The organism is Stenotrophomonas sp. G106K1 (genome assembly GCF_037969685.1).
GTDB classification, from domain to species: Bacteria; Pseudomonadota; Gammaproteobacteria; order Xanthomonadales; family Xanthomonadaceae; genus Stenotrophomonas; species Stenotrophomonas lactitubi.
The window spans coordinates 171023-226527 of record NZ_JBBPFR010000004.1 but is presented as its reverse complement, the minus strand read 5'-3'; the positions used below and the strand labels follow the sequence as shown (position 1 = coordinate 226527).

At 66.5% G+C, this 55505-nt stretch carries 54 protein-coding genes and 2 pseudogenes (2 of these 56 running past the window's edge); 31 read left to right on the top strand and 25 right to left on the bottom strand.

Features of this window, described 5'->3' with window-relative positions; translation table 11 throughout:
- On the top strand, positions 1–4982 hold the end of the coding sequence (locus WKB25_RS06330; RefSeq protein WP_340569442.1) for a filamentous haemagglutinin family protein. 7417 nt of this gene lie to the left of the window's left edge; only the last 4982 of its 12399 coding nucleotides appear in the window; the start codon falls outside the window, past its left edge; its stop codon occupies positions 4980–4982.
- A 354-nt stretch (positions 4983–5336) separates the two neighbouring features.
- Here the strand turns inward: WKB25_RS06330 and WKB25_RS06325 are convergent, their stop codons facing one another.
- From WKB25_RS06325 to gspH, 3 genes are read right to left on the bottom strand one after another with little or no spacing between them, the layout of a single operon-like run.
- The gene (locus tag WKB25_RS06325; protein ID WP_191077955.1) at positions 5337–5951 is read right to left on the bottom strand and encodes a prepilin-type N-terminal cleavage/methylation domain-containing protein; all 615 of its coding nucleotides are present in this window, start codon (positions 5949–5951) and stop codon (positions 5337–5339) included.
- Positions 5948–6310, bottom strand: a complete 363-nt coding sequence (gene gspI, locus WKB25_RS06320; RefSeq protein WP_340569439.1) for a type II secretion system minor pseudopilin GspI — start codon at positions 6308–6310, stop codon at positions 5948–5950. The genes WKB25_RS06325 and gspI overlap by 4 nt, the downstream gene beginning before the upstream one ends.
- Positions 6307–6753 (bottom strand): type II secretion system minor pseudopilin GspH, encoded by a 447-nt coding sequence (gene gspH, locus WKB25_RS06315; RefSeq protein ID WP_251474842.1) that lies wholly within the window; start codon positions 6751–6753, stop codon positions 6307–6309. The genes gspI and gspH overlap by 4 nt, the downstream gene beginning before the upstream one ends.
- 116 nt (positions 6754–6869) lie before the next feature.
- On the opposite strand from gspH, the gene WKB25_RS06310 reads away from it, so the two are divergent.
- A complete protein-coding gene (locus tag WKB25_RS06310) occupies positions 6870–7328 on the top strand; it encodes a hypothetical protein (RefSeq protein ID WP_340569494.1) in 459 nt (152 codons plus the stop codon).
- Positions 7329–7335: 7 nt separating this feature from the next.
- Here the strand turns inward: WKB25_RS06310 and WKB25_RS06305 are convergent, their stop codons facing one another.
- Positions 7336–7677, bottom strand: coding sequence for a hypothetical protein (locus WKB25_RS06305; RefSeq protein ID WP_340569437.1), 342 nt, complete (start codon positions 7675–7677; stop codon positions 7336–7338).
- 201 nt (positions 7678–7878) lie between these two features.
- Here WKB25_RS06305 and WKB25_RS06300 point away from each other — a divergent pair, with 201 nt between their 5' ends.
- The 6 genes from WKB25_RS06300 to WKB25_RS06275 all read left to right on the top strand — a co-directional run bounded on the left by WKB25_RS06300 (position 7879) and on the right by WKB25_RS06275 (position 14658).
- Positions 7879–9501: a ShlB/FhaC/HecB family hemolysin secretion/activation protein gene (locus WKB25_RS06300; protein ID WP_340569436.1), complete on the top strand. Its 1623-nt coding sequence runs from the start codon at positions 7879–7881 to the stop codon at positions 9499–9501.
- Between the two features lie 37 nt (positions 9502–9538).
- Complete coding sequence (locus WKB25_RS06295) at positions 9539–11323, top strand: DUF2341 domain-containing protein (RefSeq protein WP_340569434.1); 1785 nt, start codon at positions 9539–9541, stop codon at positions 11321–11323.
- Positions 11324–11333: 10 nt separating this feature from the next.
- Positions 11334–11747 (top strand): biopolymer transporter ExbD, encoded by a 414-nt coding sequence (locus tag WKB25_RS06290; RefSeq protein WP_089235818.1) that lies wholly within the window; start codon positions 11334–11336, stop codon positions 11745–11747.
- 3 nt (positions 11748–11750) lie between these two features.
- Positions 11751–12449: a cell envelope integrity protein TolA gene (locus WKB25_RS06285; protein WP_340569432.1), complete on the top strand. Its 699-nt coding sequence runs from the start codon at positions 11751–11753 to the stop codon at positions 12447–12449.
- Positions 12450–12491: 42 nt separating this feature from the next.
- Complete coding sequence (locus WKB25_RS06280; RefSeq protein WP_340569430.1) at positions 12492–14231, top strand: putative porin; 1740 nt, start codon at positions 12492–12494, stop codon at positions 14229–14231.
- A 97-nt stretch (positions 14232–14328) separates the two neighbouring features.
- Positions 14329–14658: a hypothetical protein gene (locus tag WKB25_RS06275; RefSeq protein ID WP_340569428.1), complete on the top strand. Its 330-nt coding sequence runs from the start codon at positions 14329–14331 to the stop codon at positions 14656–14658.
- A gap of 34 nt (positions 14659–14692) precedes the next feature.
- Here WKB25_RS06275 and WKB25_RS06270 read toward each other — a convergent pair whose 3' ends face one another.
- Positions 14693–15091, bottom strand: a complete 399-nt coding sequence (locus WKB25_RS06270) for an OsmC family protein (protein WP_025874386.1) — start codon at positions 15089–15091, stop codon at positions 14693–14695.
- Positions 15092–15432: 341 nt separating this feature from the next.
- On the opposite strand from WKB25_RS06270, the gene WKB25_RS06265 reads away from it, so the two are divergent.
- The 3 genes from WKB25_RS06265 to WKB25_RS06255 are packed head-to-tail and all read left to right on the top strand — an operon-like array spanning position 15433 to position 17099.
- A complete protein-coding gene (locus WKB25_RS06265; protein ID WP_340569424.1) occupies positions 15433–15774 on the top strand; it encodes a type II toxin-antitoxin system prevent-host-death family antitoxin in 342 nt (113 codons plus the stop codon).
- 3 nt (positions 15775–15777) lie between these two features.
- On the top strand, positions 15778–16431 hold the full coding sequence (locus tag WKB25_RS06260) for a hypothetical protein (protein WP_340569423.1): 654 nt from the start codon (positions 15778–15780) through the stop codon (positions 16429–16431).
- Between the two features lie 35 nt (positions 16432–16466).
- Positions 16467–17099, top strand: coding sequence for a hypothetical protein (locus WKB25_RS06255; protein WP_340569421.1), 633 nt, complete (start codon positions 16467–16469; stop codon positions 17097–17099).
- A 47-nt stretch (positions 17100–17146) separates the two neighbouring features.
- Here WKB25_RS06255 and proP read toward each other — a convergent pair whose 3' ends face one another.
- A complete protein-coding gene (proP, locus tag WKB25_RS06250) occupies positions 17147–18634 on the bottom strand; it encodes a glycine betaine/L-proline transporter ProP (RefSeq protein ID WP_340569419.1) in 1488 nt (495 codons plus the stop codon).
- A 593-nt stretch (positions 18635–19227) separates the two neighbouring features.
- Here proP and WKB25_RS06245 point away from each other — a divergent pair.
- Positions 19228–19644 carry a host attachment family protein gene (locus WKB25_RS06245; RefSeq protein WP_340569417.1) on the top strand — a complete coding sequence of 139 codons (417 nt, stop codon included), beginning with the start codon at positions 19228–19230 and terminating at the stop codon, positions 19642–19644.
- 5 nt (positions 19645–19649) lie between these two features.
- Entirely contained in the window at positions 19650–19973 is a 324-nt protein-coding gene (locus WKB25_RS06240; protein ID WP_340569416.1) for a thioredoxin family protein, read from the top strand.
- Positions 19974–20071: 98 nt separating this feature from the next.
- On the opposite strand, the gene WKB25_RS06235 is transcribed toward WKB25_RS06240, so the two are convergent.
- Both WKB25_RS06235 and WKB25_RS06230 read right to left on the bottom strand, forming a co-directional pair.
- Positions 20072–20320, bottom strand: a complete 249-nt coding sequence (locus WKB25_RS06235; RefSeq protein WP_340569414.1) for a hypothetical protein — start codon at positions 20318–20320, stop codon at positions 20072–20074.
- A 424-nt stretch (positions 20321–20744) separates the two neighbouring features.
- On the bottom strand, positions 20745–22520 hold the full coding sequence (locus WKB25_RS06230) for an autotransporter outer membrane beta-barrel domain-containing protein (protein ID WP_340569412.1): 1776 nt from the start codon (positions 22518–22520) through the stop codon (positions 20745–20747).
- Positions 22521–23525: 1005 nt separating this feature from the next.
- Between WKB25_RS06230 and WKB25_RS06225 the strand changes: the two genes are divergently transcribed.
- Entirely contained in the window at positions 23526–25877 is a 2352-nt protein-coding gene (locus tag WKB25_RS06225) for a GH92 family glycosyl hydrolase (protein WP_340569410.1), read from the top strand.
- 115 nt (positions 25878–25992) lie between these two features.
- On the opposite strand, the gene WKB25_RS06220 is transcribed toward WKB25_RS06225, so the two are convergent.
- Entirely contained in the window at positions 25993–26736 is a 744-nt protein-coding gene (locus WKB25_RS06220) for an SDR family oxidoreductase (protein ID WP_340569409.1), read from the bottom strand.
- A 106-nt stretch (positions 26737–26842) separates the two neighbouring features.
- Here WKB25_RS06220 and WKB25_RS06215 point away from each other — a divergent pair, with 106 nt between their 5' ends.
- Complete coding sequence (locus tag WKB25_RS06215; protein WP_340569407.1) at positions 26843–27736, top strand: LysR family transcriptional regulator; 894 nt, start codon at positions 26843–26845, stop codon at positions 27734–27736.
- On the opposite strand, the gene WKB25_RS06210 is transcribed toward WKB25_RS06215, so the two are convergent.
- On the bottom strand, positions 27733–28200 hold the full coding sequence (locus WKB25_RS06210; protein WP_340569406.1) for a MerC domain-containing protein: 468 nt from the start codon (positions 28198–28200) through the stop codon (positions 27733–27735). The genes WKB25_RS06215 and WKB25_RS06210 overlap by 4 nt on opposite strands.
- Positions 28201–28232: 32 nt before the next feature.
- Between WKB25_RS06210 and WKB25_RS06205 the strand changes: the two genes are divergently transcribed.
- The 8 genes from WKB25_RS06205 to WKB25_RS06170 all read left to right on the top strand — a co-directional run bounded on the left by WKB25_RS06205 (position 28233) and on the right by WKB25_RS06170 (position 34869).
- The gene (locus WKB25_RS06205; protein WP_340569405.1) at positions 28233–28772 is read left to right on the top strand and encodes a DUF2796 domain-containing protein; all 540 of its coding nucleotides are present in this window, start codon (positions 28233–28235) and stop codon (positions 28770–28772) included.
- Positions 28769–29464: an ATP-binding cassette domain-containing protein gene (locus WKB25_RS06200; protein ID WP_340569403.1), complete on the top strand. Its 696-nt coding sequence runs from the start codon at positions 28769–28771 to the stop codon at positions 29462–29464. The genes WKB25_RS06205 and WKB25_RS06200 overlap by 4 nt, the downstream gene beginning before the upstream one ends.
- A complete protein-coding gene (locus WKB25_RS06195) occupies positions 29457–30710 on the top strand; it encodes an ABC transporter permease (protein WP_340569401.1) in 1254 nt (417 codons plus the stop codon). The genes WKB25_RS06200 and WKB25_RS06195 overlap by 8 nt, the downstream gene beginning before the upstream one ends.
- Positions 30711–30718: 8 nt before the next feature.
- Complete coding sequence (locus WKB25_RS06190) at positions 30719–31261, top strand: DUF3299 domain-containing protein (RefSeq protein ID WP_340569492.1); 543 nt, start codon at positions 30719–30721, stop codon at positions 31259–31261.
- Positions 31251–31880: a DUF3299 domain-containing protein gene (locus WKB25_RS06185; protein ID WP_340569400.1), complete on the top strand. Its 630-nt coding sequence runs from the start codon at positions 31251–31253 to the stop codon at positions 31878–31880. Before WKB25_RS06190 ends, WKB25_RS06185 begins: the two co-directional genes overlap by 11 nt.
- Positions 31881–31926: 46 nt before the next feature.
- Positions 31927–32649, top strand: coding sequence for a hypothetical protein (locus WKB25_RS06180; protein ID WP_340569490.1), 723 nt, complete (start codon positions 31927–31929; stop codon positions 32647–32649).
- Positions 32650–32770: 121 nt separating this feature from the next.
- The gene (locus tag WKB25_RS06175) at positions 32771–34303 is read left to right on the top strand and encodes an MFS transporter (protein WP_340569398.1); all 1533 of its coding nucleotides are present in this window, start codon (positions 32771–32773) and stop codon (positions 34301–34303) included.
- A gap of 5 nt (positions 34304–34308) precedes the next feature.
- Positions 34309–34869, top strand: a complete 561-nt coding sequence (locus tag WKB25_RS06170; RefSeq protein ID WP_340569396.1) for a TetR/AcrR family transcriptional regulator — start codon at positions 34309–34311, stop codon at positions 34867–34869.
- Positions 34870–34876: 7 nt separating this feature from the next.
- Here the strand turns inward: WKB25_RS06170 and WKB25_RS06165 are convergent, their stop codons facing one another.
- Positions 34877–35758: an AraC family transcriptional regulator gene (locus tag WKB25_RS06165; RefSeq protein ID WP_340569394.1), complete on the bottom strand. Its 882-nt coding sequence runs from the start codon at positions 35756–35758 to the stop codon at positions 34877–34879.
- A gap of 106 nt (positions 35759–35864) precedes the next feature.
- On the opposite strand from WKB25_RS06165, the gene WKB25_RS06160 reads away from it, so the two are divergent.
- Positions 35865–36401: a peroxidase-related enzyme gene (locus WKB25_RS06160; protein ID WP_340569392.1), complete on the top strand. Its 537-nt coding sequence runs from the start codon at positions 35865–35867 to the stop codon at positions 36399–36401.
- 10 nt (positions 36402–36411) lie between these two features.
- On the opposite strand, the gene fdhD is transcribed toward WKB25_RS06160, so the two are convergent.
- On the bottom strand, positions 36412–37269 hold the full coding sequence (gene fdhD / locus WKB25_RS06155) for a formate dehydrogenase accessory sulfurtransferase FdhD (protein WP_340569391.1): 858 nt from the start codon (positions 37267–37269) through the stop codon (positions 36412–36414).
- Between the two features lie 212 nt (positions 37270–37481).
- Here fdhD and WKB25_RS06150 point away from each other — a divergent pair.
- Positions 37482–38307 (top strand): annotated as a pseudogene (locus WKB25_RS06150) (molybdopterin dinucleotide binding domain-containing protein); the annotation flags it as partial.
- Positions 38308–38336: 29 nt separating this feature from the next.
- On the opposite strand, the gene WKB25_RS06145 reads toward WKB25_RS06150, so the two are convergent.
- Positions 38337–38771, bottom strand: a complete 435-nt coding sequence (locus WKB25_RS06145; RefSeq protein ID WP_340569389.1) for a hypothetical protein — start codon at positions 38769–38771, stop codon at positions 38337–38339.
- 80 nt (positions 38772–38851) lie between these two features.
- On the opposite strand from WKB25_RS06145, the gene WKB25_RS06140 reads away from it, so the two are divergent.
- Positions 38852–39205, top strand: a complete 354-nt coding sequence (locus WKB25_RS06140; RefSeq protein WP_340569388.1) for a CopL family metal-binding regulatory protein — start codon at positions 38852–38854, stop codon at positions 39203–39205.
- Between the two features lie 120 nt (positions 39206–39325).
- Positions 39326–39862, top strand: a complete 537-nt coding sequence (locus WKB25_RS06135; RefSeq protein WP_340569387.1) for a DUF411 domain-containing protein — start codon at positions 39326–39328, stop codon at positions 39860–39862.
- A 118-nt stretch (positions 39863–39980) separates the two neighbouring features.
- Here the strand turns inward: WKB25_RS06135 and blaL1 are convergent, their stop codons facing one another.
- Entirely contained in the window at positions 39981–40850 is an 870-nt protein-coding gene (blaL1, locus tag WKB25_RS06130) for a L1 family subclass B3 metallo-beta-lactamase (protein ID WP_340569386.1), read from the bottom strand.
- A gap of 247 nt (positions 40851–41097) precedes the next feature.
- Here blaL1 and WKB25_RS06125 point away from each other — a divergent pair, with 247 nt between their 5' ends.
- Positions 41098–41364 (top strand): hypothetical protein, encoded by a 267-nt coding sequence (locus tag WKB25_RS06125; protein ID WP_340569385.1) that lies wholly within the window; start codon positions 41098–41100, stop codon positions 41362–41364.
- 14 nt (positions 41365–41378) lie between these two features.
- Positions 41379–42557: a low temperature requirement protein A gene (locus WKB25_RS06120; protein WP_340569383.1), complete on the top strand. Its 1179-nt coding sequence runs from the start codon at positions 41379–41381 to the stop codon at positions 42555–42557.
- A 26-nt stretch (positions 42558–42583) separates the two neighbouring features.
- Here the strand turns inward: WKB25_RS06120 and WKB25_RS06115 are convergent, their stop codons facing one another.
- The 8 genes and pseudogenes from WKB25_RS06115 to pip form a co-directional block, all read right to left on the bottom strand.
- Positions 42584–42808 carry a hypothetical protein gene (locus tag WKB25_RS06115; protein ID WP_340569382.1) on the bottom strand — a complete coding sequence of 75 codons (225 nt, stop codon included), beginning with the start codon at positions 42806–42808 and terminating at the stop codon, positions 42584–42586.
- 22 nt (positions 42809–42830) lie between these two features.
- Positions 42831–43040: pseudogene (locus WKB25_RS06110) on the bottom strand (DUF1697 domain-containing protein); the annotation flags it as partial.
- 73 nt (positions 43041–43113) lie between these two features.
- Positions 43114–43755, bottom strand: coding sequence for a response regulator transcription factor (locus WKB25_RS06105; protein ID WP_340569380.1), 642 nt, complete (start codon positions 43753–43755; stop codon positions 43114–43116).
- Positions 43748–44806: an ATP-binding protein gene (locus WKB25_RS06100; protein ID WP_340569379.1), complete on the bottom strand. Its 1059-nt coding sequence runs from the start codon at positions 44804–44806 to the stop codon at positions 43748–43750. Before WKB25_RS06100 ends, WKB25_RS06105 begins: the two co-directional genes overlap by 8 nt.
- Before the next feature lie 189 nt (positions 44807–44995).
- Positions 44996–45733: an MgtC/SapB family protein gene (locus WKB25_RS06095; protein WP_340569378.1), complete on the bottom strand. Its 738-nt coding sequence runs from the start codon at positions 45731–45733 to the stop codon at positions 44996–44998.
- 25 nt (positions 45734–45758) lie between these two features.
- Entirely contained in the window at positions 45759–48518 is a 2760-nt protein-coding gene (mgtA, locus tag WKB25_RS06090; protein ID WP_340569377.1) for a magnesium-translocating P-type ATPase, read from the bottom strand.
- A gap of 62 nt (positions 48519–48580) precedes the next feature.
- Positions 48581–48880: a hypothetical protein gene (locus WKB25_RS06085; protein ID WP_025874438.1), complete on the bottom strand. Its 300-nt coding sequence runs from the start codon at positions 48878–48880 to the stop codon at positions 48581–48583.
- Positions 48881–49146: 266 nt separating this feature from the next.
- The gene (gene pip / locus WKB25_RS06080) at positions 49147–50094 is read right to left on the bottom strand and encodes a prolyl aminopeptidase (protein ID WP_340569373.1); all 948 of its coding nucleotides are present in this window, start codon (positions 50092–50094) and stop codon (positions 49147–49149) included.
- Between the two features lie 148 nt (positions 50095–50242).
- On the opposite strand from pip, the gene WKB25_RS06075 reads away from it, so the two are divergent.
- On the top strand, positions 50243–50914 hold the full coding sequence (locus tag WKB25_RS06075) for a TraX family protein (RefSeq protein ID WP_340569371.1): 672 nt from the start codon (positions 50243–50245) through the stop codon (positions 50912–50914).
- A 117-nt stretch (positions 50915–51031) separates the two neighbouring features.
- Positions 51032–52126: a crosslink repair DNA glycosylase YcaQ family protein gene (locus tag WKB25_RS06070; RefSeq protein WP_340569370.1), complete on the top strand. Its 1095-nt coding sequence runs from the start codon at positions 51032–51034 to the stop codon at positions 52124–52126.
- A gap of 33 nt (positions 52127–52159) precedes the next feature.
- Here the strand turns inward: WKB25_RS06070 and WKB25_RS06065 are convergent, their stop codons facing one another.
- From WKB25_RS06065 to WKB25_RS06055, 3 genes are all read right to left on the bottom strand, one after another.
- Positions 52160–53866 carry a PAS domain S-box protein gene (locus tag WKB25_RS06065; RefSeq protein WP_340569368.1) on the bottom strand — a complete coding sequence of 569 codons (1707 nt, stop codon included), beginning with the start codon at positions 53864–53866 and terminating at the stop codon, positions 52160–52162.
- Positions 53867–53985: 119 nt separating this feature from the next.
- Positions 53986–54648, bottom strand: coding sequence for a DNA-3-methyladenine glycosylase (locus WKB25_RS06060; protein WP_340569366.1), 663 nt, complete (start codon positions 54646–54648; stop codon positions 53986–53988).
- A gap of 46 nt (positions 54649–54694) precedes the next feature.
- On the bottom strand, positions 54695–55505 hold the 3' portion of the coding sequence (locus tag WKB25_RS06055; protein ID WP_340569364.1) for a cation diffusion facilitator family transporter. 149 nt of this gene lie beyond the right edge of the window; only the last 811 of its 960 coding nucleotides appear in the window; the start codon falls outside the window, past its right edge; the stop codon is at positions 54695–54697.

The following is a 55505-nucleotide window of genomic DNA, read 5'->3' as shown; positions in this document are numbered from 1 at the left end:
AGGTCGGCAGCATCCGCCTGTCGGCACGCGATGTGCTGCGCGTGGATGGAGCGCTGGATGCCCATGGCAGCGCCCTGCGCGTGGACAGCTACGGTAAGATCATCGACAGCCCGAACCGGGCGACGATCGAGCTGACGTCGGCCAATGGAGGCCTCCAGCTTGGGGGGGCGTCGGCGTTGGATCTGCGTGCGGGCACCTCAGTGCCTTCGGGTGCCGGTGCGGGCCGGAATGACGGACGCGCACGCGGCAGCGTCAAGCTCAATGTGCCGCGCGTGGGTGCCGATGATGCGGCCATCGAGGTGGCCAGTGGCATCCGCATCACCGGCGCGGGTGACATCCAGGTCAACGCCTTCCGCACCTATGATTCGGCGCCGCTGGCCAGCGCGCCGGACGTGCACGGCAATCGCCCGCAGGTGATCAACCAGCGCTGGCTGGATACCGTGGTGGACCCGGACAACAGCGCCTGGATGAACGGCGCGTTGGTCAACGCCGGCCTGCAGCAGCGCATGACCGCACTGGGCGAGCATCGGCTGCGTCCTGGCGTGCAGGTCGTGGCGCGGACCAGCGCCGACAATCCGCGCGGCGATCTGGTGGTTGCCGGCGATATCGATCTGTCCGGCTACCGCTACGGTCCGCAGTCGAACCGGATCGACCCGACGCGCCGGGGCTTCGGTGAGTCGGCCGCGCTGGTGCTGCGGGCCGAAGGGGATATCAACGTCTACGGCAGCATCAATGACGGCTTCGCGCCGCCGCCAGCCAATCCCGATGAGGACGGTTGGGTGTTGCTGGAGGGACGCAGCGTAGGCGCGCCCAACACGGCCTTTGGCGGCGACCTGATCGTGCCCGGGGAGGGGGTCCAGCTGCAGCGCGGCACCGAGTTCCGTGCGGGTGCCACGTTGAACTATGCACTGCCGTTCGAGGCCGTGACGCTGCCCGTTGGAACCGTGCTGCCCGCGGGAATGACGTTGGCCGGGCAGCTGTTGCTGCCGGCCGGTACCGTGCTGGGCGCAGCGGTGACAACCGACGGCGGCCAGGTGATGGCGGCCGGCACTGTGCTTGCCCAGGCGCTGACGCTGCGGGCCGGTGCGCGCTTGGGCGCGGGTTTCCGCCTTCGCGCGCCGGCGCCGGTTGCGGCACAGGTATGGCCGGCCGGCGTTGCCCTGCCGATGGCGATGAAACTCTCCGGAGCGCTGGATCTGCATGCCGGTGCCATCATCCCGTCGATGACCAAGGTGGAGCTTGCCGGCGACGCTCCGGTGAAGCTGCGGACCGCAGATGCCAGTGGCCGCCAGGGCCGCAACTGGGCGCTGGCCGCGATGCTGCCCGAAGGCACCACGTCGTGGGATCTGACTGCTGTCGCGGGTGCCGATGCGGCGGCCGCCGATCCGCGCAGCCGACGCTGGGGAAGTGACGGCAGCATCGTGCTGGCCGACAGCCACTACAGCACCATCGGTACGGTGACCACGACGACGGAATGGAAAGGTGATCGCGTGATCACCCTGGACGGCTCGCTGAATCTGTGGGGCGATGAATCGTGGGTGGGGAAGCCCGTGGCCGATCTGGCCCGGGAGCTCGGTTTGACCGAGAGCGAAGTCTGTGACCTCGGACCCAACTGCGGCCCCGCGCCACGCCTGGTCGACAAGGAAGGCTCACTGACTTGGTGGGGCGATGAGTCCTGGGTCGGCCGCCCGGCATCGGAGCTGGGTGCCGAAATGGGCATGTCGGAAGAGGAGATCTGCGCGGCAATGGGTTATTGCTATGGCGGTGGCACGCTGACCGAAGTGACCACCTATGGCAAGCGTCTGGGCGCCCCTGCCTGGAGCGTGCTGCGAACCGGCAAGGGTGACCTCGCGCTGCTGGCCGCACAGGACGTGCGGATGAAGTCCGGCTTCGGCGTGTACACCGCAGGTGCGCCGACGCTGATGGGCGATGGCAGCGACCCCCAGTTCAATCCGGTGCGTACGGCTGCGCCCTGGCACACCTCGCTGCTGGGAAGGAACCAGGTCTCGGGCAACTATGATGCGGCACTGGCCAGTTACCGTGCGTGGTATCCCGACCATGGCGGCGATCTCAGGGTTGAAGCCGGGCGCGACATCATCGGCGACGCCTGGACTGCCCGCTCCGAATCGGGTACGGCGCAGCGCGACCAGGCGGGGCATTCAAGCGCAGCCGTGGGCGGCTGGTTGTGGCGGCAGGGCTCGGGCACCACCGAAGGCGTCCAGGCGACACCGACGAGTTGGTGGATCAACTTCGGCACGTACAGCACCGTGGGTGCCGAAGCGGACGCAGCTCCCCGCATGGTCGGCTTCACCGGCTTCGGCACGCTGGGAGGCGGCAATCTGTCACTGGAAGCGGGCCGCCACGCGGGCGTGCTCGACCCGATGGGCAATGCCCTGGGTCTGCTGACCGCGCCTCATTCCAGCGCCATCGTCGCGGCGGTCGGGGCGACCGGGCGCGTCAGCAACGGTGAGCTGCATCTGACCGGTGGCGGCGACCTGACGCTGCGCAGTGGCGGTGCGTTGAATCCTGGCCTGCGCGCCAGCGCGCAGCAGCCGGAGAGTTTTCTGCAGGATCTGGATCTCAATGGCGCGGTGACCAACCTGCGCGGCAGCACCCTGCTGCAGGCGGCACGCATCGGTGGCCTCAGTACAATACAGAGCAGCTACGGAACGCTGGGCCTGAAGAATCCGTTCGTGGCCGACGCGCCGGTGGCGATGGCGGGGCCGGTGCTCATCCTGGGTGATTCCACCGCCCGCCTGCTGGCCCGTGGGGACATTGTTCTCGGTGGCGCCGCGGATGCGGGGCGCGTACCCACAGCCAACTACAACGACGTGGTTCTGAGCAATGGCCAGCATGCAGCTGGCACGACGTGGTTCTCGCTCTGGACCCGAGGCACTGCGCTGGACCTGTTCTCGGCAGGCGGAAATCTCGCACCCAGCCTGGCCGGAAGTCTGCACACAACCGGTAGCAACATGTTCGCCGAAAGCATCGCGCTGCGCGAGCAATCCGGTGCCGGCAGCATCAATTACTGGCTGTATCCGTCCAGGTTCAGCGCGGTGGCAGCGAATGGAGACATCATCAGCGCCTCGCTTCGAGGCCTCGGACCGGGGGCGACCACGGGCGATGTGATCCTGCTCGCGCCCTCGGCCAGCGGCCGGCTCGATGTTCTGGCCGAGGGCTCGATCCATGCCGCGACCAACGCCACCGGCATTGCACGTTCCGGTAGCGACGCCCGCCTGCCTGGCCCGTTTGATCCTGCATTCATGGCCCAGCAGGGCGTCAGCCGGACCCGGGTCAGCCACAATCTCTCGAACGATGGGGTGCAGGGTCCGGACCCGGCGGCGATGCTGCCATTGTTCGCGTTCGGCCCCAGTACCCCGACCACCGGTGCGCTGACGTCCCGGCCCACATCACCCAGCCGCTTCTATGCCGTTGCCGGTGACATCATCGGCTTGGGCAGTGGTGACCGCAGGCAGTTGGAGAAGAACACCGGTACCGCGAACCGGACATTGTTTGACTGGTATGAAGCAGGCTCGGCAGTGCAATTGCGCGCCGGCCGTGACGTGATCAATGTGAACGTCACCGCGCTCAACACCAGCGGTACCGATATCAGCGGGATCGAGGCGGGCCGGGACATCATCCGCAGCAACCTGACGGTGGCCGGCCCCGGCAACGTCGAAGTGAGTGCAGGTCGGCAGCTGCGCCAGGAAGAGGCAGGCAGCATCGCCAGTCTTGGCGGTATCGTGCAGGGTGACACCCGGCCGGGTGCGAGCATTGCGGTGACCGCAGGCAACCAGCACATTGATTTCGATGCACTGCGCGCGCGCTACCTGGACAGCGCCAACCTCGCCGATCCGGCGCAGTCGCTGTCGGCGCAGCCGGGCAAGGCGGTGAAGATCTACGACAAGGAACTGAAGCAGTGGCTGCAGCAGCGCTTCGGCACCGCTGCCGAAGGCACGGATGTGCTGGCTGCGTTCGATGCGCTGCCGAAGGAGCAGCAGCGCATCTTCCTGCGCCAGGTCTACTACGCCGAACTGCGCGAAGGTGGTCGTGAATACACCAATGCAGACGGGCCGCGTTTCGGTTCCTACCTGCGCGGGCGCGAAGCGATCGCCACGCTGATGCCGGACAAGGATGCCAATGGTGCAACGATCAACCGTACTGGCGATATCGTGATGTATGGCGGTTCCGGTGTGCGCACCGAGGCGGGCGGCAACATCGAGCTGATGGCACCAGGTGGACAGATCGTGGTGGGCGTGCAGGGCGTGGTGCCTCCGGCCAGCGCGGGCCTGGTCACCCAGGGCCAAGGCGACATCCGTCTGTTCAGCCAGGACAGCGTGCTGCTGGGCCTGTCGCGGGTGATGACCACCTTTGGTGGTGACATCCTGGCGTGGTCCGAGCAGGGCGACATCAATGCCGGCCGCGGCTCGCAGACCACGCTGCTGTACACCCCGCCGCGTCGCGTCTACGACACCTGGGGCAACGTGATTCTGTCGCCGCAGGCCCCTGCCAGCGGTGCAGGTATCGCAACCTTGAACCCGATCGCCGAAGTGGCGCCGGGTGATGTCGACCTGATCGCACCATTGGGCACCATCGATGCAGGCGAGGCGGGTATCCGTGTGTCGGGCAACATCAACCTGGCGGCACTGCAGGTGCTCAATGCCGCCAACATCCAGGTGCAGGGCGACAGCAAGGGCCTGCCGGTACTGGCCTCGGTGAACGTCAATGCGCTGGCGTCGGCAAGCGCTGCGGCCAACAGCGCCAGCCAGGCTGCACAGGATGTGATGCGCAAGAGCCAGGACGATGCGCGGCGCAACCAGCCGTCGGTGATCAGCGTGCAGATCCTGGGCTTCGGCAGTGCCAGCAGCAGCATCGACCCGCCCGCACGCGGAAACACGGCCGCCGCCGCGGGCTACGACGTCAACAGCGCCTTCCAGTTCCCGCAGGCGCGTGCAGAAGCAGGCAAGCAGAAGGTGCAGTAGATCCACGCCATGCGTGGATGGAGGTCGGTGCGGACCAAGGTCCGCACCCACCACGCGCAGAACAGAGGATCGGGCCAGCTGCCAGGGAGCGGTGGCGGCCCCAGCCAGGACGGCACCGAGGGCAGGGAGCAGCCATCAGCGGTGAGGACCACCGACACGGCGTCGCCGGGCGCGGGACAGCGCCCGGCGACCGGGGAGCAGTAGATCCACGCCACGCGTGGATTCAGTTCAGTAGATCCACGCCATGCGTGGATGCAGTCCAGTAGATCCACGCCATGCGTGGATGCAGTTCAGTAGATCCACGCCATGCGTGGATGCAGTTCAGTAGATCCACGCCATGCGTGGATGCTCCTCTCAGAGCGCCAACACCCGCCGGTAACTCAACGGCCCGCGTCCATCACGCAACCCCAACCGCAACTCCAGACCGGTCGCCGGCAGTACCTCCCCCTGGCTCGGCAGCATCGCCCAACCCACTCCCGGCTGCCATGCCCTTACCTCGAAGCGCTGCACATCACGGGCCACCATCAGCCCGCGCGTCGGCTCAGGCGCAGGCAGCGGATAATGATCGGACGGCGCACCGCTGGCGCGCCACAGCGTGCTGCCTTGTCGCCACCAGCGAACGCGCTGCCACTGCAGCCCATCACTGCCGACGCTGCGGGTGATCTCCAGCGTGAAGCCGCCATCTGGGTGGCGCTCACTGGTCAACGACGGCGGCAGCAGCCGCGCAGGCTGATCGGCAGGGCGCACCGCGCCGTTCATCAACGCATCGTCGGCCCGCATCTCGATATCACGCTGGAACTGCTGCAGCACCCGCATCGCCGTGCTGGTCTCGGCATCGGCCTGGCGCAGGCGCTGATCGGTGCTGGCAACGCTGTCCAAAGCGCGCCAGCAGATCACCGCCAGCACGCCCATGATGGTGATGGCGATCATCACTTCGATCAGGGTGAAGCCACCCGCGGCGCGCTTCATCGCGCCACCGTCCATGGCAGCTGCAGGCGCGCCAGCGATTGCTTCGGTGCATCTTCGGCCACCACGCTCAAGTCCAGCTGCGGTTTCCCGTCGGCGCCGCTGCCCAGGTGCTGCTGCACCAGGAAACGCGTGCGCCCCTGCAGGCACAGCAGACGTGCATCGCCGGGTGGCTGTGCGGCCAGGCGCAGCTCCTGCCAGCGGTCCTGCGCGCACAGCAGGGCCAGCCGACGGTCACGCAGACGCGACTGGTCATCGGTCGCCACCGCCACCGAGCGCATCACCGCCGCCAAGGCGATGGCCACGATGGCCAACGCAATCAGCACCTCGATCAGCGTGAATCCGTGTTGCTTCCGCTTCACTGCATGACCTGCAATTGTCCACTGCCATCATCACGAAGACGCAGTCGACGACCGTCCAGCGACAACGTCAGCTCCCACGGCACGCCGATCCATTCGGGGCTCAATTCGATGGCGGCCGTCGGTTGCACTTTCATGCCGTGGGTCTGCCACTGCTGGGGGCGCAGCAGGTCATCGCGCCGCAGCTCGACCCAGCCTTCGCTGTCGCGGCGGCTGAAGCGATAGCCTTCTGCGCTGGCCTGCCAGCGGATCGGCCGACCATCGATGCGTGCTTCATCGCGCGCGACCTGCAGGCGCTGCGCCAATCGCTCCGATTCCTGGCGCAGCTGCCGCGCAGGGTCGAGCAGGCTGCCAAGGCCAAGACCGATACCCGCCGTGCAGATGCCGATGATGACCAGTACCACCATCAGTTCAATCAGGGTGAAGCCGCGTGGTCTGCGTTGCATCGGACATTGCCTCCCGTCCTTGCCGATACCTGCCAGCGTAGGTGCGGATGATGAAACAAAAGCGTCAGCGGCAGCTGCTAGCGTGGCCGCACAGGAACATGGCGAAGGTGCTGAACATGGACGGCTGGCGTTGGGATCGCAATCGCATGTTGACCCTGCTGGCGGCCACGCTGCTGCTGGCCGTGGCGGGATACTGGGGCATGGCCCTGTTCATGGCGCCGGCTCGCGTTGCCGCCGCCACGGTGCAGGTCGCCGTACCCGCTGCCCCGGCCTTCGACGATGCTGCGAGCGCACCGCTGGTGCGGCTGCTCTCGCCCGGCGCGGTGCAGACCGACGTGACCGTGCTGGGCGTAATGGCCGGGCAGCAGGCGCCGCTGGCGCTGCTGTCGGTGGATGGGGCGCCTGCGCAGGCCTATGCACCGGGCCAGCGCCTGGGCCCATCTACCGTACTGGCAGCAATCAGCGCGAACGCGGTTGAACTGCAGCAGGCAGGACAGCCGCGCTCGCTGCCCGTGCCCGAACTGCCGCCCATGCCTACCGATGGCATCGTCCCCGCCGCGCTGGGGCGGCACTGAACACGGCTCAGCGCGTTGGGCGCTGTGGCACCACCGAACGCCCGAACGCATCGCCCATGCGTTGCCGCGTGCCCTCCAGGTTGTACTGCAGCAACTGGTTGCCTGGCTTGCGCATCAAGCGTTCGGCCTCGGAAAGATTGTGGCGGGCGGCTGCGTTTTCGGCCGGCGCCAGCTTGCGTTGCAGGCAGTCCCAGGCGGGGATGCGCTCGCCATTGACCTGTATTTCGATGCATGGCGCTGCGTCTGCCTGTTTGGCAGCCTGGTCGGCCCGCGCCCAAGGCGAAGCCAGAACCAGAACCAACGCCACACAGAGGGCAGGGCGGTTCGGCGTATGCAGGGTGGCGTGCATGTTGAATCTCCCGAGGCAGCAGGCGTTCTGCAATGGAGACGTATTCGAAGCGAAGTGTCCGCCTGCGCCTGTTTCAGCATCGTCAACAGATGACAGTGCTGTCACAAAACTGTTGGCGGTTTTGACGCGGCCTGCACGTCCTGTTGGTAGACCCACGCGCCGCTCCCTGGCCATTCCCTTCGATACGACGCGATGCCTTCGATGACTCCCGTTCCGTGCCGTGCCGTTCGCCTCCCGCTGCGCCTGCATCCCTTGCTGCTGGCCTTGGCGTCGCTGCCAATTCCAGTGCTCGCGCAGGACGCTGCGCCAGCGCCCACGGTGAACATCAACGAGTACATCGTGCGCGGCAACACCGTGCTCGATGCGCGGCAGATCGAACGTGCGGTCGAACCGTTCCTTGGCCCCGGCAAAACGCTAGCGGATGTCGAGAAGGCGCGCGATGCAGTCAACGCGCTGTACCAGCAGGCCGGCTACCAATCGGTCTATGTGGAGCTGCCCGAACAGCAGGTCAACGCGGGCGTGGTGCTGCTGAAGGTGCAGCAGACGCCCATTGGCCAGCTGCGCGTGGTCGGTGCCCGCCATGACTCACCCCAACGCATCCGCGAACGGGTACCGGCGTTGGCTGAGGGGCGCGTGCCGGACTTCGACCAGGCGCAGAAGGAACTGACTGCGCTGAACGAAGGTGGCCGTCGACAGGTGCTGCCGCTGGTGCGCGAAGGCCAGGTGCCGGGCACCATGGATGTGGACCTGCAGGTGGAAGAGAAGTCTCCCTGGCGTGCCAGTGCGGCGCTCAACAACGATCACAGTGCTGATACCGAGAAGCTGCGGCTGAGCGCATCGTTGGCCCACGACAACCTGTGGCGCCGTGGACACAGCGCGAGCATCGGCGTGTTCATCGCGCCGGAAGACACCGATCAGGCAAAGGTGTTCTCCGCGTCCTACACGGTCCCCTTCGAGGGCACGCCGTGGAGCCTTGAGGCATCGGGCTACAAGTCCGACAGTCGCGTGCTCAATGCCGGCGGACAAGGTGGCGCAGGCACCGGCACCGGCACCAATGTGATCGGTAATGGTCATTCGATCGGCCTCAAGCTCAATTACCGCCTGCCGGGCAGCAGTTCCTGGTGGCGCCAGCTCAGCCTCGGCGTGGACTTCAAGGACACCGAAGAAGACACGCAGATGGGCAAGGACAGCCTGAAGACGCCGTTGAAGTACGCGCCGATCACCCTGGCCTTCGTCGGTGTGCGCCAGGGCGAGAGCGATCAGCTGAGCATCAACACGCAGCTGGTAGCCGGAACCCGGCGCCTGTTCGGCTACGGCAGCAACGCCACCGATTTCGGTCAGAAGCGCTACTGGGCCGATCCGAGTTTCGTGGCGTTCAAAGCGGATGTCTCCAATACGCACACCTTCGGCAACGACTGGCAGTGGTATGCACGTGGCTCGCTGCAGGCGACCGATGCGCCGCTGGTCTCGGCCGAGCAGTTCGCCGCTGGCGGCATGTACACCGTGCGTGGCTACCTCTCGGCCGAAGCGATCGGCGACTACGGTGGCCTGGCCAACCTGGAATGGCGCACCCCGGCGTGGTCGCTGTGGAGCGGTACCGACCTGCGCCTGTACAGCTTCGCCGACGCGGCCTACCTGCGCCTGCGTCAGCCGCTGCCGGAACAGCGCGACAAGTACAACCTGGCGTCGGTCGGGGTGGGCGCGCAGCTGCGCCTGGGCGAACACCTGCAGTTGCGCCTGGACTACGCCTGGCCTTACGCCGACGGCCCGGTCACGCGCAAGGACGACCCGCGCCTGCATTTCAACATCAGCACCAGCTACTGACCCTTCCCTCGAGATGCGTTCTCCGGAGACCTTTTGCATGGACCGTCTGCTTTCCCGAATGTTGCTGCTGCTGGCTGCGCTGATCGCGCTGCCCGCCGCCGCGGCCGATGCCAACTGGTGGCAGGCCGAATGGAAGTACCGCAAGCCGATCACGGTCGACGCCGGCCCACAGGGCGCGGGGTTGTCTGGCAATCCCGGGCGTACACCGCTGCTGCTGCGCCTGCATACCGGCAATTTCGGTTTTGATGGCACGCAGGAAGGAGGCAACGACCTGCGCTTCGTTGCTGCCGACGGTCGCACCGTGCTGGCCCATCAGATCGAGCAGTTCGACCCGAACCTGGGCCTGGCACTGGTATGGGTGGACGTTCCGGCACTGACCGCCAGCGCGCCGCAGACGATCTGGATGTACTACGGCAACGCGAAGGCACCGGCCAGCGGCAATGGCCAGCAGGTGTTCGATCCGGACTACACGCTGGTTTACCACTTTGCCGAAGCCAATGCGCCAGCGCGTGATACCACGGCCTACGGCAACACCGCCGGTGCGGTAGTGCCTGCGGCGGAAAGCACGGTGATCGGGCGTGGCGTGCAGCTTGGCGCTGGCCCACTGCCGCTGCCGGCCAGTGCTTCGCTGGCACAGGAAGCGGGTGCGCCGCTTACCGTTTCGGCCTGGATCAAACCGGGCGCGCTGACCACCGCGCAGGCGATCTACGCCCGGCGCGATGGCACCGCTGAGCTGGTGCTGGGCATCGACAACCGCGTGCCGTTCGTGCAGCTCAACGGCCAGCGCAGTACGCCGGCACAACCGATCCCGGAAGGACAGTGGGCGCATCTCGCGCTTACCGCCGAGAAAGGTTCACTGCAGCTGTATCTGAACGGTCGCGTGGTGGCCCAGCTCAGTGGTGAACTGCCGGCACTGAGCACCGCTGCGGTGGTGGGTGCCGATGCACCGGGTGCGACGCAGCCGCTGGCCAACTTCGATGGCGCGCTGGATGAACTGCGGATCTCACGCGTGGCGCGCCCGGCGGCGCTGCTGCTGGCCGATGCCACCGCACAGGGCGCCGACTCGCGCCTGATCAGCTACGGTGCCGACGAGCAGTCGGCCGGCCAGAGCCACTTCGCCTTCATCCTCAAGGCGATGCCGTTCGACGCCTGGGTGGTGGTCGCCATCCTCGGCCTGATGATGCTGTTGTCATGGGCGATCATGATCGCCAAGAGCCGTCATTTCGGCCGCACCAGCAAGGCCAATGCGGTGTTCACCGAGAGCTTCAGCAAGCTCTCCGGTGTGCCGCTGCGCACCTTGTCCGAGATGAACCGGCAGGGCAAGGTGCCGACGGCGATGCACGACGGCTCGCTGTGGCGCATCTACCAGGTCGCCATCGATGAAATGCAGCAGCGCCATCAGCGCGACGGCAACTCCGGCTATCTGAGCGCGGCGACCATCGCCGCCATCCGCGCGTCGATGGACGCGGTGATGGTGCGCGAACAGGAGGCGATGGCGCGGCGCATGAACTGGCTGTCGACCACCATCGAGGGCGCGCCGTATGTGGGTCTGTTCGGCACCGTGATCGGCATCATGCTGGTGTTCGTGGTGGCGGCGATGGCCGGTGCGGTGGACATCAACTCGGTGGCCCCGGGCATGGCGGCAGCGCTGTTGTGTACCGCCGCCGGCCTGGGCGTCGCGATCCCGGCACTGTTCGGCTACAACTGGCTGGGCGCACGCGCCGAAGCCATCGGCGCCGACATGGCGGTGTTCATCGACGAGTTCGCCGCCCGCCTGGCCGAAGAGCAGGACGGGCGCGGCCCGGCTGCGGTCCAGGGCTGAGGAACCGGCCATGGCCTACAAGGCGAAGTTCGGCATCAAGAAACGCGAGAAGGGCATCAACGTTACGCCTTTCGTCGACGTGCTGCTGGTGGTGCTGGTGATCTTCATCCTGACCAGCAACGCCTCCATTCCCGGCATCGAGGTCAACCTGCCGAAAGCCAGCAACAGCACCGCACTGGAGAAACCCAAGACCAAGGCGATCACCATCGACCCCAGCGGCCAGGTATTCCTGGATGCCTACCCGGTGACGATGGCCGAGCTGGAGGACCGCCTGCGTACCGAACGGGCAACCTCCCCGGATTTCCCGGTGATCGTGCGCGGTGATGCGCAGGTGCAGTACGCGCGCGTGGTCGAGGTGCTGGATCTGCTGCGGCGGCTGGAGCTGGCCCAGGTCGGCCTGGTCACCGGCAAGGCGCAGGGCTGAGGCATGGCCGGCCATCGACCGCCCCTGCAGGAGCCTGGTACGCGCGGACGCCAGTTGCTGGTGACGATCGCGCTGGTGCTGGCGGCGCTGCTGGTACTGGGCGTTGCCGTGTGGTGGCTGCTGTTCAAGGACACCGCCAGCACCCGCCGGCCGGTGGTGCAGCCGCCGATGCTGGCGTTGCCACCACCGCCGCCGCCACCGCCGCCACCGGAAAAACCGCCCGAGCCGGAGACGCCGCCGGAAGAGACCGTGCCTGAGCCGGAACCGCTGGACCAGCCCACGCCGGCCGAAGAGCCGACGCCGACGCCGGACAACGCCGACCCGGTAACCATGGACGCCGATGCGCAGGCCGGCGGCGACAGCTTCGGCATCCAATCGGGTAGCGGCGGGGGTTCGTCCGGTGTCGGCCGTGGCGGTGCCGGCAATGCCAGCTATGGCCGCTACCTGGGCTATCTGATGCAACAGGCGATTTCGCGCGATGCGCGGGTCAAGCGCCTGGCCTTCCAGCTGCAGGTGAATGTGTGGCTGGCGCCGGATGGCCGGCTGGAGAAGGTCGAGTTGGTGCGTGGCAGCGGCAACGAGGAGGCCGACCTGGCCGTGCTCGATGCGCTGCGACAGATCGGCAAAGTCGACCAGATGCCACCGGCGTCGCTGGATTTTCCCGCGCGTGTGCTGATCCAGGGGCGCCGCCCCGGCGCTTGACCGATGACTTCCGTGATTTCCCTTCTTTCGATGAGAACCGTGATGAACGACCACGACCGCGCTCGATCCGCATCCCGCCGCCCGCGGCCGGCCCGACGGGCGCTGCTGTGCTGCGCCGTACTGCTCAGTCTGGCCGTGCCGGCCAGTGCGATGGCTGCCGAAACCACCATGGTCAAGCTGATCAAGGGCCTGATCGCCAGTGGCGCGCTCAAGCCCGAAGACGGCCAGGCGCTGCTGGTACAGGCCGAAGCAGAGGCGACGGCTGCGCAGCGCAGCACTGCGGTCAACGCAGCCAGCAGCGGAGGCGTGGCGCTGGAGGCCGGCGACGTACGTGTGCCGTATGTGCCGCAGAGCGTGCGCGATGGCATCCGCGATGAAGTGCGCCAGGACGTGATGGCGCAGGCCAAAGCCGAGGGCTGGGCCTCTCCGAACGAGGTGGCCGAGTGGACCAAGCGCATCAAGGTCAGCGGTGACATGCGTGTGCGCAGCGAGTCGCGCTTCTACTCCGAGCGCAACAGCGACATCGAAACCAACTGGGCCTCGGTGAATGCCGGCAGCGGTTTCGATACCAACAACAACACCAACCTGCAGCTGCCGCCGCTGCTCAACACCCGCCAGGATCGCCGCAACCTGTGGCGCATCCGTGCACGGCTGGGCATCGAAGCGATGATCGGCGAGCACACCACCGCAGGCGTGCGCCTGGCCAGTGGCAGCAGCAACGGGCCGGTGTCCACTACCGAACAACTTGGCGGCGGCCTGGGCAAGAAGGACGTGTGGCTGGACCAGGCATGGCTGGCCTACAGCCCGGCCGACTGGGTCACGGTGCGTGGCGGACGCTTCGGCAATCCGTTCTGGACCAGCGACACGCTGTTCTCCAACGACCTGAACTTCGATGGCCTGGCGGCCAATCTCAGGTACGACATTGCTGACGGCGTCGGCCTGTTCGGCAACCTGGCGGTGGTGCCGTTGGAGTACACCTCCGACAGCGCTCCCAGCCAGAGCCGGGTGAAGACGCCCAACGAGAACAAGTGGCTGTCCGGTGCACAGGTGGGGGTGAACTGGCGCTTCAACGATGACAACAGCCTGCGTGCGGCGCTGGGCTACTACGATTTCAAGAACATCAGTGGCCGCCTGTCGTCGCCGTGCGCGCTGTATGCAGGCGCCGTCGGTTGCGATACCGATTGGTCACGGCCGGCGTTCATGCAGAAGGGCAACACTCTGATGCTGATCCGCGACATCGCCCGCAATCCGTTGGATCCGGCCAATACGCCCACGCCGCAGTACGTGGGCCTGGCCTCGGCATTCCGCCTGGCGACCTTCAACCTGCGCTGGGATACACAGCTTGCGCAGGACATCGGCATGCGCCTGGACGCGGACTACATCCGCAACCTGGCCTATGACAAGCAGGCCATGTTCGCCCGGGCCAACAACGGCATCGTCAACAACTACGGCGCCGGTGGCAGTGCCAGCATTGACACCTTCCGCAGCGGCGACACCGCCTGGATGCTGCAGGCCACCTTCGGTGCCACCGAGCTGAAGGAGAAGGGCCAGTGGCAGGCCCTGCTGGGCTACAAGCGGATCGAGGCCGATGCACTGCCCGACGCCTACAACGATCCGAACTTCCACCTGGGGGGTACCAACGCGCGCGGCTACTACGTCGGCGGCGCCTATGCGCTGGATGCGCGCAGCTGGATCAGCGGCAAGTGGATGGCGGCCAAGGAAGTGTCGGGCCCGCCGTTGTCGATCGACGTGTTCCAGCTGGAGTTCAATACCGGTTTCTGATCGGACAGCGTGATCGCAGTCACGACACGTGTGGCGGGGGCGCGGCGACGCGCCCGTCTTAGGAAGGAAGACCACGCGCTGCACAAAGGAGGAGTGGATGAGCCGTCGCAAGCTGTTCGAGAGTTCCGAGCCCACCGCACAGGCACTGGGCAGCGGGCCGGCCTATGTCTCGGTGGAGGGGCTGCGCCAGCACCTGGCCGAATTCCTGCTGTATGCAGGGCGTCCGGTCGTCATCATGCGCGGGCGCAGCGAGGTCGGCTATTTCCTGCCGGCACGCTGCTGGCGCCAGCGCGAGGATGATCCGCTGGCCGCTGCGGCCGCCGATCAGCTGCTCGATGCCGCCGGCTTCCAGGTTGAAGACATCCAGCAGGTCGAACAGGAGTTCAACGCCATGCGCCAGCGCACCGTGCTGCATTCGCGGCGTTGAGGGGCCAGTAGATCCACGCCATGCGTGGATGCGCTTATGCTGCCGCCCCGCGCTCACTGGTGATCCGTGCACCCTCGCGCATCACCAGCGTCACCGGGGTCTTTTCCACCACCTCCAGCAGGCGCTGCCACTGTGCATCACTCAGCTCGGCGGTGGCATGCAGCACGCGGTGTACGTGGAAGCGCCCGTCCGCATCGCGTTCGGAACGCAGCTCGGCGTGGAACTCGCCCAGCTCCCAGCCCTTGCGCTGGGCATACATGCGCAGGGTGATGGCGGTACACGCGGCCAGCGAGGCCAGGTAGAGGTCGAACGGCGCAAAGCCCTTGCCCTGGCCGCCGAGCGAGGCGGGCTCATCGGCCGCGACATCGAAATGGCCGTTGCTGATGTGGTGCAGGTAGTTGTCGGCGGTCGAAACAATGCGTGCGTAGGCCATGGGAATCCCCGGTTGTAGCGCCGAGCCATGCTCGGCTGCAGGAAAAGGCGGCGCCAGCCGGAGCCGAAGCCGCCACGGAATCACTCCGTACGATCGTACGAGAACTGGATGCCGGCCGTGCCACCGCGGGGCACACTGCGGCTGGCCTGCCCAATCGCACTGCTGCACGCACGCATTGGCGGCATGCTGGCTGAGCGCATGTCATGTTCCCCTCCCGGCGGAGCCTGTTGCCAGCCGTGTGCGCGCCCGTCGGCCGGGTCCGGAAAGCGGGAGGGGCCATTTATCCCCAATTTGTCCAAATTGGGTATAGTGGCCTCATATCCTTCCGCTGGAGCCGTGCCATGACCCTCCCGCTCGACCTGCCCGGCCTCGACAAGGCCCCGGCATCCTCGGTCAAGACCCGTGGCTGGCCCAGCCTGATGCGTACCGTGCGCGAGAAGCAGGCGCTGGTCATCACCAACCACAACCACCCCGAAGCGGTGATCGTGGACATCAATACGTACCAGGAGCTGCTGGCCAGGGCCAGCGGCAGCGATACCGAAGAGCGCAGCGACGTGCTCTCGCGCCTGCGTACCGAGTTCGACCAGGCGCTGGCCGGGCTGCAGCAGGGTGAGGGGCTGGGCAAGGTGATGGGCAAGCCGATCCGCCGCGGCCACAAGGTCGCGCTCGGCCGTCCGCTCTGACTCATGGGGCGGATCCTGGCGTTGGCCGGCGTCAACGGCGCCGGCAAGAGTTCGCTGCTCGGCACCTGGCTGGAGGCCGACGGCCTGGGCTGGTACAACCCGGACAGCTTCACCCGACGGCTGGTGGAGGCGGGCTGGCCGTTGGCCGAAGCCAACGCTGAAGCGTGGCAGGAGGGCGCACGACGGCTGCGCCAGGCGATCGCCGACGGCAGCGACTTTGCCTTTGAAACCACCCTGGGCGGCAACACCATTCCGCGCCTGTTGCGCGAGGCCTGCAGCCAGCACGATGTGGCGATCTGGTTCTGCGGGTTGGCCACTGTCGAACTGCACGTGGCCCGCGTGGCCACCCGCGTTGCTGGCGGTGGCCACGACATCCCGCAGGACAAGATCCGCGCACGCTTCGATTCCGCGCGCGAGAACCTGTTGGCATTGATGCCGCACCTGGCCGAACTGCACGTGTATGACAACAGCGCGCCAGCCGATCGCCATGGATGTGTTGCCCCCTTGCCGGTGCTGGCGCTGGATCGCCAGGGCCTGCAGTATCCGGTATCGGTGGTGGAGCTGCTGCACACCCCGGACTGGGCCAAGCCCATTGTCATGCGTGCGATGGAACTGCATGCCGACAGCACGCCGCTTGCCGGCCCGCCTGTGCGATGATCCGACTCCGCAGATTCAGTGATCGAGGAACAGGGATGTACGAGCGGAAGCACTGGCAGGCCATCGGCCTGCGCGCGCTGGTGGCGGCCATGGCATTGACGGTGGCGGCACCGCTGCTGGCACAGGATGCACCGGCGGCTGACGCCAAGGATGAAGCGCAGAGCGAGCCGAAGAACGAGCCGATGAGCTACGACAAGGCACGTCGTGCCGCCGAGGCCTCCCTGCGACTGCATCCGGGCACCGACAGCCAGTACGACTACCGTCCGCTGTGGGCCGGCAATGCCGACCTCGATGGTGATGGACGCCCGGAGATCATTTATCTCTACACCGCGACCCAGACCGGCAGCGCGATGCAATTGAACGAACTGGTGGTGATGACCCCGCTCGCCGAAGGCGATGCACGGGGACAGGCCGCGTCACCGGGCAAATCCGCCTATGACGACGAAACCTACGCGTTGATCCGCGCTTCCGGCTACGCCGATGACGCTGCCGTGCACATTCCCGGTGAAATGGAAACGATCACCATGGACGGCGACCGTATCCGCGTCACCTTCAACAGTACCCGCAATTTGAAGCTGTGCGTGCGTGGCAAGGTGGCCTGCCCACCGGAAGGGCAGCATGCCTGGGTGTACCGCTGGACCCCGGGCAAGCTGACCCGCGCCGAGTAGTCGCATTACCGGCAGCGCCAGGCAATGCCCGGCGCTGCCTCCCGCACTTACGCCGGGGTTACCTGTTCGGGCTCAGCTACGTCCGGCAACGGCGGCAGGGTGCGATCCACTGTCACCGGCGCATCGCTCTTCAACAGCGCGGCCGCCTCCTTGTTGCAGCCCACGGCCGGCGGCGAACCGCGCAGCGGCAGGCCGGCGGTTTCCTTCACGAAGATCATCGTGATCAGGCCGATCACCGCCGCGCCCATCAGGTAGTAGGCCGGCACCAGCGGATCGCCGGTGCGCTCCACCAGCCAGGCGGTCACCAGTGGCGTGGTGCCACCGAACAGCGACACCGACACGTTGAACGCAATGGACAGCGCGCTGTAGCGCACCGGCGTATAGAACAGTGCCGGCAGGGTGGACGGCATCGAACTGGTGAAGCACACCAGCGCCAGGCCCAGCAGCATCAGCCCAAGGAAGATCAGCCAGTCGTTGCCGCTGCCCACCAGCAGCAGGCTCGGCACCGCCAGCACCAGCAGCGCGATGCAGGCGCTGATGATCATCGGGCGCCGGCCCAGCCTATCGCTGAAAAGGCCGCCGACGATATTCAACGGCATCATCACCAGCATCACGATGATGATCAGCAGCAGGCCCTTGCTCTCCGCATAACCCATGGTCACGCTCAGGTAGCTGGGCATGTAGGTCAGCAGCATGTAGTCGGTCACGTTGAATACCAGCACCAGGCCCATGCACACGATCAGCTGGCGACCGTGCACACGCAGCAGCTCACCCAGGCCCGGACGTTCGTGATCACGCTTTTCCGCTTCCTCTGCATAGGCGCGGAACGCTGGCGTTTCCTCCAGCCGCATGCGCATGTACAGGCCCAGCAGGCCGAGTGGGCCGGCCACCAGGAACGGAATGCGCCAGCCCCAGTCCAGCATCTGTTCGCTGCTCAGCAGCATGTGCAGCGCGGTGACCGTACCGGCGCCGGCGATGTAGCCGCCCAGCGTGCCGAACTCCAGCCAGCTGCCCATCAGGCCGCGGTTGCGGTCGGTGGAATATTCGGCAATGAACGTTGCCGCGCCGCCATACTCGCCGCCGGTGGAAAAGCCCTGCACCACGCGCGCAAGCAGCAACAGCACCGGCGCCCAGATGCCGATGCGTTCGTAGGAGGGAATCAGACCGATGGCGAAGGTGCCCAGCGCCATCATGATCATGGTGAAGGCCAGTACCTTCTGGCGCCCGTAGCGGTCGCCCAAGGGCCCGAAGACCATGCCGCCCAGCGGGCGTACCAGGAAGGCCACCGTGAACGTGGCGAACGCGGCGATCACCTGCGCGGTGGGGTTGCTGGACGGGAAGAACACCTGGCCGATGGTGACGGCAAGATAGCCATAGACACCGAAGTCGAACCATTCCATCGCATTGCCCAGTGCAGCGGCGCCCACGGCGCGCTTGAGCATGGGCTTGTCGACAACGGTGATCTCGTCCACCTTTAGATGGCGGCGGCGTTTGAACCAGCCGAAATGGGCATGGGCATCGGAGTTGTCCTGCATGGGGACTCCCTTGGAAGAATGGAAATGGAGTGGGATGGGCGGTACGGATGTCCCGAATGTCGGAAACGGCGACGCTGGCGCAGCAGGCGCAGGGGCATCGAATGAAAGGCCCGGAACGGGGCGAAAGGTGTGTGCGATCAAACGCCGCGCACGCGCCACGCATTGCCCGCTGCCAGAACGCAGGACGACATGCAGGACGAATGGATAGGTCCGATTACGTGTCAGGCTGCGTCGGCGCACGTGTGGTGGCAGGAGCAGGGGACAGGCGGGGCAGGGCCCGCAGGCGTCATCCGCCGGGATCCAGCGCGAGGCGATGGAAAGGCGAAGGGGACGCAATGATGGAAAGCGAAACGCCGGTCGGCAGTGCTTCCCGCATGCCAGCAACAAGTGCTGACGCGCAGTGGGTCGTGTCGATCATGTATTCATGATAACGGTTACAGTGTGAGCGTGCCGAAAATCTCGCCGGTACGAACGCAGCGTTCCATGTTGCCTGTTCATGCAGATGACCCACGCACATCGAATGAACATGTTGTGCTCACCTCGCTCACGCCATGCCTTTTACGGTGGTTACGAACCAACGCAAGGAGTAACGCATGACCCGTCGCATTCCCGAAGGCACCCTGGTTATCGTCGCCGATGGTGGCTCGGCCCGCGTGTTCACCAACGTGGGCAGCGAGCAGAAGCCTGCCTTGAAGCAGGAAGGCGAGCTGCGCCTGCAGGACATCAGCGAGCAGGGTGTGTCAGGGCAGGGACCGTCCGGCGCGGTGCCCAAGGACATGTCGATCTCGCAGCTCAACGAAGCGACCTTCGCCAAGCAGGTGGCCGAGCAGCTCAACGAAGATGCGCTCAACAACCGTTATGCGCATCTGGTGCTCATTGCTGATCCCACCACGCTGGGCCGCATCCGTCCGTTGCTGCATAAAGAGACGCAGGCGCGGCTGCTGGTCGATATCGCCAAGGATCTGACCAACGCGCCGCTGGAAGACATCCAGCGCACGCTGCAAGCGTAACCCGCATGCGCTTCATGCATGATCATGTTGCAGCCGAACCGGCCCGCGCGGAGGTGGATGCGCAGGCCGGTTGGCTGCTGCTGGAATTCGGCACCCCGTGGTGCGGCCATTGCCAGGCCGCGCAGCCGGCGCTTCAGGCCTTCGTGGACGCGCATGACCTGCCGCACTGGAAGATCGAAGACGGCAAGGGCAAGCTGCTGGGCCGCTCGTTCCAGGTGAAGCTGTGGCCGACGGTGATCCTGTTGCGTGACGGCAAGGAAGTGGCGCGTGTGGTGCGGCCGGTGAATGTGGCAGATCTCGCCACACTGCAGAGCGCGCTGCCGGATTGAGCGGCTGCTGTAGAGCCGAGCCCATGCTCGGCTTGCTCCGTCACCAACCGTAGTGCTCGATCACGTCAGAGTCGAGCATGGGCTCGGCTCTACACGCGTCAATGCAGTGTCACCCGCACATGCTGCTCGCGCAGTTCATGCAGCAACCGCCGGCCATGTTGGCTCAGTGCCATCATCGCCACCGTGATCTTCTGCAGGTTGTAACCCGGGCGCAGATGCGCCTGCGGGTCGGCCGGTTCGTTCTCGCCGATCATCACCGCCATGCCCTCGGCGGTGTTCAGGGCGTGCTCGATGCGGAAGAACAGGGATTCCATTTCCGGGGTCAGGATGGGCGGTTCATGCGACATGCGATGGCTCCTTGAAGGACGTGGCCACCGGAAGGGTGGCGGGCGGTGCGGGGTTGGAACTTCGGCTGAGCTTTGGGAAAAGCCGGAGGGCCATGCGGCCGCCGCGCACCGCCCGCCGCAGTCACGGCAAGCAGCTCCCACAGCTCATTTCGGGGTTCCACACCCGGCAGCGGTGTTCGCGCTGCGCGGACATCCTGCGCACGCCAGCCAGCGCAGTTCCAATAGATTTTTCATACGGAAATTTCTCCAACTGAAGCGCGAGCATCTGCATGTCGCGCGCAGCCCAGCAGGCGACCTGATAGCGACATGATGTGGCGCGACGCGCTCGTTCCGCAGCGACGAGCGCGCTCGCCGGCGCAACCCGAAAAACAAAAAGGCAGCCCGGCACGCAAGCCCGGGCTGCCCTGACAAGGCCAGAAACGCCTTACCAGCTGTAGCTCACACCCACCTGCGCACTGGTCTGGTGGAAGCCGCTGGCCTTCTGCAGCGACAGCCCACCCCATGCACCCACACCGTTGCCGAACTTCAGCGACGCACCGGCACTGAACTCGCCACGGCTGCGCGGAATGCGCGCATCCACCACCTCATCGTCCATGCGGATCTGCGATTCGGCACGGGTGTGCAGCCAGTGGGCCGCGATGTACGGCTGCACGTCGGTCGTTCCATTACCCCAGCGGGTCACGCCGGACAGGCGCAGGCCGGCGCGGCCGAACAGGCCATCGGCATCCTCGCTGGTCACCACCGTGCCGTTGGCTTCGGTGTGGCGGTTGCTGTCCCAGCGGTTGTAACCCAGCTGCAGCTGCGGCTCCAGATAGATGCCGCCGTTGCTGGCGCCGCCCACACGGAAGGCGTAGCCGGTTTCCACCGCACCCTGCCATGCACGGCTGTCATAGCGCTCGTCGGCCAGGCCGATGCCTTCAACCCGGTTGCGGAACTGGGCGCGCTGCACTGATCCATCCACGTAGAAACCCGCATACGGGTCGGCGCCATCTCCGCCACGCCAGGTACCGTAGAGGCCCAGCGCCTCGCCCTTCACCTTGCCGCGGGCGTAGTAGCCGGTCAGCTCATTGGTGGACGTGCTGGTGGCGTTGCCACTGGACAACATCACACCCACGCTGCTGCCCGAATCGTGACGCCACACATCGGCGCCGACGGTCAGTGCCTGACTGTTGCCGCGGATGTCGAGCTGGCGACTGACCGCATCGAAGCCGTTGCGCGAGCCATCCACGCGTGCCCATGCACGGCCGCCGTTCTGGCCGGCCTGGCGATCGTGGTAGCCGAGGCGGAACATGGTCTGCGCCGCCTGCAGGTTGGCCAGGTAGGCGCCGGGTTCGGGGCGCAGCACCGGCACCGGCTCCACCGGATCAACCGGATCAACCGGATCGACTGGATCGACTGGATCAACCGGATCAACCGGGTCCACAGGCTTGCATTGGGGAAGGCTGGGGTCGGCCACGCACGGGTCTGGCTGGGTCGGCAGCACCGAGCGCAGGTACCAGTTGCCATCGGCGCCGGTGCCCTTGTGCAGGAAGTACTCGTACTGCCCACCCACGGCACGGCCGGCCAGATTGAACTGGCCGTTGGACGCCCCGCCGACCTGGATCAGCGCGATGCCCTGACTGGTCTGCGCACCGGCGCCGCCGACATTGTTGACACGCACGTTGGCGCTGCCGCTGGTGTCGCCGCCGATGATCAGCCTGTCGGTGGCAGCGGTGTCGTCAGCCAGCACGGTGTTGAAGGCGAGGGTGCCGCCATTGCCAATGAAATTGCCTGCCACGTTGAGGGTGTTGAACGTTGCACCGTCGCCGAGCGCGAGAACACCGCCGCTAGCCAGATTCAACGCAGCGACGTCGCTGTTCTTGTTGAGCTGCCATTGGCCGCCCTGGCCGAGCATGACGTCCATGGCACCGGTGATGCCGCCGATCAGCGTGGCGCTGTCGGTCAGGCCCAGCGAGCTGGTTGCACCGGCACCGGTTCGGATATCTCCGCGCAGTTGGCTGTTGCTGACGGCGATGTCAGCGTGAACCTTCAATGAAGGGTCGCTGGTGTTGGGCTGGATGTCGATCAGCACGCCATTGCCGGCAGCAAGTTCCGCACCATTGCGCAGGGTAATGCCGACGTCGGTATCGCTGCGAAAGCTCGGTCCGACGTAGATCGCACTGCCGGTAACGCCTTCCAGTCGCGATGCATCGACGGTCAACTCCGAACGTCGCGGGCTGAAGCCTGCAAGCTGGGTTGATTCGATGGCCGCGCCATGTTGATCCCCTCGTACTGCGGATCCGCTCTGCACGATCGCATTGCCGATATTAATCTTAAGTCCCACTCCGTTCCCCTGGGCATTGGGGGAGCCAGAGTCCGCAGCACCGTAAAGCGTTGAGTTGGAAAGCGTCAGTTGGCCATAGCCGTTGACGAGGGCAGCGACCCCAACGCCTTCAATGGAGGAAGCATCCAGCGACACCGTGGAAATGGGAAGCGAGGGGCCGGTTGGGCCCAGGAGCGTGCCCAGTGTGATCCCGTATCCGGCGTCATTGCTGATACGGCTTCTGAGCAGCGTGGCGTTGGAATTGACGATGCCAAGGAGCCAGCTGGGATCGCTCCCTGAGAATTCAGCGTCGGTAGCAATGAGCGAACTTTGTCCGCTGATATCAACGAGTCCCGCGCTGGCACCGGCGGCCAATGTCAGCGTGGACCCTCGTTGCACGGTCCAGTCTTCCTTGGGATCCCCTGCCACGACGGTGTGGCTGGCGCCATTGTCCAGGTTGCCAGCGACGGCGGTGCCAGGCAGGCAGAGCGCCAGGGCGGAAGCCAACACGCAAGGTGCGAGGCGCTGCGAACAGCGAACGGCGATCTTCATGCATTACTCCTGTGGGAAGAAAATTTCGAAAAGGACCGCATTCACTTCGCTGGCGTGAATCAAACGCGTAGACGACGTGAAGGTGTCGTGATTTTTCCGGGTATGTCGGGGGACAGAGAATTGGAGTGCAAAGCAGGTCTCGATCGACGCACAGCGTCGTTCTCTGTTCTGTTGCGCTGCAATAGGCAATAGGAAGGTGCTCACTCTGCTCTGCGGGCATGAATCGATCCATGCAATTAGTTGCATTCAATAGCGTCGGCAGTTGACGCTTCGGAAGCCATTCAGCCGCAGCGCAGCATGCGGTGCTGCAACGCCGGTGCTAGGATCTGACCACCACCTGAATCGATCCAAATGCCGATGCCCACGCTGGACCGTCGTCTCCTGATCGCTGTCGCCGCCACGGCGATGTTCGCCTCCGGCCTGGCTGTGGCCGCCCCGGCCATGACCGCCGCTGACAAGGCCTATGCCTCGGTCGATCCGTTCATTGGTACGGGTGGTGATGGGCATACCTACCCCGGTGCAACGGTGCCGTTCGGCATGGTCCAGCTCAGCCCGGATACGCGTATCCAGCCCCGCGAGAAGGCCTATGGCTGGGCGGCGGGCTATCGCTATGACGACAGCAGCATCGTCGGCTTCTCGCACACGCATTTTTCTGGCACCGGCCATTCAGACCTGGGCGACATCCTGCTGATGCCCTTCACCGGCAACCCGGGTCTGGAGCGTGGCGATCCGGAAAAGCCACGCAGTGGTTACGCCTCGCGCTTCCGCCACGATGACGAGAAGGCCGAGCCGGGCTACTACGCGGTCACCCTGGACGACTACAAGGTGCGCGCCGAGCTGACCACCAGCGCCCGTGTAGGCGTGCATCGCTATGCGTTCCCCAAGGGCACCGAGGCCAAGGTGCTGCTGGACATGCGTACCAGCATGTACGACTACCCGGGCAAGATCCTGTGGTCGCGGGTGCGCGTGCGTGGCGATGGCACCATCACCGGTTTCCGCGAGACCCGCGGCTGGGCCGCCGGCCGCCAGCTGTATTTCGCGATGCGGTTCTCGCGGCCGCTGGCCAGCCACGAACTGCACAACACCGAACAGGACATCGTCTACAAGGGCTTTGCGCCCCCGGGTGAGAAGGACCCGACACAACGTGCGCAGATCGAGGGGCGGCAGCTGGTGGGCACCTTCGACTTCGGCAAACTGGATGCACCGCTGGTGGTGAAGGTGGCGATCTCGCCGGTCAGCGAGGCCGGCGCCATCGCCAACCTGGATGCCGAAGTGGCCGACTTCGATTTCGACCGCGTGCGTGCGCAGGCAAAGCAGGAGTGGACGCAGGCGTTGTCGGTGCTGGATATCGATGCACCGGAGCACGCACTTCGCAGCGCCTACACCGCGCTGTACCACACGCTGCTGGGGCCAACGCTGTTCATGGATGCAGACGGCCAGTACCGCGGCGCCGACAACGCCGTGCACCAGGCCAAGGGCTATACGAACTATTCGACGTTCTCGCTGTGGGACACCTACCGTGCGCTGCACCCGCTGCTGACCCTGGTGCAGCCGGAGAAGCGCAACAGCGATTTCGTCAATTCCATGCTGGCCCATCACGAGCACAGCCCTTACGGCATGTTGCCGGTGTGGTCGTTCCACGGCCTGGAAGACTGGTGCATGATCGGCTACCACGCGGTGCCGGTGATCGCCGATGCCTACGTGAAGGGCATCCGTGGTTTCGATGCGGACAAGGCGCTCAAGGCGATGGTGGAGACCGCCAACTACGGTCCTTACGATGGCATCGCGCAGTACCGTGAGCTGGGCTACGTGCCGATCGACGAAGAAGGTGAAGCGGCCAGCAAGACGCTGGAGTACGCCTTCGACGACTGGACCATCGCGCGCATGGCGCAGGCGATGGGCAAGACCGATGTGGCAGCAACCTTCGACAAGCGTGCCGGCAACTGGCGCAATGCCTTCGACAAGGACACCGGCTTCATGCGTGCGCGCAAGCGCGATGGCAGCTTCCGCACCCCGTTCGACCCCAGCGCCAGCGGCTACGGCACCGACTACACCGAAGGCAATGCCTGGCAGTACTCGTGGTACGTGCCGCAGGATGTGGCAGGCCTTGCGGCCGCGCATGGTGGCAGCGACAAGCTGCTGGCGCGGCTGGATGAAGTGTTCAACGCCAAGGTCGATCCCGCGATATTCGCACACATGGAAGACATCACCGGCCTGATCGGCTGGTATGCGCATGGCAACGAACCCAGCCACCACGTGGCTTACCTGTACTCGCATGCCGGCCAGCCGTGGCGCACGCAGGCACGCCTGAAGCAGATCATGGACACCCAGTACGCCGACCGCCCCGATGGCCTGGCGGGCAATGACGACGTCGGCCAGATGTCGGCGTGGTACGTGTTCACGGCGCTGGGCTTCTACCCGGTGGCGCCGGGCTCGGGCGAGTACATCCTCGGCCGCCCGTTCCTGCCGAAGACCGCAATGCGCCTGCCCAACGGCAAGACCTTCACCATCGTGGCCGAAGGCCTGGACGACAAGCACACCTATGTGGGCAGCGTGACCCTCAACGGCAAGCCATTGCAGCGCACCTTCCTGCGCCACGATGAGATCCTGGCCGGTGGCGAGCTGCATTTCAGCATGCAGGCCGAGCCGAACAAGGGCTGGCCGGGGCAGGGCGCGCTGGCACCGTATTCGATGTCGCGGTAACACCTACGGTAGCGCCGGGCCATGCCCGGCGGTTGATGGACGGCGCCAACCAAGGTTGGCGTCTACCGGAACCGCGCACACCGCTGGTAGATGCCAACCTTGGTTGGCATGCGATCTACACCATCCCACCATTGGCCCGCAGCACCTGGCCATTGATCCAGCCGCCATCGGCACCGGCCAGGAACGCCACCGCACCGGCAATGTCTTCCGGCGTACCCAACCGCTCCAATGGGTTCATCTTCGCCAGCCGCTCGATCAGCTCCGGTGACTTTCCGTCCAGGAACAGATCGGTGGCGGTTGGCCCGGGTGCCACCGCGTTCACGGTGATGCCACGCCCACGCAGCTCCTTGCTGAGGATCGCCCCCATCGTCTCCACGGCGGCCTTGCTGGCGGCATACACGCTGTAGTTCTCCAGCTTGATGCCCACCACGCTGGTGGACAGGGTGATAATGCGGCCGCCATCGCGCACGCGCCGCGCAGCCTCGCGCAGCACATTGAACGCGCCCTTGAGGTTGATGCCGATCACGCGGTCGAACAGGGCATCATCGCTGTCGGCCAGCGCGGCCAACTGCAGTACGCCGGCACTGTTGACCACCACATCGATGCCACCGAAGCGCGCGTCGATCGCGTCGATCAGCGCATGCACGGCCTGCGGGTCGGAGACATCGGCCTGCAGGGCAATGGCATGCCCTCCACTGGCGGTCAATTCGGCGGCCAGTGCTTCGGCCTCGTCACGGCGGCCGGCATAGTTGATCACCACGGCGTGGCCGTCGGCGGCCAGACGACGCGAGATGGCAGCGCCGATGCCGCGGGAGCCGCCGGTGACCAGGGCGACAGAGCGGGAAGCGGGGGAGGTCATGGCACATTCCAGGAAGGCACGCCGGCATGGCGCAGGGCCATCTTCGTCTCTCCGCTGTTGCGGATAATCAGGGATAATCCGGAAACATCATCCGACCAGTCGAACAATGGATCGATTCACCGCCCTGCGTGCCTTCGTCCGGATCGTCGAGCGCCGCAGCTTCAGCCGTGCCGCCGAAGACCTGGGGCTGCCGCGGGCCACGGTGACCGACGCGATCAAGGCATTGGAACAGCGCCTGGGCGCGCGCTTGCTGCACCGGACTACGCGCGTGGTGGTACCGACGCTGGAAGGCGAGGCCTTCTACGGCCGCTGTCTGCGCCTGATCGCGGACATGGACGACGCCGAGGCCGCGTTCCGTGACGTGCCACCGCGCGGGCCGCTGCGCATCGAAGTGCACGGTACGCTGGGGCGTCACCTGCTGTTTCCGCACCTGCCGGAATTCCTGCAGCGTTACCCGGACATCGAACTGGAGGTCAGCGAGGGCGACCGCTATGTCGACCTGCTGCGCGAGGGTGTGGATGCGGCCATCCGCGTGGGCACCTTGGCCGACAGCGATCTGTCCGCGCGGCGCCTGGCGTTGCTGCGCGAGGTCACGGTGGCGTCACCTGCCTACGTGCAGGCGCACGGGCAGCCTGAAAACATCGCGTCGCTGGCGGCGGGACACCAGATGGTGGGCTACCGCTCCAGTGCCACCGGCCAGCTGATTCCGCTGGAGTTCCAGCAGGGCGGCCAGGTGCGCCATATGCCGTTGCCGGCACGCGTGCGGGTGTCCGGTGCCGACGCCTTCCTCGGTGCCGCGCTGGCCGGGCTGGGCATCATCCAGGCACCGCGCTACCGGATGGACCCCTACATTGCGCGCGGGCAGTTGCTGGAGCTGTTGCCCGACATGCCACCCACACCGAGCCCAGTCAGCCTGGTCTATCTGCGCAACCGCACGCCATCGCCGCGGCTGCGGGTGTTCATCGACTGGGTGGCGGCTGTGTTCGAGCAGAGCGGCTAGCCCAGCGCCCGCCGGTTGCGCAGATGTGCGATGGCCAGCATCACCCCGCCGCAGGCGGTGGCAGCGCCATGCCAGAGCAGCGATTCCTTCAATGGCAGGTACAGCGAGGCGGACAGCAGCAGGATCGCGCCCGCGACAGCCACGCACAGCGGCAGTGCCCGTCGATGGCGACGCTGGCCGGCGCCGGTGCTGAGCACGGCGATCGTCGAAGCCAGCAGCGCGAACAGCCATTCCCAGCGCGACATCACCAGCAGCGCGGTCATCGCCCCGTGGCCAGGGTGCTGGAACGAGCGCAGCGCCATCATCGCCGCGGGCGTGAAGGCCAGCAGCAAGGGCAGGGCCACGCAATGCGCGGCACAGGCCAGCGACAGCCAAGCGCCTGCCAGATCGAAGCGGGGATGCCAGCGTGCCGAAGCTGGCGGCTGGCCGTGGGCCCTTGCGGGCGAGGTCGGGATATGGTCCATAATGTTACATAGTAACAATACGGAGTTGCCCCATGAAACGTTCTGCAGCTCTTCTACTGCTGCTTGTGCTTGCTGCCCATTCTGCGAACGCCCACGACGTGCGCCATCACGATGCACATGTCCATGGCCAGGCCGATGTCGATCTGGCCGTGGACCAGGGAACGCTGGAGCTGGCACTGCGTGCGCCGGGCATCGGCATCCTCGATTTCGAACGACCGCCTGCTGACAGCCGCGAACAGGCCGCATTGGCGCGGGCGCGGTCGATCCTGCAGAGCGGCAGCTGGGTCACCTTGCCGAGCGCTGCGCAGTGCCGGCTGGACCATGCCAAGGCCACTGCGGATGGCTTTGCGCCAGTGGCGGTGGCAGCGCAGCCCGGCCAGCACAGGCACGCCGGATTCACCGCAGCACTGCGCTACCACTGTGCCAACCCGGCGGCATTGCGTGGGCTGGCATTACCGCTGCCGACGCTGTTTCCGGGTCTGCATGAGGTGATCGTCAATACCGCAACATCGACCGGGCAAGGCCGCAGCGTGGTGACCGCCGACAGCCTGCGGGTGCCGCTGGCGCCATGAACGAAGCGACCATCATCGACCTGCAGGGCGTGCAGTTCAGCTATGCAGGGCGCGCCGTGCTGGACATCGCGCAGTTGCAGGTTCGCGCGGGCAGCAGCGTGCTGCTGCGCGGTGCCAGCGGCTCGGGCAAGAGCACGTTGCTGGGCCTGCTGGCGGGCATCCTGCTGCCGGGCAGCGGCAGCATCCGCGTCGCCGGCCAAGCGGTGAACACGCTCGGTGCTGCCACGCGTGATCGTTTCCGCGCCGACCAGCTGGGCGTGATCTTCCAACAGTTCAACCTGCTGCCGTTCCTGAGCGTGCGCAACAACGTCGCCCTGGGCGTGCGCTTCTCGCCATTGCGCAACGCGCGCATCGAAGGTGGGCTGGACGCGGAAATCGCTCGCCTGCTGCGCGCGCTGCAGCTGGATCCGGCACTGATGCCGCGTGCGGCGGGTACGCTCAGCGTTGGCCAGCAGCAGCGCGTTGCCGCTGCTCGTGCCTTGATCGGCCGCCCAGCGGTGCTGCTGGCCGACGAACCGACCTCGGCGCTGGACCCCGACGCGGCCACGGCCTTCCTGCAGCTGATGTCCGCGCAGTGCCGCGCCGCCGGTACCACTGCGCTGGTGGTCAGCCACGATGACCGCCTGCAGCCGCTGTTCGACGAGGTCTTGTCGCTGGGTGATCTGAACCGGGCAGGGGGGGCAGATGTTTGAGTTGGCCTGGGCCAGCCTGCGCAGCCGCGCCCTGAGCGTGAGCCTGACCGTGCTGGTCATCACCCTGAGCGTGGTCCTGCTGCTGGGCGTGGAACGCATCCGCACGCAGGCCCACGAGGGCTTTGCCAGCACCGTCTCGGGCACGGACCTGATCGTCGGCGCACGCTCGGGGTCGGTGAACCTGCTGCTGTACTCGGTGTTCCATATCGGCGACCCGACCAACAACGTGTCCTGGCAGTCCTACCAGGAACTGTCCGCGCTGCCGCAGGTGAAATGGGCGGTACCGCTGTCATTGGGCGACTCCTGGCGTGGCTATCGAGTGATCGGCACCACTGCCGGTTACTTCGAACACTACCGGCATGGCGCAGGGCATCCGCTGGCATTCGCACAGGGCAAGCCGTTCGACGATCTGTATGACGCGGTGGTTGGTGCAGAAGTGGCACAGGCGGCGCACATCGGCGTGGGCGCTGACATCGTGCTGGCCCATGGCACTGGTGCGGTAACGCTGGCCACGCATGCCGACAAGCCGTTCCGTGTGGTCGGCATCCTGCAGCGGACCGGTACGCCAGTGGATTCTTCCGTGCTGGTGTCACTGCCGGCGATCGAGGCGATCCATGTCGACTGGCGCTCCGGCGTGCAGCTTCGCAGCCAGCACGTCAGTGCCGAGCAGGCACGCCAGCTCGACCTGACCCCGACCAGCATCACCGCCTTCATGCTCGGCCTGAACTCGCGCATCGCCACGTTCGGCGTGCAGCGCAGCATCAACGAGTATCCAGACGAAGCGTTGCAGGCGATCCTGCCCGGCGTGACCCTGCAGCAGCTGTGGCAGTCGCTGGGTACCGCAGAGCGCGCGCTGCAGTTGATCAGTGCGATGGTGGTGCTGCTGGGCATGGTTTCGCTGATGGCGCTGCTGGTATCGACGCTGCAGGAGCGCCGCCGAGAGATGGCGGTGCTGCGCGCTACCGGTGCGCGTCCGGCCTATGTGGCCTGCCTGCTGGTGGTTGAAGCTGTGGCCACCGCGGCGATGGCCTGTGCGCTGGCGCTGGCCGTGCTGACCTGCGCCAGCGTGGTGGGGCGCAGCTGGGCGCTTGCCAATTTCGGTCTGTCGATCACCCACGTCTGGCCGGACGCGCGCGAGCTGGCCTGGGTGGGCGGCGTGCTGCTGATCAGCGCGGTCGCAGGCCTGCTGCCTGCACTGCTGGCCTACCGGCGCACCCTGGCCGATGGCCTGGCGCCTGCGTCATGAGCACGGTCGTGCGCTGGTTGCTGCTGGCTGCGGCCATGCTGCTGGTCGCCTGCACGCGGCCGACCGACACCGGCGTGCAGGCACTGCCGCCCTCGCGGGTGCAGGACAGTGCCGGCACCGAAAGCGAGCAGGAGCTGGACTGGTTGCAGATGCTGCCGGGCGATGAACTGGCCGCACTGGAGCGTGGTGAGGGGCCGGAAGTGCAGCACAGCGGCAACCGGCGCATGGCCCAGTTCGGCACGTTCCGTACCGTGGACGCGGTACTGGATCGCGCGGTGCGGCTGCCAGGCTATGTCGTGCCTTTGGCCAATGCGGCAGATGGTCGACTGCTCGAATTCCTGTTCGTGCCGTACTACGGCGCGTGCATCCACGTGCCACCACCGCCACCGAACCAGATCGTGCACGTGGTGCTGCCGCAGCCGATCGCCATGCCCGACATGTACTCGCCGTTTTTCCTGGCCGGCGTGCTGCGTGCCGAGCGGCTGGACGATGATCTTGCCGGCTCGGCCTACAGCATGGCCGATGCCGAATTGAGGCCTTATGAACCGTAGCGCGAAGGTGTTTGCCGCTCTGCTTGCCGGTGTACTGCTGACCAGCTGTGGCCGGCCCGCCGTGGAGGCTCCGCAGCCACAGGCCAGCAGCACTGCTGCGTCGCCAGCGGTGGCGTCTGCAGTGATCGACCGCTGGGACGCGCTGATGCCTGAAAAGGACAGCTTTCAGCGTCCACCGCCGCAGATCGGGCTGTCGCGCGGTAACGGCATGGACGGGGTAGGCGGCTTGATCGACGACAACGGTTCGGGCTCGCTGCCCGGGCAGGCCATCGATCATTCCAGCCCGGTACGCGCGCAGCAGTTCGGCTCGTCGGCGGTGGTCGATGGTGTGGATGGACGGACGCTTGACCTGGATGGCTATGTGGTGCCGCTGGCGATGAACGACGCGGGGCAGGTAGACGAACTGCTGTTCGTGCCGTTCTATGGCGCGTGCATCCACGTACCGCCGCCACCGCCGAACCAGATCATCCATGTAACCCTGGCCACCCCCATCACGATGGGCGCGTTGTGGGACCCCTACCGGCTGTCCGGGCGCCTGCAGGTGAAGCACTTCGAGGCGGATATCGCCAGCGCGTCCTATGACGCTGCCGCGGCGACGCTTTCCGCGATCAGCCGATGACGAGCGCCCGATGACGAGGCTCCGCGCACGCAGCGTCGCGCTGCTGATGGTGGTGCTGCTGCTGGCAGGGACCGGGGTGGCGCTGCTGTGGAACGCAACGCACGCGCCCCCGCCACCGGCCGTTGCATTTCCTGCACCGTCGGCGGAAGCGCAGGCACGCATCGAACATCACATGGCCGCCGACAATGCCTTTCGTGATGACCTGCTGTTCCTGCTGGTGGCGACGCTGCGCGACCGCTGCGAACCGGCGCAGGCGGGAGTGCTGGCGCGCATGGCCAACCGCGCGTCGCTGCCGGTGCTGGCGGCGGTGAGCGCCGTGACGGCGCAGGATGCGAGCCTGGACCGACCGATCTACCAGTACATCCAGCACCGCGCCGACGCCACCGGCTGCGGCCAGCCGCTGCGCCTGCCGGCCGGCGATGGCGGCAGTGTCGAGGTGGATATCGAACAGTACGCACGCACCTTCCCGGACAGCTACTTCGACCCGCAGCGCAGCAGTGCGCCGCGTGACTTCGGCGGGCGCCCGCTGCCAGAGCGCGCCGGCAACGCCTGCAACAGCGTGGTCTATTCGGTGCTGCCGCTGGGAGGGGTGGATTGGCGCTGCAGCACGCTGCGCAGCAACGCCCGCGCGCGGGTGCGCGCGCTGTGCGAAGAGGAGATGCAGCGGCAGCACGGCCATCTGCAGGGGGAGCTGGATGCCGCGGTGGGACAGGCCATGCAGGAGCCGGTAGTGCAGGCGGTCGCTGCATTGCCTGCGGAGTGCAGGTAGGCCGGGGCCTTCGCAGCGGGCATTGCGCCTCCCGGAAGCTGAATGACGTTCGCTGGGAGCTGCATAACTATACAGGACATCCTGTATAGTTATGGGCGTACCCCTTCCCATCCAGGTTCCCATGGCTCTCTCCCAGACCTTGGACGGTGCTCCGTCCTTGTCGCGCGCCCGGCGCTGGTCGCTGCTGTTCACCGTTGCCGCCGGCCTGCTGCTGGTCACGCTGGACAACTCGGTGCTGTACACCGCGCTGCCGACCCTGACCGAGGAGCTCTCGGCCAGTACCGGGCAGGCGCTGTGGATCATCAACGCCTATCCGCTGGTGATGGCCGGCCTGTTGCTGGGCGCGGGCACCCTGGGTGACCGCATCGGCCACCGCCGGATGTTCCTGATCGGCCTGGCGGTGTTCGGCATCGCCTCGTTGGCGGCCGCGTTCTCTGCGACCGCCGCGCAGCTGATTGCAGCGCGTGCCTTCCTCGCCGTGGGTGCGGCGGCGATGATGCCGGCCACGTTGGCGTTGATCGGGCTCAGCTTCCATGAGGAGCGCGAGCGCAACATCGCCATCGCGATCTGGGGTTCGGTGGCCATCGTCGGTGCGGCACTGGGGCCGATCATCGGTGGCTGGCTGCTGCAGCACTTCTGGTGGGGCTCGGTGTTCCTGATCAACGTACCGGTGGTGGTGGTCGCCTTCATCGCGACCCTGGTGCTGGCTCCGGAAGGACAGCGCGACAGCACGCGACCGTGGGACCTGCTGTCCTCGTTGCTGGCACTGGCCGCGCTGTCGGGCCTGGTATTGGCGATCAAGTCGCTGATCGCCACGCCGCCCTCGTACGGTGTGGGCGCGGTATCGCTGCTGATGGCGCTCATCGCCGGCTTCGCCTTCAGCCGCCGTCAGCAGCAGCTGCCCTATCCGCTGCTGGATTTCGCCATCTTCCGTAACCCGGCCTTCCTTGCCGGCACCCTCTCGGCAGTGTTCACCCTGTTTGCGATGGCCGGGCTGCAGCTGCTCACCACCCAGCGTTTCCAGCTGGTGGCCGGCCTCAGCCCGTTGCAGGCGGGCCTGCTGGTATCGGTGGCGGCGCTGGGCAGCCTGCCCAGCGCGTTGCTGGGTGGCAGCGTGCTGCATCGCGTCGGCCTGCGCCCGCTGATCTGCGGCGGCCTTGCGGCTGGCGCGGTAGGCGTCGGAGTGGTGGCGCTGGGCTTCCCGCACGGCCTGGGCTGGGTGGTGGCCGGCATGGCGATCACCGGCTTCGGCATGGGTGCTGCGATCTCGGTGGCGTCCACCGCCATCCTCAACAACGTGCCGCCGCATCGTGCGGGCATGGCCTCGTCGGTGGAGGAGGTGTCCTACGAGTTCGGTGGCCTGCTGGCGGTCGCGCTGCTGGGCAGCCTGAGCGCTGCGATGTACGGCGCGTTCCTGCCGGAGTCGGCGGACATTCCGGCCGCCGCGCGCGAGGGGTTCACCCAAGCGTTGCACGTGGCGCGTGACACGGGGCAGGGTGAGTGGTTCGCCCTGGCCACCGCGGCCTACGATCGCGGTTACCAGATCGTGCTGCTGGTGATCAGCGCGGTGCTGGCGGCTGGCGCGGTGATCATCGCGCGCCTGCTGCGTGGACGTGCCGGTGGCCGCGACGGCGCTGCCGATCGCGTAAAATAGCGGCAATGAGAACCAGCAAGCGCGAGCGTATCCTCGACGCCGCCGTCAGCGTGATCAACCGCGACGGCGTGCGTGCGGTCACCTTTGAATCGGTGGCGGCCGAGGCGCAGTTGACCCGTGGCGGCCTGCTGTACCACTTCCCCTCGCGCGAAGCGTTGCTGCGCGGCATCGACGAGCACCTGGTGCAGAGCTGGGAAGCATCGATGGAGGCGCTGCTGGGCAAGTCGGCCGGCGAGGCCACTGCGCTGGAGCGCTACCAGACCTTCGTGCGCGTTTCGGCACAGAGCGCCACCCGCGCCGAGCTGATGTTCATGCTGGACTCGGTGGACCCCGAGTTCCCCAGCGACCGTCCGTGGGCACCGGTAGTGCAGCGCTGGGCACCTTCGCCACCGGCCGCCGGCAGCGACGACCCTGCGGCGCTGGACAATTTCGTGGCGCGGTTGGCCGCCGATGGCCTGTGGATCTACGAGGCCATGTACGAAGGCCAGCTGGACGAGAACGTGCGCACGCAGCTGACCGAACGGATCGGCGGGCTGCTCTCTCCCGAGCAGTCCCCGAAGGACTAGCTGCTGGCTACAGCGCCGCCAGCCACGCGCGGGGCGAGAGCCCCAGGCGCTTGCGGAACGCCTTGGACAGCGAGGCGGTATCGGCAAAGCCGACGTCGGTTGCCACCTGCTTGGCCGCTGCCCCCGCGCGCAGCTGCGTGCAGGCCAGGCTCAAGCGCCAATCCAGCAGGTAGCTGGCCGGCGTGGTCTGCATCACGTCCTTGAACACCGCCGCGAACGCGCTGCGCGACAGCCCGGCGATGGCGGCCATCGTCGGCAGCGTCCAAGCCTGCTGCGGCGACTGGTGCAGGGCCACCAGCGTGCGTGCCAGGCGCGCATCGGACAGCCCGCGCATCAACCCGTGGCTGACCCCTGCTGCATCGGGATGATCGATCACCCAGCGCAGTACCTGGATCAGGGCAACCTCGAACAGCCGGTTGGTCAGCAGGCGCGAGCCGCAGCGCTGGCGGTCGGCTTCTGCGAACAGCAGGCGCAGGGTGCCGTCCAGTTCACCGATGGCCGACAGCGGCACCACCATCACCGGCGGCAGCGACTGGACAACCGGATTGCGTGCACCGCCGTCGAAGTCGAGCGTGGCGCAGGTGAAATCAGGACCGTCCAGCGGCGCGTTGAGGAACACATGCCGCAGTGGCCGCGGGTACAGCAGCAGGCTGGGCGCGGCGACCTTCAACTGGCGCGTGATGCCGTCCGCGTCCGGGTGATGCACCTCCATCTCGCCCTTGCGCAGGATGTGCAGGAAGGCGCGCCCCGGCTGCGGTTCGAACACGTGCCGTCCGCACAGCGGGCCGGAATGGAACAGCGCTGCCTGTACCCGGAACCGTTCGAGCAGGGTCGACAGCCGGTCGGGCACGTCGTCGGGTGGCCGGGCCGGGGGCGGGAGAGTGGTCATGGATGAATGGACAACATATCTGGAAATAAAGACTCTATTCGTCCGGCGAGTCTACCTACGATGCGCCCATCGTCCAATCCCGGGCGCTATCGCAAGGAGTACTCCCATGTCCCGCATTCCCCTGATCGACCCGACCTCGACCACGCCCGAACGCCAGGCCCTGCTGGGCCAGGTCCACGCCGCCTTCGGCGCTACACCGGCGATGTTCCGTGCCGTGGCCAACTCGCCGGCCGCCCTGCAGAGCATGTGGGGCGCCTTCGGCGCGTTGGGTGGAGGCCGTCTGTCGCCGCTGCTGGGCGAGCAGATTGCGGTGGCCATCGCCAACCGCAATGCGTGCGAATACTGCCTGGCCGCGCACACGGCGCTGGGGCGCAAGGCCGGCGCCAGTGGCGAACAGATGACCGCTGCACAGATCGGCCAGTCCAGCGATCCGGCCACCGCCGCCGCCCTGGACTTCGCGCTGAAGGTGGTCGAGCAGCGTGCGCAGATTGGTGACGCTGACGTGCAGGCGCTGCGCGCGGCTGGTTTCGATGACGAGCAGATCGTGGAGATTCTGGCCCACGTCGCGCTCAATCTGTTCACCAACTACGTCAACGTGGCCTTCGAGGTGCCGGTGGACTTCCCGAAGGTGGCGCTGCGCTGAGGCCGCCCCGTCAGGCAGGCGGGAGGCCGTGCAGGTCATCCCCCTGCAGTCGCTCCGGGTGCGTATACACGTTGAAGCCCCCTTCGCGGGCGAAGCCCACCAGGCACAGCCCGGCACTGCGGGCCAGGTCGATGGCCAGCGCGGTGGGGGCCGAAACGGCAACCAGTACACTGGCACCGGCGCGCGCTGCCTTGCTGACCATTTCGTAGCTGGCACGGCTGGACACCACCAGCAGGCCACCATCGATGCTGTGCTCGTTGTGGTGCAGCGCACCGATCAGCTTGTCCAGCGCGTTGTGACGGCCGACGTCTTCGCGCACCCAGCCGATGCGGCCGCTGGCATCGGCCCAGGCTGCTGCATGGGTCGAACCACTGGCGGCATTCATTGGTTGTTGCGCGGCCAGCCCGGCCAGTGCCCGCTGCAGTGCAGCCGTCTGATACGTGCGGCGGTCTTTTACCGGCGGCAGCGGACGCAGCACCTCTTCCAGCTGACGCGCGCCGCACAACCCGCAACCGCCGCGACCAGGCAGCAGGCGCCCATTGTCCAGGTCCAGTGCGGCGCCAGGGGCGTCAGCGGACACGGCCATCTTCAGCTCGATGCCTTCCAGCTGTGGCTGCACCTCGGCGGACAGCAGCTGATCAGGGCGCTCGATCAATCCTTCGCTGAGCGAGAAACCCAGGGCGAAATCCTCCAGGTCGCACGGCGTGGCCATCATCACCGCGAAGGCGGCACCGTTGTAGCGCATCACCACCGGCACTTCTTCGGCGATCACGTCCACCTGTTGCTCCAGCCCCGTGCTGCGCCAGCGCTGCAGCGTGCGCAGTGCCGTGCCGGCGGGCGGAGGAGAAGGCGGCGTCGATCCGGGCATGCGGCACATCCTGGGCAAAGCAGAAGGGCAGGCTACGCCCGGAGGATAGCGCAGCCCTCCAGTGAAGACGCGACGGTAACCGTTGCCATGGCAGCCTGCCATACCACGGCCGGGCCATGTCGCTGCGGTTGCCGGCGTGCTTGACTGGCCACGGCAGCCGGGCGCGGGCCCGGCACTGCAGGCAGGCACTCCACCAACGCAGGTTCCCGACCATGTCCGAACAGCAGCCGCCGCGTTACAAGCCCTACAACCAACTGGCAGGCGGCTGGGGGCCGCCGGTGCGACCGCCAAGGTGCTGCTGCAGCAGAGCGTGATCGGCAAGGGATCGAAGGCACTGCTGGCGATGAACCAGCCGGGTGGCTTCAAGTGCCCCAGCTGCGCGTTTCCCGATGCCGACTACCGCAAGAGGCGTGGGCAAGGGAACCATCGTGCTGGACGACTTCGAACACGCCGAGGCGATCTTCGTGATGGGCCAGAACACCGGCACCAACTCGCTGCGGATGATGAGCAACCTGGTGGAAGCGCGCAAACGCTGCGTGCCGACTGTGGCGGTCAACCCGATGCCCGAGCGCGCCCTGATCCGCTTCACCGAACCGCAGGACGTGGTGCAGATGGTGGCCGACGCCGAACGGCAAGGCCAACATCCTGGTCATGCCGGGCCTGGAAGTGAACACGGTGGTCGATGATCCGGAGATGCTGCGGCTGGCCACGGTGCGTTCGCACGATCAGTACAACACCACCATCTACAGCTACAACGACCGCTACCGGGGCGCGTACAACGACCGCATGGTGGTGTTCATGAGCATCGAGGATCGTCTGGCGCGCGGGCTCGGCAAGGGAGCATTGGTGAGCCTGGAGACGATCAGCGACGACGGCGTGACGCGGCGCATTGAAGGCCTGACCGTGCTTGACTACCCGATGCCGCGCGGCGCGTTGGCGGGCTACTACCCAGAGCTGAACCCGCTGCTGCCGCTGGACTACTACGATCGGATCAGCGGTACGCCAGCGGTGAAATCCATTCCGGCACGGATACGCGCAGGTCGAGGTGCCAGCGTAAGACGCCGCGCCTACGGTTCTTCGGTGTCGCTCAGCACGATGCTGCCATCCAGCAGCACCGGCACCATCTGCGTCCAGCCCTTGGCGTTGTAGTCGAGGCTGACCAGGTACACCCAGCCGCGCGCTGCGTCTTCGGCATGCGCCGCCGCGTCGGCGGTGAAGCGCTGCAGGCTGACCTCGGAGACCACGAAGTCATCGCTGGGATAGCGCTGGCGTGCGTGGGCCAGCGCTGCCGCCGTCGCTTGGTGCACTGACAGCGGCGGCTCGGCGCGCGCTGGGTCGAAGGTGGGCAGCGCATGCAACCGCGTCGCGCTCACCTGCCAGCGCTCATGGGTGTGGTCATCATCGCCGCTGGCGAGCACGGTCCATTGGCGTTCGCCTGCCATGACCGGAAGGCTCAGCAACGCAGACAGCAGCAGGGCAGCAGAGGCGCAGCGGGCAGACATGAAAAAGCTCCAATGAACGTCCTCCATGATGACACCAGGCAGCGGCGACGGGCGTATCGTGCGTCGGCTATCATCAGGCCGTGGATATATCCGGCCTGCTGCTGCGACTGATGCTGCTCCTGACCCTGGTGCTGAATGCACCGGCGCTGGCGCTTGCCTCGGGCGGCATCAACGGTCAGGCCAGCGATGGTCATTGCGGTGTACCCCACGAGCGCGCCGGCACGGGGATTTCTGCCGCGCCCACCCGCTGCGATGACCCGACCGCAGGCGCGTGCAGCAGCGATGGATGCGAATGCGTGCCGGCCAGTGTGGCCATGCTGCCGTCGGCGCGAAGCCTTGCTGCATGGCCGCTGCGTGCAGTGCCCGGTAATGCGCTGCATAAGGGTCATCCCGCGCCTGCGCTGCCGCAGCTGATCCGTCCGCCGATCGTTTGATCGCGCGCAGGCATCGCGTGCCTGCCGTCCAGCAGCACCCCCTCATCTACCTGGCCCACGCGAATCCACCGTGTGGGTGGCAGGCGCTCGCGCCTGCGATTGCAAAGGACAACCTGACATATGAACCGCACTCCTTCCGTGAGCCTGTTGCTTAGCGCCGTTCTGCTGGGCAGCGCCTGCGCGCGCGCCTCTGAAGAGGCCGTGTCCTCGCCCGCAACCGCAGCCGTCACGGCAGTTGCGGTGACGGCTGAGGCGACGATCGATCCGGAACTGCCGCTGGCCATCGTGCACAAGACGGCCAGTTGTGGTTGCTGTGGCGTGTGGGCCGACCACCTCAAGGCTGCCGGCTTCCCGGTTGAGATACGCGACACCGATGACATGCATCCGATCAAACAGCGTCTCGGCGTACCGGCCGGCAAGGCGTCCTGCCATACCGCCGAGATCGGTGGCTATGTAGTGGAAGGCCATATTCCGGTCAGCGACATCAAGCGCCTGCTGAAAGAACGGCCGGCGGCGCGGGGCCTGGTGCTGCCGGGCATGCCGGCCGGATCTCCGGGCATGGAAATGCCTGATGACCATGTGCAGCCGTATACCGTAGAGCTGGTGCTGGCTGATGGCAGCACCCAGCCCTTCGCACAGCACGGCCAGGGAGGCTGAGATTCAGTGGCGGTGCCGATCGGTCTGACCGGCACCCTTCCACGCGGCCTGTGTAGAGCCGAGCCCACGCTCGGCTGCTTTCGGCCGGCAAGCCGAGCATCGGCTCGGCTCTACAGGATCAGCGGGCCCCGGCCGCTTCCTTGGCCAGCTGCGCGTCGAACTTCTTCTCGGCCTCATCCGCATAGGCCTTGCAGGTCAGTGCCTTGGCACCGGCCTTGGCACCCGCGGCGTAGTTCCAGCCGCTGGCACCTGGATGCGGGGTCAGCAGGACGTCGCAGGGCAGGGCGCGCACCGTGGCGAAGCTGCGACGGTAGTCGTCGACCAGATGCGGGTAGCGTGGGTTGTCCTGCAGTTGATAGCCCGGTGCGCTCAGGCTGTCGGCGTAGACGATGCGAACGGATTTTCCTTCACGGGTGTCGGTCCAGCTCCAGGCGGTGCTACCCGGGGTATGGCCGGGTACGAAGTGCGCGGTGAAGTCGACGTCGCCGAGCGAGACCACCTCGCCGTCCATGATGATCCGGTCCGCGGTTGTCGGCGGATAGGTGATGCCGTCGCCGAAGTGCAGGTCGTTGCTGCCCCCGCGTGCCAGCAGCACCGCCGATTCTGCATTGGCCACGATCTGCGCGCCGGTACCGCGCTTGAGCGCTGCAACCGGGCCGGCGTGGTCGGCGTGGGCATGGCTGAGCAGGATCAGGCGCAGATCCTGCGGCGCAACACCACGCGCCTTCATGTTGCGCAGCAGGTGGTCGGCCATCTGCGGCATGCCACCATCGAGCAGCACCGCGCCCTGCGGCGTCTGCACCAGCAGCGCGGTCAGGTCTTCGGTGCCGATCTGCCAGGTGTGGTCGGCAATCTGCAGCGGCGCCATCGGCTGCAGCCAGGAGGCATCCACGGTGTAGGCACGCAGCTGCGGAAGCGGCGGTTCGGCGGCAGAAGCCGCAGCGGGAAGCAGGGCAGCGACGGTGATGGCGAGGGTCTGCAGGCGCATGGGAGGACACCGATGAAGGGGCCCAGAAACTAGCATGGGCCCCCTTCGTCGCGTCACGCATAGATTTCATGGCACCCATAAGGGCGGCATGGCCCAGTGCGGCAATGCCAGCGCGGTGGCACCCCGATGGCCCTGGTGGTGGGCAACAGGATTGTTCGCCGCTTCGGGAAAGTGAATCCACGATCACCCACTGCAGCGCACACTCGGCCGCAGATAGGCTGCAGGGCAGCCATCGGGGAGAGAGACCATGCACGTGCTTCTGGTGATCGTCGGCGGGTTCCTGCTGCTGGGCGTCTTCGCCCTGTTCGGCAGGCTCTGGAGCACGGGCAGCTCGCAGCTGCCCACGGCGCTGTTGGCCTTCATCGGTACCTGGCTGCTGGTGTCGGTGGCCAATCTGTGGGTGGGGGTCAGCCGGGCGGGCTATACGGTGCGTGAGGAGCTGCCGATCCTGCTGCTGGTGTTTACCGTTCCGGCGCTGGTGGCCGGAGTCATTTTCTGGCGGCTGGGCCGCTGAACCGAGGATCAGCGATGCCGGCAACACCCCGTCTTCCTGCCCTGCGTCGTCGCGACGGCCATCATGCGCGGGTGACCTACGAAGAACTGTTCTTCGATCTGGTCTACGTGTTCGCCGTCACCCAGCTCAGCCACCACCTGCTGCACCACCTCGGCCTGCTGGGCGTGCTGCAGACGCTGGTGCTGTGGTTTGCGGTCTGGCTCGGCTGGCAGTACGCGTGCTGGGTCAGCAACTGGTTCGACCCGGAGGCGCCGCGCATCCGTGGCCTGTTGTTCGTCACGATGCTGCTGGCGTTGCTGATGTCCTCGTCCATCCCCGAAGCCTTTGCCGGACGCGCATGGATATTCGCCGGCGCCTACGCCACGATGCAGGTGGGCCGGACGCTGTTCGTCCTGCTGGAAGTAGGGCGCGCGCATCCGCTGGCCGCCAATTTCAGGCGCATGCTGGCCTGGGTCAGCGTTTCGGCCTGCTTCTGGCTGGCCGGTGCAGCGGTCGAGGGCAATGCGCGGTTGGTGCTGTGGGCGCTGGCCGTCGCCTGCGAATACATCTCCCCGATGTTCGGCTTCGCGTTTCCCGGCCTCGGCCGCTCGCGTACCCGCGAGTGGACCATCGAAGGCGGACATCTGGCCGAGCGCTGCCAACTGTTCGTGATCGTCGCACTGGGTGAGACGCTGCTGGCAACCGGCGGCGTGCTGAGCGAAGTGGAGCACTGGAATGGCGCGGTGGTGTCGGCGGTGCTGGCGACCTTTGCCGGTACGCTCGCGATGTGGTGGTTGTACTTCGGCATCTCCAGCCGTGACGCCACCGACACCATCACCCGTTCCGACGATCCGGGCCGCATCGGCGCCTATTTCCACTACGTGCACGCGCTGCTGATCGCCGGCATCATCGCCACCGCCGTCGGCAATGACCTGGTGATGGACGAACCGGAAGCGGTGGTGACCCTGCCGTATGCCGCGATGCTGGCGGCGGGACCATTGATCTACCTGCTGGGCAGCGCGCTGTACAAGCGGGCGGTCTACGGCCGCGTGCCGCGCTCGCATCTGCTGGGGGCGGCGGCGCTGGTGGTGCTCGGCTTCGTGCTGCCATGGATGCACCTGCTGGCGGCAGGCTGGCTGACCAGCATCGTGCTGCTGGTGGTGGGGCTGGCCGATACGCGGTTGAAGCGAAGCATTGCAGCGGCACGCAGTTAGGAGTGGTCCGCCAGGCAGGCCTGAGCTCAGTCCAGCTCCGCAGCCATCCCCGCCAGTCCGCTCACGGTGTTGATGTTGCGGCCGGTTCCGTTCGCTGCGAAGGGGACGCGCAGTCGCGAACCGGCCATGCCATCGCCGTAGTGGATGAACAGCTCGCGCTTGCCAAGGGCAAGCTGTTCTTCGCCGATACCGGTTACGCCCTGCAGGGGGGGGCTTGGGCAGCGCCTCGTCAATGAACAGGGCGACGACACGGTTGCCGGCAGCGTCCTTGAAGGGGTTGCGGGCGATCACTGCTGCCATTTCGGCAGCGGTATGCACCAGCACGCCTACCGGCTTGCCTGCATGGGCATGCAGGCTTTTCGCCAAACTGCCGCGGACACCCGCCTCGTCGAGCGGACTGCTGAACACGGCATTGCCGCTGGCGATATAGGTGCGGGCACCGCGGAATCCTGCGCGCTGGCACATACCCACCAGTTCGGCCATCGACAGCTTGCCGGTACCGCCTACATTCACTGCGCGCAGCAGGGTTATATATGCAGCAGGGTTATATATACGGTCATGGCGTACTGCCCTGCAGCCGGTCATACATCCGCACCAGATCCACCAGGGTGCGCGCGCCCATCTTGCGCATCAACTGCGCGCGACGCACCTTCACCGTGATTTCGCTGACGCCAAGATCAGCGGCGATCTGCTTGTTGAGCCGGCCCCGTACCACGCCGGCGACCACCTCGCGCTCCCCGGTGTTCAAGGTGTCCCAGCGCTGCTGCAATGCGCCCAGCACGTCGCCCTCGCGGCGCCGCTGGCGGTCGATCCCGATGCCCTTGTGGATGGCATCCAGCAGCTCCTGGTCACGGAAAGGCTTGGTCAGGAATTCGATGGCACCTTCCTTGATGGCATTGACGCCCATGGCGATGTCGCCGTGCCCGGTGATGAACACCACCGGCAGGTGCAGGCCGTGGCTGGCCATGGTGCGATGGAAGTCCAGTCCGCTCTGGCCGGGCATGCGCACGTCCAGCACCAGGCAGGCCGGGGCGTCCTCCATCGCATGGGCAAGAAATTCGCCGGTAGATGCGAATGCCCGTACCTGCAGCCCCATCGAGGCCAGCAGGTCCTCCAGCGCGGCGCGTACCGAGGCATCGTCGTCGATCACGTAGACGATCGGTGACGGTTCCACAGGCGTTGTCGTGGGTTTACGCATGGGTAGCTTCCATATGCGTGGGCAGCTCGAAGATGAAACAGGCGCCGCCACCAGCGGGTCGCTCGGCGCGGATATGGCCGCCGTTGGCCTCGATCATCGAGCGGCTCAGGCTGAGGCCCAGGCCGAGGCCGTTCGACTTGGTGGTCCAGAATGCATCGAACACCCGGTCAGGGTGCTCCACGGGCAGGCCGATACCACGATCGCGCACGCTCAGGCTGACGTGCCCATAGCCATCATGCGCGGTCAGCAGCGACAGCCTGCGCTCGCCCGTGGGCGTACCGGCCATCGCGTCGACGGCATTGAGGATGAGGTTGCCGATCACCTGCTGCACCTGCACGCGATCGGCATGGGCGGGGGGCAAGTCACTGCCCAGCACCAGCGCAATCGTCACGCCATGCTGCTCCAGTTCGCTGTGCGACAGCGCCAGCATTTCCTCCACGGCCTGGTTGAGGTCGAAGGCCTGGCGTTCTGGCGCGGCGCCTTGGGTCAGGCCGCGGATGCGGGCGATCACGTCACTGGCGCGATGGGCGTCGGCGACGATGCGGGCAATGGTCTGCCGCGCCTTGTCCAGGTTCGGTGGCTGCTGGGCCAACCAGCGCTGGCTGGCTTCGGCACTGCTGGCGATGGCCGCCAGTGGCTGGTTGACCTCATGCGCGATGGAGGTGGTCAGCTCGCCGACCGTGGAGGCGCGGGCAACACGCAGCAGGCGTGCCTGTGCATCCTGCACCGCAGCCTTGGCCGCTTCCATCTTCAATGCCAGATACGTGGTGATGCCGATCACCAGCATGCCGATTGCTGAATTGACCAGGCCGATGCGGTAGGTGCCGAAGCGGGTCAGGAAGAAGCTGAGGCCGGTCAACGCGATGCAGACCGCGGCAAGCAGGATGAGGCCGCGTGCGGGCAAGCGCCGCGACGCTGCCAGGATGACGGCAGCGTAGAAGCAGGCAGCGGCAACGGCGTAATCGGTAACCGTATCGACCAGGAAGATGGCCGCCATCACGATGATCAGGGCCAGCACGACCAGGGGGCGGCGGGGTGACAGCGATGGCATCGGGATGGCTCCCTGGCGTGGGTGGAAAGGATAGCAAAGCGCTGTTCGGTCGATGCTGACCTCGGTCGGCATGCGTTGTCCGCTGTCATGGCGCCTGACGGATTGTGCCGACCAAGGTCGGCACCTACCAAGGCGGCGCACGGTAGCGCCGGGCCATGCCCGGCGGAATGCATCCACCAGCGGCCGGCACTACTCCTCCAGGCTGGCGTTCCAGAACCCCTGCAGCACACCGGGCGTGGCCGCAAGCGTCGCCAACACGGCATCCAGTTCGCCGCCATCGACCGTGGTGGCGTACAGCACCGCCTCGATTTCAACATCGCGCTCGCCGAACGGGCGCTGGTCGACCGCGCGCACCGGGTACTGTGCCTGCTCCAGCAACAGCAGAAGTCGGTCCAGCACCTCGGCCTGCTGCTCACGCTGGCAGACCACGTTGATGGCATAGGTCGCCTCGCTGAACGCTTCCGGCAGCGGTTGCCGCTGGATGCGGTTCACCACCGGCCGCAGCAGGGTGTTGGCGGCCAGCACGAACACCGCAGCCAGCACCGCCTCGGGCAGCAGCTTGATGCCGGCACAGGCGCCGACTGCCGCCGAGCCCCACAAGGTGGCGGCGGTGTTCAGGCCCGATACCTGTGCGCCATCCTTCATGATCGCGCCGGCACCGAGGAAGCCGACACCGGAGATCACATAGGCCACCACGTGCAGCGGTGACGGCGGCCCGCCGTACAGGTCGTGGAAGCGCACGGCCAGGTCGACGAACACGGCGGCACCCACCGCCACCAGCGTGTTGGTGCGCAGACCGGCGGTGCGCTGGCGGAACTGCCGCTCCAGGCCGATCAGCGTGCCCAGCAGGAAGGCGACAGACAGGCTGATCAGCGAGCTGAGGGTGGCGCCGGCGTTGAACGCCGGCAGGTGGGGGTTGAAGTCCATGAGGGTTCTCCCTGCGCCGATGCGCTTACTGCCAACCGTAACGGCGGATGTAGAGCTTCTTCAGCAGGGTGGTCAGCACCGCATAGCCGAACAGGATCGCCACCAGGAACGGCCAGTAGCCGGCCGGCAGTGCCTGCAGCTTGAAGTAGCCGGCGAGCGGGCTCATCGGCAGGATCACGCCGATGGCCATGATCGCCCCGGTCATCAGCAGCAGCGGCGGCGCGGCGATGCTTTGCACGAATGGCACCTTGGGTGTACGGATCATGTGCACGATCAGGGTCTGCGTCAGCAGGCCGACCACGAACCAGCCGGACTGGAACAGGCTCTGGTCGGCCGGTGTGCGTGCATCGAACACGTACCACATCAAGGCGAAGCAGCTGAGGTCGAAGATCGAGCTGATCGGCCCGAAGAACACCATGAAGCGGCCGATGTCCGCCGGGTTCCACTTCAGCGGCCTGCGTACCAGCTCCTCATCGACGTTGTCGAACGGAATGGCGATCTGCGAGATGTCATACAGCAGGTTCTGCACCAGCAGCTGCAACGGCAGCATTGGCAGGAACGGCAGGAACGCCGAGGCCACCAGCACCGAGAACACGTTGCCGAAATTGGAGCTGGCGGTCATGCGGATGTACTTCAGCATGTTGCTGAAGGTGCGCCGCCCCTGGATGACGCCTTCCTCCAGCACCATCAGGTTCTTCTCCAGCAGGATGATGTCAGCGGCCTCCTTGGCGATGTCCACCGCGCTGTCCACGCTGATGCCGATATCGGCTGCGCGCAGTGCGGGAGCATCGTTGATGCCATCGCCGAGGAAGCCGACCACGTTGCCCTGTGCACGCAGCTCGCGCACCAGCCGTTCCTTGTGCAGCGGCGTGAGGCGGGCGAACACGCGGTGTTCCTGCAGTGCACGCGCCACGGCCGCATCGTCCATGCGCTCGATCTGCGGGCCGGTCACGATCGTATCGGCGTCCAGGCCGACCTGGGCACATACCCGGGCGGTGACCAGTTCGTTGTCGCCGGTGAATACCTTTACTTCCACGCCGTGCGCGGCCAGCGCCTGCAGCGCCTGTGCGGCCGACTCCTTCGGTGGATCGAGGAAGGCCACGTAGCCCACCAGGGTCAGATCGCGCTCATCGGCCTGCGAGTACACGCTCTGGCTGGCCGCAGTCTCCTTCATCGCCACGGCCACCACACGCAGGCCCTGTTCGTTCAGTTCCTCGGTGGTCTGCCGCACGCGGGCCAGGCGCTGCTCATCCAGCGGCATGTCCTGGCCGTTCTCGCGCACGGTGCTGCACACCGCCAGCATTTCCTCCACCGCACCCTTGCAGATCAATTCGTGATGGTCCTCGCGCTCGGATACCACCACCGACATGCGGCGGCGCTCGAAGTCGAACGGGATCTCATCGACCTTGCGGTAGTCCTGTGACAGGCGCAGCGAGCTCTGCAGCTCCACATGCTCCAGCACCGCACGATCGAGCAGGTTGATCAGTCCGGTCTGGAAGTGGCTGTTGAGGTAGGCGAAGGTCAGCACATCCTCCGAATCCTGCCCGAACACGTCGGTGTGCCGTTCCAGCGCGATCTTGTCCTGGGTGAGGGTGCCGGTCTTGTCGGTGCACAGCACTTCCATCGCACCGAAGTTCTGGATCGCATCCAGGCGCTTGACGATCACCTTGCGCCGCGACAGCAGCACCGCGCCCTTGGCCAGGGTGGAGGTGACGATCATCGGCAGCATTTCCGGGGTCAGGCCGACCGCCACCGACAGCGCGAACAGGAAGGCTTCGGTCCAGTCACCCTTGGTCCAGCCATTGACCAGCAGGACGAACGGCACCATCACCAGGGCAAAGCGGATCAGCAGCCAGCTGACGCTGTTGACCCCGGCCTGGAACGCTGTCGGCGCACGATCGCTGGCACTGCTGCGCTGGGCGAGGGTGCCGAAGTAGCTGTCGTTGCCGGTCGCCAGCACCAGCGCTGTTGCCGTGCCGGACACCACATTGGTACCCATGAACAACAGGTTGGCCTGTTCCATCAGGCCAGCCTCGGCGTTGCCCGCCTGCACGAACTTCTCCACCGGCAACGATTCGCCGGTCATCGCGGCCTGTGCGACGAACAGGTCCTTGGCCGCGAGCACACGGCAATCGGCCGGGATCATGTCGCCGGCCGACAGCACGATATGGTCGCCCGGTACCAGGTCACGGATCGGCAGATCCAGCAGCCGTGCCGGCCGCCGGCTGTGCAGCTGTGCGCCGAAGTACTGATCGGCCACCTCCGCCGCTTCGGTGCCCGCAGCACGGCGCAGCACGCGTGCGGTGTTGCCCACCAGGGCCTTCAGCCGTTCGGCCGCGCGGTTGGAGCGGCCCTCCTGTACGAAGCGGATCAAGGTGGACAGCACCACCATCGCACCGATCACCACCGTCGCCTTGGCGTCTTCGGTCAGCCAGGACACGGCCGCCAGCACCGTCAGCAGCAGGTTGAACGGGTTGCGATAGCACTGCCACAGATGGCGCCACCACGGCAGTGGCTTTTCGTGGTCGACCTCGTTCGGGCCGAAGCGCAACAGGCGCTCTTCGGCTTCGTGCGGGCTGAGACCGTCGACGTGCGATTGCAGGGTGGCCAGCGCATCGGTTTCGCTGCCCTGTGCAAGCGCGAGCAGTCCGGCAGTGAGCGTGGCCGGCGCGGCCTGCGTGCTGCCACGGCCGTAACCGGCTTCGGGCATCGCACGACGACCGAACAGGTTGCCCGCGCGGCGGCTGCGCAGGAAGGCGTTGAACCAGGCGTTGAGCAGGCTCATGGGAAGGTCCTCTTGGAGCGGCGCGGGGCGGAGCCGGCGCGTGGAGCGGAAGGGGCGGGTACTCAGGCGTGGCGCATGGCCAGCACCGATGGCGACCAGGGCTGCATGCGCAGCCGCTGGCTGCCGCCGATGCACAGCGGCTTCATCGCATCGCGCAGCGGGTAGGGCAGGTGGCGCAGCACGTTGATGCGCTCGCTGATCGGCAGCAGCGACAGGGCGTCGGCCACTACCCGTGGCGAGCCGAGGGCCAGCGAACGGGCGAACAGGACAGGGCCGTGCTGCAGCAGCAGGCTGCGCAGGGCGGAAACATCGCGCTCACCGATCAGGCGACGGACGGTGATGTAGAGAATCTTGTAGGACATGGGATTCCTCCGGGCAGGCGCTGCCCGGAGCTCCCATCGCTTACACGGACAGGAACCGGCCGTCAGTCGCCAGCAGTGAACAAGGGGGCAGGCAGGGGCGCGCGTCGCGCCCGGCAGGGTCGGGATCCATCTGCGTCTCCGCGTGGGGCGGCCAGTGGCTGGCCAGTAGCGCTATTGTCCGCGCTCGTATTCAGCAGGCCTAGAGGCCCGTGGGTTAGCCCAGCTATACCTTGGTATAGAAAAAGGGGGCCGTTGGCCCCTTTTGTTCAGCTGCGGTCCGCGAAAGCGTCGGTGGCCCGCACCAAAGCATCGGTAGTGGCGGCTTCGTTGGCGCTGTGGCCGGCGATGACCATCTGCAAGGTGGCTTCCGGCCAGGCTTTGGCCAAGTCCCAGGCACTGCGTGGTGGGCAGATGATGTCGTAGCGCCCCTGCACGATGACGCCCGGCAGATGGCGGATGCGATCGATATCGCGCAGCAGCTGGCCGTGTTCCAGGAAGGTGTTGTGGCGGAAGTAATGCGCCTCGATACGCGCCTTGGCCAGCGTATCGAGCGGATCGGTAGCTGACACCGCGTCGACCTCATGCAGCAGCATGGCGGCATTGTCTTCCCAGCCCAGCCAGGCCTGCGCCGCTGCGATGCGGATGGTTTCGTCTGCATGGTCCAGGCGCTTCCAGTACGCTTCGAGCATGTTGCCGCGCTCGTCCTCCGGGATGTGCGCCTCGTAGCGATCCCAACGCTCCGGGAAGATCCAGCGGGCACCGCCATCGCGCTCGGCGAACCAGCGGTTTTCTTCCTCGCGACCCAGGAAAACGCCGCGCACGATCAACCCGGTGGCGCGGTCGGGGTGCGCCTGTGCATAGGCCAGTGACAACGTCGAACCCCAGGAACCGCCGTAGACCAGCCAGCGCTGGATGCCCAGGTGTTCGCGCACCTTTTCGATGTCGGCCACCAGATCCTGGGTGGTGTTGTCGCGCAGTTCGCCGAATGGCGTGGAGCGCCCGCTGCCGCGCTGATCGATCAGCACGATGCGGTAGCGCTTCGGGTTGAAGAACCGGCGATGGGCGGGCGAGATGCCAGCGCCCGGACCGCCATGCAGGTACACCACCGGAATGCCATCTGGCGTGCCGCACTCCTCGATATGCAGGGTGTGCAGTGCATCGACGGGCAGCGTGTGTTCGCGGTACGGGGTGATCGGCGGGTACAGCGTGCGCATGGTGCTGCCTCACAAGCGGGGAGCACAAGGATAGCGGGGCACATCGGCCAGCGTCATCTCAGTCAGGTTCAAGTACTCTTTGCGTTCAAGGGGCAACACCGTCGATTTCTGGCGAGATGGACCCGGCAGGACGCAGAGGATGAATGACATGAGCGGACAGGATGTCGCCGTACACGCCCCGCTGGCGCGCGGCACCCTCAGCAGCGGCGCCCGCGAGCTGCTGAAGTGGATCGCGCTGCTGTCGATGACCGGCGATCACGTCGCCAAAGTGGTGTTCGGTGGCTATGTGCCGGTGGTCAGCGAGTTTGGGCGCATCGCCTTCCCGCTGTTCGCACTGGTGATGGCCTGCAACCTGGCACAGCCTGGTGCCGATCTGGGCAAGTCGATCCGGCGCCTGTCCGCCTGGGGCCTGGTTGCACAACCCTTGCACATGCTCGCCTTCGGCTACTGGCTTCCGCTGAACATCCTGTTGACCTTCGGCCTGGCTGCGGCGGCGGTGCACGCGCTGACCAACAACCGGCAGCTGTTGCTGCTGGTGGCAGGAGGCCTGCTGCCGTTCTTCGTGGACTACCAATGGGCAGGGGTGGCCTTGGTGGTGCTGGGCTGGATCGCGTTCCGCCACCGGGCGTGGTGGCTGCTGGCGTTCGGATTCGGCGGGCTGTGCTGGGTCAATGGCAATGGATGGGCGTTGCTGGCCATCCCGCTGGTGCTGGCGTTGGCCAGGGTGCCGTGGGCGGTTCCGCGTTCACGCTGGGCGTTCTATCTGTACTACGTGGGACACCTCGCGGTCCTGGCCGCCTATGCGCAGTGGCTGCGCTGAGCAACGGCCCCCATCGCAGCGATGAGCTGCCCCGGTCACGTCGCTGGTGCCTTTCCAGGGCGCAACGCACACCGGGCACGCTCGCCTCTACAACACGCTCGCCTCTACAATCGGCCCATGCCCGCCACGCCCACCCTCGACGATCTGCGTCGCTACGCCGTAGCCCGCACGCTGTTCACGCCCACCACGCTGCTGACCGCGATACGCCGCCTGGGTTTCGTGCAGGCCGATCCCATCCGCGCGCCTGCGCGTGCCCAGGACCTGACCCTGCGGCACCGGGTGAAGGGTTATCAGGCCGGGGATCTGGAGCGCCGCTACAGCCGGTTGCCGATCGAGGAAGACTTCCTGGTCAACTACGGCTTCCTGCCGCGCGAACACCTGTCGTTGATGCATCCGCGGGTGTCCCGCAGGCCGTGGGACGCCAGCACGCGGCGCAAGGCGGCCGAGGTTCTGGCGTTCGTGCAGGAGCGGGGCGCGGTGCATCCGCGCGAGGTCGACCAGGCGTTCACGCATGGCCGGGTGACCAACTACTGGGGCGGCACCAGCAATGCCAGCACCCACCTGCTGGATGGCATGCACTACCGCGGCATGTTGCGCATCGCCCGTCGTGACAGTGGTACCCGCATCTATGCCGTTGCAGAACATGCACTCGCCGAGGGCGGCAAGGCCGCGCGCCTGCAGCGCGCCACCGCACTGATCGATCTGGTGGTGCGCAAGTACGCGCCGCTGCCTTCGGCGAGCCTCACCTATCTGGCACGGTTGCTGGGCTATGGCGCTCCACATCTGGCAGCCGAGGTCCAGCAGGCACTGCGGCTGGCACGCGAGCGGCTGGCTGGCGGCATCATCGACGGAACACAGTGGTACTGGCCGGCCGAGGAGAACCCCCGTTCGCGGCGCTATCAGGCCGATGAGCAGGTGCGGCTGCTGGCACCGTTCGATCCCGTAGCCTGGGATCGGCGACGGTTCGAGCTGCTCTGGGGCTGGGTCTACAGGTTCGAGGCCTACACCCCGGCGGCCAAGCGTCGCTTCGGCTACTACGCGCTGCCGCTGCTGTGGCGCGATCAGGTGGTCGGCTGGGCCAATGTCACCGCCAAGGATGGCGCTCTGCAACCCGATATTGGATTCGCCAGCGCCTCGCCCATGAAGGACGTTCTGTTCCGCAATGCGCTGGATGACGAACTGGAGCGGATGACGCGATTCCTCACCGGATGAAGTCTTGCCTTGAGGTGACAGCGGGCGCTGTTGCTAGTCGTCGCGCCGCTGCGTGCGTACCCGTGCACGCGCGTCATAGAGCTGGCTGTCCGCATGATGGATGGTGTCAGCCACGGACTCACCCGGCGCGCTGACCGCCGCGCCCATCGAGAACGCCGTCGGCGACTGCGCTGCGTTGGCAGCGTACCAGCCCTCCAGCAGTGGAAGACGTTCGGACGCCGATGCGGTCAACACCACCAGGAACTCGTCTCCACCCAGGCGGACCACGGTCTCTCCCGCGCTCAGCGGCGCCTTCAGGAAGGCGACAAACTCGACCAGGATCGCGTCGCCGCGGCGGTGGCCCTGCGCATCATTGATCCGTTTGAAATCGTCCAGGTCAAATACCAGGCATGCCCACGTTCCGGCGGTCATCTCGTCGAGCCGGTGCAGGTAGCGGCGGTTGTGGCACTGGGTGAGCGGATCCTTCAGCGATAGTTCGCGCAGGCGCTGCTCCTGCAGGCGCAGCGCGGTGACATCCTGGGCATGGCCGAGCACGAAGGGCGGCTGTCCTTCGCTGTCGAGCACGTTGTTGTAGGCCCAGTAGCGCAGCGTTCCATCGGCGGCAATGAGTTCGATGACACCGGCATCGGTGTGGTTGGTCTCGATGCGCTTCAGGTAGGCATTGAACACGTCGCGGCGCTCGGCAGGCATGTAGTCGCACAGGCTGCGGCCGATGATCTGGCGTTCGTCGTAGCCCAGCGACTGCAGCGCCGCCGGGTTCACCGAGGTCAGCGTGCCATCCAGCGTGTGCGTGCAGATCAGCCCCAGGCTGTAGTGGAACAGACGCCGATAGCGCACCTCACTCGCCTCCAGGGCATCCAGCGCCGCGCGTTCTTCGGTGACGTCCTGGATCGCGCCCACCAGTCGCGGATGGCCCTCCACCTGCTGCCGGTTGCCCACCACGCGGGTCCAGATGCTGCGTCCGTCGGCTGTGCTCATCGGCAGCTGCACCTCCCAGGGCGCGCCATCCTCCATGCAACGCTGCACGGCAGTCTGGATGATGCTGCGGCTGTCCTGGCGGTAGAACGACAAGGCCGATTCGAGGGTGGGCTGGTAGCTGGAGCGCACGCCGTGGATCTGCTTGGTCTCGCGCGTCCAGCGCACCTCGTTGGTGTCCAGGTCCAGTTCCCAGCCGCCCACCTTGGCCGCGGTGTTGGTGCGCTGCAGGAAGTCCTCGCTGCGCTTCAGATCGCGATGCAGTGCCTGCGCCTGGTTGATCTGTCGCAGCAGTGCGCTGCGCTGTTCAAGCACCTGCGTGGTGACCCGGCCAAGATGGACCATCAATTCCCGTTGCGACGGCGACAGCACGCCTGGCAGCGTGTCGAGCAGGCACAGTGTGCCGATGCGCGCGCCATGGGCGGTGGTCAGTGCTATTCCGGCGTAGTGTCGTACCCGGTGCCCTGCGGTGACCAACGGACTGCTGGCGAACCGCGGGTCCTGCCTCGCGTCTGGAATCTCCAGCAGCTCGTCCTGCTCGATGGCATGCGAACAGAACGAAATCGAGCGGGGCGTTTCGGTAGCGTCTCCCAGCCCGATGCTGGACTTGAACCATTGTCGCTGCGCGGCAACGATGGAAATCAGCCCGATGGGCATGCCCGTGGCAGCGAGGGCGGCGGCAACAATGGCATCGAACACGGGCTCTGGCGGTGTATCGAGAACACCCAGGCGGTCGATCTCGAGAAGTCTGGAAGCTTCATCCATGGCAGGCACTGCGTCTCCGGCAGGGAAGGGCAGGTCACGGCAGTCACGCTAGGGCTCGGCCCGTTATGTCGTTGCGCGAAACAGTGAGGCTGGTGTCAATGATCCTTCAGGGATGGGTTTCATGCAGGTCTCTTTTGCGTTGCCGTGCGGGGCGCGCGTACTGAAACGTGACGGTGATCGCGCACATGCCAGCGCCAGGGAAAATCCACGGCACGGGTGATGCCGATGCGCGGCCCCACCACCGGGTCATCCGGCGGAGGCACGCCGTCGTCCAGCAGCGTGATGCCGTGACTGGCAATCACCAGGTCAGCGCCGTCGAAGCGCCGGTCCAGGCCAAACGCCTGCGACAGCTTGCCGGGGCCACTGGCCAGGTCATGGTCGTGACGGGCGGCAGGGCGCAGCGGGTACATCAGCTCCTGCCCGGCGACCGGCGCGGCGGCGCGCAGCAGTACAGCAACACCCTCGCCGACGTCACCGCAGACGACATTGCTGCCCCAGTGCATGCCATAGGTGAAGTAGATATAGAGATGGCCCGCTTCGCCGAACATGCTGGCGTTGCGTGCGGTCATGCCGCGCCAGGAGTGTGCCGCCGGATCTTCGCTGCCGGCATACGCCTCGACCTCGACAATGCGCGCCACGCGGCCATCGTTGCGCACCAGCAGTTTGTTCAACAGCTCCGGCGCGACCACCGTTGAAGGTCGTTGATAGAAGGCGCGCGGGAGCCGGGCCCCGTGAACGGGCTGTTCGACGAACGTGGCATCTGGACCGGTCTGCTTCGGCATGCCGGAATCATCGCCTGTCAGCGGTGAAGCTGTCGCCAGCGCGGCGTCACTCCGCCGTGGCCGGACGATCGAGCGCGGCCCGGCGCGCGGCAAACACCTCCGGTGTCTGCGGTTTGATGAACAAGGCCACCAGTTCCGGGAACTCCTGTTTCACCGCAGACTCGATGCGGGTGATGCAGGCCTCGATCTGCGGCGTGGTGCGATCGTCCTCGAATTCCGCACTGAGCATCGCCACCACCTGTTCCGGGCCCATCTGCAGGGTGGTCACACCGTTGGCGCGGCGCAGATCGGGGTCGGTCACGGCCACGGCCATGATCCGTTGCGCCACCGCCGGGCGGGCCGGCTCACCGATCAGCAGGCCCTTGGTCTCGCGCGCGAGCAGGAACGCGGTCAGCGCCAGCACACCGGCAATGCACAGCGAGGCGACCCCATCCAGCACCGGCATCTCCAGCAACTGCGCGGCCAGCAGTCCGACCAGCGCGAAGCCGAGGCCAAGCAGGGCGGCACTGTCTTCCAGCAGCACGGTGAAGGTGGACGGATCCTTGCTGCGGCGGAACGCCTCGAAGTATCCCAGCGAGCCCTTGCTGCGACGGAATTCGCGCAGCGCCACCCACCATGAAGCGCCTTCGAACAGGATGGAGATGCCGAGCACGCCGTAGCTGATGGCGTGATTGGTGGCCGGCTCCGGCTGGCGGATGTGCTGGATACCCTCGTAGGCCGAGACGCCGGCACCGGCGGCGAATACCAGCAGGGCGACGATGAAGCTCCAGAAGTACAGCTCGCGGCCGTAGCCGAAAGGGTGCAGGGTGTCGGCGGCCTTCTCGGCACGGCGCAGGCCGTACAGCAGCAGCACTTCG

What these genes read in the sequence shown, in the direction of transcription:
- WKB25_RS06310 (WP_340569494.1), top strand. Translation starts at nt 6,870, where the DNA reads ATGGACGGCTGGCGTTGGGATCGCAATCGCATGTTGACCCTGCTGGCG.
- WKB25_RS06195 (WP_340569401.1), top strand. Translation starts at nt 29,457, where the DNA reads ATGTTTGAGTTGGCCTGGGCCAGCCTGCGCAGCCGCGCCCTGAGCGTG.
- WKB25_RS06135 (WP_340569387.1), top strand. Translation starts at nt 39,326, where the DNA reads ATGAACCGCACTCCTTCCGTGAGCCTGTTGCTTAGCGCCGTTCTGCTG.
- WKB25_RS06255 (WP_340569421.1), top strand. Translation starts at nt 16,467, where the DNA reads ATGTACGAGCGGAAGCACTGGCAGGCCATCGGCCTGCGCGCGCTGGTG.
- WKB25_RS06165 (WP_340569394.1), bottom strand. Translation starts at nt 35,758, where the DNA reads ATGACCACTCTCCCGCCCCCGGCCCGGCCACCCGACGACGTGCCCGAC.
- WKB25_RS06325 (WP_191077955.1), bottom strand. Translation starts at nt 5,951, where the DNA reads ATGAAGCGCGCCGCGGGTGGCTTCACCCTGATCGAAGTGATGATCGCC.
- WKB25_RS06305 (WP_340569437.1), bottom strand. Translation starts at nt 7,677, where the DNA reads ATGCACGCCACCCTGCATACGCCGAACCGCCCTGCCCTCTGTGTGGCG.
- proP (WP_340569419.1), bottom strand. Translation starts at nt 18,634, where the DNA reads ATGCAGGACAACTCCGATGCCCATGCCCATTTCGGCTGGTTCAAACGC.
- fdhD (WP_340569391.1), bottom strand. Translation starts at nt 37,269, where the DNA reads ATGCCCGGATCGACGCCGCCTTCTCCTCCGCCCGCCGGCACGGCACTG.
- WKB25_RS06235 (WP_340569414.1), bottom strand. Translation starts at nt 20,320, where the DNA reads ATGTCGCATGAACCGCCCATCCTGACCCCGGAAATGGAATCCCTGTTC.
- WKB25_RS06210 (WP_340569406.1), bottom strand. Translation starts at nt 28,200, where the DNA reads ATGGACCATATCCCGACCTCGCCCGCAAGGGCCCACGGCCAGCCGCCA.
- WKB25_RS06225 (WP_340569410.1), top strand. Translation starts at nt 23,526, where the DNA reads ATGCCGATGCCCACGCTGGACCGTCGTCTCCTGATCGCTGTCGCCGCC.
- WKB25_RS06220 (WP_340569409.1), bottom strand. Translation starts at nt 26,736, where the DNA reads ATGACCTCCCCCGCTTCCCGCTCTGTCGCCCTGGTCACCGGCGGCTCC.
- blaL1 (WP_340569386.1), bottom strand. Translation starts at nt 40,850, where the DNA reads ATGCGCCTGCAGACCCTCGCCATCACCGTCGCTGCCCTGCTTCCCGCT.
- WKB25_RS06280 (WP_340569430.1), top strand. Translation starts at nt 12,492, where the DNA reads ATGAACGACCACGACCGCGCTCGATCCGCATCCCGCCGCCCGCGGCCG.
- WKB25_RS06205 (WP_340569405.1), top strand. Translation starts at nt 28,233, where the DNA reads ATGAAACGTTCTGCAGCTCTTCTACTGCTGCTTGTGCTTGCTGCCCAT.
- WKB25_RS06070 (WP_340569370.1), top strand. Translation starts at nt 51,032, where the DNA reads ATGCCCGCCACGCCCACCCTCGACGATCTGCGTCGCTACGCCGTAGCC.
- gspH (WP_251474842.1), bottom strand. Translation starts at nt 6,753, where the DNA reads ATGCAACGCAGACCACGCGGCTTCACCCTGATTGAACTGATGGTGGTA.
- WKB25_RS06270 (WP_025874386.1), bottom strand. Translation starts at nt 15,091, where the DNA reads ATGGCCTACGCACGCATTGTTTCGACCGCCGACAACTACCTGCACCAC.
- WKB25_RS06145 (WP_340569389.1), bottom strand. Translation starts at nt 38,771, where the DNA reads ATGTCTGCCCGCTGCGCCTCTGCTGCCCTGCTGCTGTCTGCGTTGCTG.
- WKB25_RS06175 (WP_340569398.1), top strand. Translation starts at nt 32,771, where the DNA reads ATGGCTCTCTCCCAGACCTTGGACGGTGCTCCGTCCTTGTCGCGCGCC.
- WKB25_RS06200 (WP_340569403.1), top strand. Translation starts at nt 28,769, where the DNA reads ATGAACGAAGCGACCATCATCGACCTGCAGGGCGTGCAGTTCAGCTAT.
- WKB25_RS06105 (WP_340569380.1), bottom strand. Translation starts at nt 43,755, where the DNA reads ATGCGTAAACCCACGACAACGCCTGTGGAACCGTCACCGATCGTCTAC.
- WKB25_RS06180 (WP_340569490.1), top strand. Translation starts at nt 31,927, where the DNA reads ATGGTGGTGCTGCTGCTGGCAGGGACCGGGGTGGCGCTGCTGTGGAAC.
- WKB25_RS06275 (WP_340569428.1), top strand. Translation starts at nt 14,329, where the DNA reads ATGAGCCGTCGCAAGCTGTTCGAGAGTTCCGAGCCCACCGCACAGGCA.
- WKB25_RS06285 (WP_340569432.1), top strand. Translation starts at nt 11,751, where the DNA reads ATGGCCGGCCATCGACCGCCCCTGCAGGAGCCTGGTACGCGCGGACGC.
- WKB25_RS06300 (WP_340569436.1), top strand. Translation starts at nt 7,879, where the DNA reads ATGACTCCCGTTCCGTGCCGTGCCGTTCGCCTCCCGCTGCGCCTGCAT.
- WKB25_RS06185 (WP_340569400.1), top strand. Translation starts at nt 31,251, where the DNA reads ATGAACCGTAGCGCGAAGGTGTTTGCCGCTCTGCTTGCCGGTGTACTG.
- WKB25_RS06295 (WP_340569434.1), top strand. Translation starts at nt 9,539, where the DNA reads ATGGACCGTCTGCTTTCCCGAATGTTGCTGCTGCTGGCTGCGCTGATC.
- WKB25_RS06120 (WP_340569383.1), top strand. Translation starts at nt 41,379, where the DNA reads ATGCCGGCAACACCCCGTCTTCCTGCCCTGCGTCGTCGCGACGGCCAT.
- WKB25_RS06170 (WP_340569396.1), top strand. Translation starts at nt 34,309, where the DNA reads ATGAGAACCAGCAAGCGCGAGCGTATCCTCGACGCCGCCGTCAGCGTG.
- pip (WP_340569373.1), bottom strand. Translation starts at nt 50,094, where the DNA reads ATGCGCACGCTGTACCCGCCGATCACCCCGTACCGCGAACACACGCTG.
- WKB25_RS06160 (WP_340569392.1), top strand. Translation starts at nt 35,865, where the DNA reads ATGTCCCGCATTCCCCTGATCGACCCGACCTCGACCACGCCCGAACGC.
- WKB25_RS06075 (WP_340569371.1), top strand. Translation starts at nt 50,243, where the DNA reads ATGAGCGGACAGGATGTCGCCGTACACGCCCCGCTGGCGCGCGGCACC.
- WKB25_RS06265 (WP_340569424.1), top strand. Translation starts at nt 15,433, where the DNA reads ATGACCCTCCCGCTCGACCTGCCCGGCCTCGACAAGGCCCCGGCATCC.
- mgtA (WP_340569377.1), bottom strand. Translation starts at nt 48,518, where the DNA reads ATGAGCCTGCTCAACGCCTGGTTCAACGCCTTCCTGCGCAGCCGCCGC.
- WKB25_RS06240 (WP_340569416.1), top strand. Translation starts at nt 19,650, where the DNA reads ATGCGCTTCATGCATGATCATGTTGCAGCCGAACCGGCCCGCGCGGAG.
- WKB25_RS06065 (WP_340569368.1), bottom strand. Translation starts at nt 53,866, where the DNA reads ATGGATGAAGCTTCCAGACTTCTCGAGATCGACCGCCTGGGTGTTCTC.
- WKB25_RS06085 (WP_025874438.1), bottom strand. Translation starts at nt 48,880, where the DNA reads ATGTCCTACAAGATTCTCTACATCACCGTCCGTCGCCTGATCGGTGAG.
- WKB25_RS06100 (WP_340569379.1), bottom strand. Translation starts at nt 44,806, where the DNA reads ATGCCATCGCTGTCACCCCGCCGCCCCCTGGTCGTGCTGGCCCTGATC.
- WKB25_RS06095 (WP_340569378.1), bottom strand. Translation starts at nt 45,733, where the DNA reads ATGGACTTCAACCCCCACCTGCCGGCGTTCAACGCCGGCGCCACCCTC.
- WKB25_RS06260 (WP_340569423.1), top strand. Translation starts at nt 15,778, where the DNA reads ATGGGGCGGATCCTGGCGTTGGCCGGCGTCAACGGCGCCGGCAAGAGT.
- WKB25_RS06215 (WP_340569407.1), top strand. Translation starts at nt 26,843, where the DNA reads ATGGATCGATTCACCGCCCTGCGTGCCTTCGTCCGGATCGTCGAGCGC.
- WKB25_RS06060 (WP_340569366.1), bottom strand. Translation starts at nt 54,648, where the DNA reads ATGCCGAAGCAGACCGGTCCAGATGCCACGTTCGTCGAACAGCCCGTT.
- WKB25_RS06125 (WP_340569385.1), top strand. Translation starts at nt 41,098, where the DNA reads ATGCACGTGCTTCTGGTGATCGTCGGCGGGTTCCTGCTGCTGGGCGTC.
- WKB25_RS06245 (WP_340569417.1), top strand. Translation starts at nt 19,228, where the DNA reads ATGACCCGTCGCATTCCCGAAGGCACCCTGGTTATCGTCGCCGATGGT.
- WKB25_RS06290 (WP_089235818.1), top strand. Translation starts at nt 11,334, where the DNA reads ATGGCCTACAAGGCGAAGTTCGGCATCAAGAAACGCGAGAAGGGCATC.